Here is a 55,634-nt window from a genome sequence, read left to right on the forward strand (position 1 = left end):
GACCGCGCCCGTGTTCGACCACACCGGCAGCGTCTGCCTCGTGCTCGCGGTGATGGGGCCTTCCGGCAGCCTCGACATCGCGCGCGAAGGCACGGCGGCGCAACTGCTGATCGCCGCCGCGGAACGCCTCTCGCGGCGCTTCGGTTACATGGAAGGCGCGGCGGCCGCGCCGCTATAATCGCCTCCCTCGCGTGATACAAGAACGGCTCGCCCACCCAATGAGAACCTGCATATGAGCGCGGCATCCACCGGACAAGCGTTGCGCCAGATCGCCGACCTGCCCTGCCCGCGCGGCCTGCCGCTCGTCGGCAATCTGCTGCAGCTTTCGCCGCCGCGCCTGCATTTGATCCTCGAGCAATGGGCCGCCGAACTCGGCGCACCGTACCGCTTCCAGGTGGGCGGCATCCCCATCACGATCTGGACCGATACCGAACTGATCCAGCAGATCATGCGCGAGCGCCCGCATCGCTTCCGCCGCTATCAGCCGATCGAAGCGGTGTTCGAGGAGATGGGCTTCAACGGCCTTTTCTCGGCGGAAGGCGTAGCGTGGGAACCGCAGCGCAAGCTCGTGATGCAGGCGCTCTCGATACCCAACATCAAGGCGTTCTACCCCACGCTGGCCGATATCACGCAGCGCCTTCACAACCGTTGGCAACGCGCGGCCGAGCGCAGCGAAACTGTCGAGATGACCGACGACCTCAAGCGCTACACGGTAGACGTGACGAGCGCGCTCGCGTTCGGCGAAGATCCGCGCACGCTGGAGCGCGATCACGGCGTGATTCAGGAGCATCTCGAGCGCATCTTGCCGGGCGTGATGAGGCGCACCAACGCACTCTTTCCGTACTGGCGATATGTCAAACTGCCGGCGGACCGCAAGCTCGAACGATCGCTCGAGGAAGTGCACCGCTACGTCAACGCGATGATGGCGCGCGCCCGCGAGCGCATGCGCGACGAGCCGTCGGAAACGCCGCGCAATCTGCTCGAAGCGATGCTCGCGCAGCAGCAGGCGCCGGGCGGTGAGGCGACCATCAGCGACGCGCAGATCCGCGCAAACGTGCTCACGCTCCTCATCGCGGGCGAAGACACGACCGCCGATTCCATCGCGTGGACGCTGCCCTACCTCGCCGCGGATACGGCCTTGCAGCAGCATCTCGGCGACGAAGCTTCACGCGTGCTCGGCAATTCGTCGGTATGCCCCGACTACGCCACGTTGAAAGACCTCGATATTTTCGAGGCGATCTGCATCGAAGCCACACGTCTTCGTCCGGTGGCGTCCGTGCATTCGTTCGAGCCGCTGGAAGATGTGGTGGTGGACAACATCGCGTTGCCCAAGGGCACGCGCATGTTCTTCGTCGCGCGTCCCGCCATGCTCGACGCGAAGCATTTCGCCGATCCGCAGCGTTACGATCCGTGGCGCTGGATGAAGCGCGGCGAACGCGAAGCCGATGATGGAAAAGCCCATGACGTACGCGCTTATCTGCAGTTCGGCGCCGGGCCGCGCGTGTGTCCTGGCCGCCATCTCGCGACCGTGGAAATGCGCCTCGCACTTTCGATGCTGATGAAGTCGTTCACGATCGAACTGGCGATCGATCCCGCGAAGATTCAGGAAGTGCAGGCGTTTACGATGGTGCCGGATACGATGCCGGTGAAGCTCAAGCCGCGCGAAGGCGCCGCGTTCGCCTAAGCGTCAACGCCCGTCCTCGGGCGTGCCGACCGTGGAGGCATCGTCGGGCGCGCCATCGCTGCGCGCCTGCGCATCGCGCATCTTGGCAAGCGCCTTGGGCCCGAGCCCGAGCGACACGCCCAGCGCGAGCGCGTCGAGCACCGCGAGATGCGCGATGCGCACCACGGCGGGCGCGTGCGCATCGCTCGCGGCGGGCACGCGCAGCAGAAGGGGAATATCGACCACCCACGCGAGACGCGAGCCCGCACTCGTGAGCGCGATGGTCGTTGCGCCGCGCTCCTTGGCGATCTGAATGCTCTCGTTCACTTCCACGCTGCGCCCCGACTGCGAAATCGCGAACGCCACGTCGCCCGGTTCGAGCAACGCCGCGTAAAGGCGCTGCAAATGCGCATCCGTGAACGCGCTCGCGGCGATGTCGAGCCGCAGCAAGCGCAGCGCCGCGTCTTGCGCAACGAGCCCCGAACCCGCACCCACGCCGAAAAAATACACGCGACGCGCGCTGGAGAGCGCCGCGACGGCAGCCTCGAACACCGCCGTATCGAGCGAAGCGCGCGCATGGGTCACGCCCTGCACGACCGACTCCGTCACCTTGTCGAGCAGGGTGCCGACCTCGCCGGCCCACCCGGCGCCGCTCGCCTCGCCGCCCGTCATCTCCGTGGCGAGCGCGAAGGGCACGTTGCCCGCCGCGCTCTGCGCGAGCCGCATCTTGAAGTCGCGCAGGCCGTGCGCGCCCACCGCGCGGCAAAAGCGCGTGACGGAGGGCTCGGACACGTCCGCGCGCAACGCGAGTTCGGTGATGCTCGCGCGCATGGCGAAGTCTATGTCGGCGAGCACCATCTCCGCGACCTTGCGCTCGGCGGGACGCAGCGACTCCGCGACATTGCGGATGTGATGGATCAGGTTGGAGACCGGCAAGCTGTTTTTCCCGTGGAAGATACTAGGGTCTGCTCACATGAGGGCCCGCTATCCAGTTTCGATGCGTGCTTCCGCTTCAATCGAGCCGCTTGCCGCTTTCAGTATCGAACAGATGCAGGTGCGCCAATGGCAAACCTAGCGCCGTGCGCTGGCCCGGAGAAACGTCCGGGCGCGCGCGTGTCGTGACGCACCATGTCGTCTCGCCTATTTTCCCGTACAAGTGGGTCTCCGCGCCAGTCGGCTCGATCACGTCGACGTTGAACGGCACGTCGCCGCCCGCCTCGATGTGCTCGGGCCGCACGCCGACCGTCACGCGCGCGCCCGCCTGCGCCTTGCCTTCCGGCAGCGCAATACGCACGCCGTCTTCGAGCACGAGCGCCGTGCCACGCGCGTCGCTCATCACCGTGCCTTCCGCGAAGTTCATCGAAGGCGAGCCGAGGAAGCTCGCCACGAACAGGTTGCCCGGTTTGTCGTAGAGGTCGAGCGGGCGGCCGATCTGTTCGATGCGACCCGCGTTCATCACGACGATGCGGTCGGCCATCGTCATCGCCTCGATCTGGTCGTGCGTGACGTACACCACCGTGTTGCGCAGACGCTGATGCAGCGCCTTGATCTCGGTGCGCATCTGTACGCGCAGCTTGGCGTCGAGGTTCGAAAGCGGCTCGTCGAAGAGGAACAGCGCGGGCTCGCGCACCACGGCGCGGCCCATGGCGACGCGCTGGCGCTGGCCGCCCGAGAGCGCGCGCGGCAGGCGCTCCAGGTAGCCCGACAGGTTGAGCATTTTCGCGGCGGCTTCGATGCGCGGCTTGAACCCGTCCTCGCGCTCCTTGCGAACGCGCGGACCGAACGCGATGTTGTCGTACACCGAGAGATGCGGGTAAAGCGCGTAGCTCTGGAACACCATCGAGATATTGCGCTGCTGCGGCGGCAGCGCGTTCGCACGCGTGCCGCCGATGGTGAGGTCCCCGCCGGAGATGTCTTCGAGACCGGCGATCATGCGCATCACCGTGGTCTTGCCGCAACCCGAGGGGCCGACGAGCACGACGAATTCGCCGTCTTCGATATCGAGATCGACGCCGTGCACGACCTGGGTGTCGCCATAGCGCTTGTAGATGCCGTTCAGTTGTACCGCTGCCATGCTGTCCTCGTCTGCGTGAAGTCTTTTCAGGTCGCTCAGGTCAATTCGCCGCGTACGCGCCTCAGAACGGATCGAGCGTCAGCTCGTTCGCCATCATCCGGTTGCCCGCCATGAGGCCCGCGTCCACGGGTAGCGCCACGCCCGTGATCACGCGCGCCTGCGGCGAGGCGAGAAACTGCACGGCGTCGGCGATATCCTCGGGCGTCGCCACGTCGCCGAGCGGATACCATTTGCTTAGTTCTTCGAAGATCTTCGGATGCTGCTCGACGCGTGCGCGCCACGCGGGCGTCTTCACCGTGCCGGGGCACACGATGTTCGCGCGTATGCCGTGCGGCCCCAGCTCCATGGCGAGCGCCTTCGTGTAGCTCACGAGACCCGCCTTCGCCGCGCTGTACGCGGGGTGGCCGAGCGCCGACAGGCCGTTCACCGAGCCGATCAGCACGAGCGCGCCGCGCCGGCGCTCGATCATCGAGGCGCGCACGGCTTCGACCGTGTAGTAGGTCCCGTTCAGATTCAGGTCGATGTCGCGCCGCCAGCTCGCGGCGTCCGTATGCGCGAGCGTCGTGCCGAGCGCGCCGCCCGCGTTCGCCACCGCCACGTCCACCGGGCCGCGCGCCGCCACGCCGCGCGCCACGGCTTCGGTCACGGCGGCCTGATCGCTCACGTCGGCGGCGAGCGGCTCGAGGCGCGCCGCGCCCGCTTCGCCGAATTCCGCCGCGAGCTGTTGCACGCCCGCCGCGTCGCGGTCGAGCGCGAGCACCGTGTCGCCCGCATCCAGAAACCGTTTGCACAGCGCGCGGCCTATGCCGCCGCTCGCGCCCGTCACCAGCACCACCCGGCTCATGTCGACTCTCCGTGCGGCTCGCCAGTCGTGCCGGAGAGCCTGAAAATTTCCTACATACGAATAACTGACAGTGGTCCGTATGCGGGTTTATACCGAGCGCGCCACGCTGCTGCAGCGCATGAATTTCCCCTGTTTTACAGCATGTTATGCAAATTTCGGCGCTGGAAACAATATCGAGTTTACCAGGTGACAACGCTTTTTTCATCCTGTAGGATTTTTTCAAACAACGCAACCCAGCAGCCGGGTCAAGGCGGCGGCACTAGTGGAAAAAGCGCAGGAACAACCACCAAGGAGAAAGAGAATGTCGTTTCAGGCACGTGCAACCACCATGCTCGGCAAGCTCGCCGTCGCGCTAGCATTCGCCGGCATCACCGCCGCGGCGCACGCCGATACGGTCCGCGTGACCGTCGCCCACTACAGCGACGCCACCGCCCCGTACTTCGAGAAAATGGCCAAGCAGTTCGAGGCCGCCAATCCCGGCATCACGATCAAGATCGAAGACGTGAACTGGGACTCGCTGCAACAGAAGCTGCAAACGGACATCTCCGGCGGCGCGAACGCCGACCTCGCGATCATCGGCACGCGGTGGCTCCTCGACTTCGTGAAGGACGACATTGCCGAGCCGCTCGACCCGTACATGGACGCGAACTTCAAGGGCCGCTTCATCGGTCCGTTCCTGGCTCCGGGTCAAATCAACGGCAAGACCTACGGCCTCCCGATCGCCGCTTCGGCGCGCGCGCTGTACTACAACAAGGACATGCTCGCTTCGGTCGGCTATCCGCAAGGCCCGAAGACGTGGAACGACGTGATCGACGCGTCGAAAAAGCTCAAGGCGAAGGGCATTGCGGGCTTCGGTCTGCAAGGCAAGGAAATCGAAACCGACGTGTATTTCTATTACGCGTTGTGGACCCACGGCGGCGAAGTGGTGGGCAAGGACGGCAAGGCGGCATTCAACTCGCCGGCTGGCGTGAAGGCTGCGACGCTCTACAAGACCATGATCGACGAAGGTCTCACGCAGCCGGGCGTGACGGGCTACAGCCGTGAAGACGTGCAGAACCTCTTCAAGCAAGGCCGCGTGGCAATGATGATCTCGGCGCCGTTCCTCGCCAAGCAGTTGCAGAAGGAAGCACCGAACATCAAGTACGGCATCGACCCGATCCCGGTCGCGACGACGCCCGCCACCTACGCGGTGACCGACTCGATCATGATGTTCAAGAACTCCAAGGCGAAGCAGAGCGCCTGGAAGTTCCTGGACTTCCTGTTCACGAAGGAACCGCGCGTGCAGTTCACGAGCACGGAAGGCTTCCTGCCGACCACCAAGGCTGAAGCGAGCGACCCGGCTTTCCAGAATCCGGACACGCAAGCCTTCATCGCGCTCCTGCCGCATGCGAAGTTCGCGCCGACCGTGACGGGCTGGGAAGACACCGCCAAGGCTGTGACCAACGCGATGCAGTCGGTCTACCTCGGCAAGGCCAAGCCCGCCGATGCGCTGAACCAGGCGGCCACCGAAGCGAACAAGTCGCTCGGCAAGTAAGTCTGGCAACCAAGCCTTGATGGCAACACCGGCGCGCGCCCGAAGTTTCCGGCGCGCGCCGCAACGCCTCAGAACCGACGTTTCGAAGCACTGACGATTCGACATGACTACGGGTCCCCTGAAGCCCTCGCCCGCCACAGCACCGGCCGGCGATGCCCCCGACCGATCACGCGCACGAACCCGCATGAGCCGACTACCCCGCGCCGTTTCCGCGCCTCGCGCGCCCTGGCTCCTGATCGTGCCGAGTCTCGTGCTCGCGCTCTTCATCATCAGCTATCCGATCTTCAACATCGTGTATCAGTCGCTGCACGATGTGTCGCGCTTCGGGCAGATTCGCGACTTCAGCGGCCTGCAGAACTTCTATAACGTGTTCGGCGACCCGGTGTTCATGAGCGCCTTGAGGAACACGCTGATCTGGACATTCTTCGTCGTGGTGGGGACAGTGGGGATTTCCGTGCCGGTCGCGCTCGTGCTCAATCAGGACTTTTACGGCCGCGGCATTGCGCGCACGATCGTCATGCTGCCGTGGTCCGTCTCGCTCACGATGACGGCCGTGGTCTGGCGCTGGGCGTTCAACGACGACTACGGCATGGTCAACGTCACGCTGCAGCGCCTCGGCCTCACTTCGGGGCCGATCCATTGGCTCGCGACGCCCGAGTATGCGTTCCCGGTGGAAATCTGTGTGGGCATACTCGTGTCGATCCCCTTCACGACCACGATCCTGCTGGGCGGCCTTTCCTCGGTGCCGGGCGATATCTACGAAGCCGCACGCATCGACGGTGCGAGCGCCTGGCAACAGTTCCGCCAGCTCACGCTGCCGCTGCTCAAGCCGTTCATCAACATGGCGGTCCTGCTGAACGTGATCTACGTGTTCAACTCGTTCCCGATCATCTGGGTGATGACGCAAGGCGGCCCCGACGACAGCACGCATATTCTCGTCACCTACCTTTACGAACTCGGCTTCCGGTTAGGACGACCAGGCGAAGCCGCCGCCGTCTCGCTCATCATGCTCGTCATCCTGTTCGCCTTCTCGGTGGTCTACCTGCGCCTGCAGGCAAAACGCGGCAGCGCCGAAGGAGACCTCGCATGAACCGCAAGCTCAAACGCTCGATCTGGTGCTGGCTCGCGCTCTCGCCGCTCGTCGTGGCCGTGCTGTTCCCGTTCGCGGTGATGTTCTTCACCTCGTTCAAGCCGGCTTCGGAAGTGTTCGTCTATCCGGCGCGCTGGCTGCCGATGCAGTGGCGCTGGCAGAACTACGTCGACATGTGGCAGGCCGCGAACTTCGGTGTCGCGCTGCGCAACAGCATCGTGGTGAGCTGTCTTTCCACGGCGCTTGCGCTCGCCGTGAGCCTGCCGGCCGCCTATGCGCTCGCGCGCTTTCCGTTCCGCGGGCGCGGCCTTTACCGCCAGTTCCTGCTCGTCACGCAGATGCTCTCGCCGATCCTGCTCGTGGTCGGCCTGTTCCGGCTTGCCGCGATGATTCCGTACGGCGACGGCAATCTCGTCGATTCGAAGATCGGCGTGATCGTCTCTTATGCGGCGTTCAATATCGCGTTTGCCGTGTGGATGCTCTCGTCGTATTTCCAGACCGTGCCGCGCGATCTCGAAGAATCGGCGTGGCTCGAAGGCTGCAGCCGCACGGGCGCCGTGTTCCGCGTGTTCCTGCCGCTCGCGGTGCCGGCCGTGGTGGTCACGGCGATCTTCACGTTCATCAGCGCGTGGAATGAGTTCGCCGTGGTCTACACGCTGATCCGCTCGCCCGAGAACAAGACGCTCACGGTGCAAGTCACCGACATGGTGGCCGGCAAGTACACCGTGGAATGGCAGCTCGTCATGGCGGCCACGCTCGCGGCCACGCTGCCGGTTTCCGTGGTGTTCGCCTGGCTGCAGCGCTACATGGTGAAGGGACTCGCGCTTGGCGCCGTGAAGTAAGAGAAAGTCTCGCGCGCTTACTTGCCCAGTTCATGGCCGATCACGCCGCCGGCCACGGCGCCGCCCACGGTGCCGACCGCGCTGCCGTTGGTGGCCCGGTTGCCGACATAACCGCCCGCGGCGGCGCCGCCCAGCGTGCAGGCCCCTGTGCCCGCTGCAGTCAGCAAGACGGTGATGACGAGTGAGGCGCGCGCGGCGCGTATGCGTCGTAGCCAGTTCATCGTCGATTCTCCTGATCGAACCCGGTGGCTTTCATGCCAGCAAGCTTCGTGCCGCGCTGGCTTTCAGCCGTGGTGCAGATGCAGCAGGATCAGCGTGAGCGTGACGAGCGAACCTAGTGTGGAATGCAAAATGGTGCGCGAAGTCACGTGCGCCTCGCGCCGGTAGTACTCGGCGAGCATGAACGGGCCGGTGCCCGTGGGCAGCGCCGCGAGCAACACCGCAATTTCCACGAGCTGGTCAGGCAGCCCGAACACGCGATCGGCCAGCCACCACGTGAGCAGCGGCTGCGCGACGAGCTTGGAGAGCGTGAGCCACCACGACGACTCACGCGGCGCTTCGCCGCTCGCGCGGCGTTCGGCGAGAAAGAGCCCGAGGCTCACAAGCGCGCACGGGCTCGCCGCGCCGCCCAGCAGCTTGAGGAACGTCTCCGCGCTAGCGGGCAGAGTGACATGCGCGGCCGAAACGACCGCCCCCAGCGCCGGCGCAACCAGCAGCGGGTTGCGCAAGAGCGAGCGCACGACCTTGATGGCGAGCCGATGCGGACGCCGCTCGCTTTGCAGCCCCGTTTCGATCAGCACGATGGCGATGGCGAACAGCACGCAGACCACGAGGATCGTCGCGATGGTCGTGGGCGTGAGGCTCGACGGCCCGAAGGCGATCATGCACAGCGGGAAGCCCACGTAGCCGGTGTTCGGATACGCGGCGGCAAGCCCGTCGATGCTCGCATCGGCGAGCGGGCGGCCGAGGAACACGCGCGCCGCCACCACAGCGACGAACACGGCGAGCCCGGCAAGACCGAACGCGGCGACGAACGCCGGCTGATAAAGCTCGTGCCACGTTGCGTGCGCAAGGATATCGAAGAGCAGCGCGGGAAGCGCGAGCCACACGACGAAGCGATTCAGCTCGGAAGCCGCGGCAGGGCCGAGGACATTCGTGCGACGACAGGCGAAGCCCGCGAAAATGAGACCGAAAACCGGCAGAAGAATGGAAACGGCAGAAAGCATCGGGATTCGTGAATGCAAAGCGCGCGGACGTGCCGCGCGCCAGGGTGAAACGGAAGACGAACAGGTTCGCTAATCCATCGCCGCGTGACTCGTATCGACGGTGGCGGCACTCGGGCCGGTGCGGATCAGAAAGAGCAGCGGAATCACGAGCAGCGTAGCCACGAACATCATCTTGAAGTCGTTCAGATACGCGATCATCTGGGCCTGCTGCGTGATCGACTGGTTGAGCACGGCAAGATCGTACCGCGAACCGCTTTCGAGCATCTGCTGAATCGCCGGGTTGAACGGGGTGATGTTCGCGGCGAGGTCCGAATGCGCGATCTGCGTGCCGCGCGTGACGAAGGTCTGCACGATCGAAATGCCGATACTGCTGCCGATGTTGCGCATGAGGCTATAGGTGGCCGTGCCGTCCGCGCGCAGTTGCGGTGTCAGCGTCGAGAACGTCAGCGCGGAAAGCGGCACGAACACGAAGCCGAGGCCAAAACCCTGCACCACGCCCGGCCACACGATATCCGAGGGCGAAAGCACGAGCGTGTACTGCATCATCTGCCATAGCGCGTACGCGGAGACCACGAAGCCGAAGAGCAGCATAATGCGCGCGTCCACGCGTTTCAGTATGCGCCCGGCTATCAGCATGGCGACCATGGTGCCCGCGCCGCTCGGCGCGGTCACGAGCCCCGTAGTGGCGACCGGATAGCCCATGAGGTTCTGCAGCATGGGCGGCAGCAGCGCGCGCGTGGCGTAGAGCACTGCGCCGATCACGAAGATGAAGAGCGTGCCCGTGGCGAAGTTGCGGTCCTTGAGCAACTGGTAGCGAAAGAACGTGCCGGGCCCCGAGGTGGCCGTATGCACGACGAAGAACGCGAAGGCAATGACCGCCACCAGCGCCTCGATGCGGATCTCCAGCGAGCCGAACCAGTCGAGCTGCTCGCCGCGGTCGAGCAAGGCCTGCAACGCGCCGATGGCGAGCGCGAGCGTGGCGAAGCCGAACACGTCGAAGCGCTGCGTGCGGCCAGGCACGCGCGCGGGCATGAACGTCGAGACGCCGAAAAACGCAAACAGGCCCACCGGCACATTGATGAAGAACACCCAGCGCCAGTTGTAGCTATCCGTGAGCCAGCCGCCCAGCGTGGGCCCGAGCACAGGGCCGACCATCACGCCCATGCCCCAGACCGCCATGGCCTGCCCCTGGCGCTCGCGCGGATTGATGTCGAGAAGAATGGACTGCGAGAGCGGCACGAGCGACGCGCCGAACACGCCCTGCAAAAGCCGCGAAGCGACGATCTCGCCGAGCGTTTCGGAAAGCCCGCACAACGCCGAGGCCACGGTGAAGCCGGCAATCGCCACGCCAAGCAGCCGCTTGACGCCGTAACGGTCGGCGAGCCAGCCCGTGAGCGGCGTGGCAATGGCGGCGGCGACGATATACGAGGTGAGCACCCAGGTGATCTCGTCCTGGGAAGCAGACAGCGTGCCCTGCATGTGCGGCAGCGCGACATTGGCGATCGTGCTGTCCAGCGTCTGCATCAGCGTGGCGAGCATGATCGAGAGCGTGATCATGCCGCGATTGAGCGGGGCTTCCTTGACCGGCTCCGCCCGATGCTGCGCGGCTGAGCCGTCCTGCATGACTGCGGTCATCGTGCGGTTGTCTTGCGGCTATCTTGATTGAGGGGCGGAGTGTGCCGAATTAATAAGCCTGCTTATTATACGACTCGCACCTGCTGACGCAATCGGTATCGCCAGGGAGAGGACGCTCGTGCGAAGGCGCGAGCCGCGCGCCCGTATAATCGCGCGATGACTACCGACCTCGAAAAGCGCTTTGGCTTCCTGGTCGTCGACGTGGGCCGGCTCTATGGCAAACGTTACGACGAGCTTGCGAAGTCGTCGCTCGAACTCACGCGCGCGCAGTGCCGCATGATCGCGTACCTCGCCCACTACGGCGACATGAACCAGGCGCGCCTCGCCGAACTGCTGGAAGTGGCGCCCATTTCCGCGGGGCGGCTGCTCGAGCGCATGGAAGAAGGCGGCTGGGTCGTGCGTACGCCTAATCCGGACGACCGCCGCGAATTGCTGGTGAGCCTCACGCCCAGGGCGGAAGGCGTGCTCACGGGCGCGCGCCGCGTAGGTGACGAAGTCCAGGCGGAAGCCCTGGCGGGCTTCACGCCTGAAGAAGCTGAGCAGTTCGGCGCGATGCTTCAGCGGGTGCGCGCCAATCTCGGCGCGCTGGTGGAACGGTAACCCGCAGCGAAAACTGGCGTTATCGCAGCCGCACGAGCGTGGACTTGAGTTCCGTGTACTTTTCGAGCGCGTGTAACGACTTGTCGCGTCCGTTGCCGGATTCCTTGAAGCCGCCGAACGGGAAGTTCATGTCCCCGCCTTCGTCGTAGCAGTTCACCCACACCGTGCCTGCACGCAGCCTGCGCGAAATTTCATGCGCGTGCGTGAGGTTCGCGGTCCAGACCGCGGCCGCGAGCCCGTAGTCACTGTCGTTGGCAATGCGCACCGCTTCGTCGATCGTGCTGAAGGTGATGACCGATAGCACCGGCCCAAAGATTTCCTCGCGCGCGATCTTCGTGTCGTGATGCGTATCGAACACCGTGGGCTGCACGTAGAAGCCGCCACCCTCCGCATTGACGCGTTCGCCGCCGGTCAGCAGCTTCGAATCCTTGCGACCGGCCTCGATATAGCTCAGCACGCGCTCCAGCTGAATCTTGTCGATGATCGCACCCATCGACACATCCGGATCGAGAGGATTGCCAGGCTTATAGGCCTTCGCGGCCTCGGCGAGCTTCGCGAGGAATACGTCCTTGATCTCGTGATGCACGAGCAGGCGCGAGCCCGCCGTACACATTTCGCCCATGTTGTAGAAGATCGCGCCCGCCGCCGCGTTCGCCGCGCGGTCGAGATCCGGGCAATCGTGCAGCACGATGTTGGGCGACTTGCCGCCAAGCTCGAGCCACACGCGCTTGAGGTTCGACTGGCCTGCGTACTGCATGATCTGCTTGCCCACGTTCGTCGAGCCCGTGAATGCAATGCAATCCACGTCGCGATGCAGGCCGAGCAGCTTTCCCGGCTCGCCGCCACCGGGCAGCACGTTGAACACGCCCGCTGGAATGCCGGCCTCGTGCGCTAGCTGCGCCACGCGAATGGCCGTGAGCGGCGACTTCTCCGAAGGCTTGAGCACGACGCTGTTGCCCGCTGCGAGCGCAGGCCCGAACTTCCACGAGGCCATCAGGATCGGGAAATTCCACGGCACGACGGCGGCGACCACGCCAATGGGCTCGCGCGTGACGAGGCCCACGAGATGATGATCGGCGGGCACGACTTCGCCACCCACCTTGTCGATGGCCTCCGCGAACCATTCCACGCAATAAGCCGCGCCCGGCACATCAACAGTCGTCGTGTCGCCGATGGGCTTGCCTGCATCGAGCGTTTCGAGCAGCGCGAGTTCGTCGAGATGCTCGCGCATGAGCGCGGCCCAGCGCAGCAGAACGGCCTTGCGCGCACGCGGATTCAGGCCTGCCCAAATCCCTTCGTCGAACGCGCGCCGCGCAGCGCCCACCGCGGCATCGACATCGGCCGCGCCGCAATCGGCCACGCTTGCAAGCACGCGGCCGTCGATCGGGCTCACGCAATCGAACGTGCGGCCCGAATACGCGTCGCGATACGCGCCGTCGATGAATGCGCGGCCTTCGATCGAAAGCGTCGCGGCCTTGTCCTGCCAGTAAGCGAAAGTTTTCTTTTCCATCAGGATGCCTCAATGATTTGCGATCCACCTTGCGTGCCGCAACGCGGCGTCAGGTGAAACGGGTTCGCGCGATCAGGGAGTCAGAAGGTGGGCGGCGAATTGGCCGACACCACTTCGCAGACTTCGTTCGCGCTGGGATTGCGAAACCGGTGCGGGAAGCGGCTTTCAAAGTAGTAGCTGTCTCCGGGGTCGAGCAGCCAGGTCGTGCCATCCACGGTCAGCTCGAGTTGTCCGGCGACCACCACGCCGCCTTCGTGCCCCGCATGCACCAGCATTTCAGGGCCGGTATCGGCGAGCGGCTGATAGACCTCGCGCATGATGCCCATGTTGCGGTCTTTCATTTTCGCGCCGGCGAGATAGAACTCGATCGATTCGTTGCCGAGGTTCGGCATTTCGCCGCGCCGCGACACGACTTCTGTCCCTTCGGTCAGGTCAAATGTGAAGAATTCCGCGAGGCTCATCGGAATGCATTCGAGCAGCTTCTTGAGCGAGCCCACAGAGGGACTGACGCGACTTTGCTCGATCAGCGAGATCGCGCCATTGGTCACGCCTGCGCGCTTGGCGAGCTCACGCTGCGACAAACCATAGCGTTTGCGGACATAACGCAGGCGCGTGGCGACTTCGGATGACACAGAGGCGGACTCGGACACGATGAAGGACCGTTGGCAGTGAAAATGCGCGTGGAGGGGGCGCGGTGGACGTGTTGAATATTCTAATCAGTTTGCTTTATTTTGCGTCAGTACAAACCCCTGTAAGTTATTCGAAATATAAGTGCAGGAGCCGATATTTCGCACAGCGTGCTATTTCAAAGGGCTCTCGGGGAAAGTGCTGACATCAAAAACTTGAAAAAATAATTGACGCCCTTTTTGACTCGTATATGCTGAACTACAGGTCGAACGCAGCATCGTTTCTATCGCGTTGCAACGCAAAAAGCGCGTTTTATGCGAGAAACATAGCGAGTCGGCTGAGTTTGGAAAGCAATACATCGATGTCGTTCAATGTTTAATGCCTCACTCAAATTGACGACCTCGAATGCTTGAACCAAACGCCTTTTTCAACGCAACCAGTCGAGTGTTATTGTGAGAGTCCGTGGCCCTCTGGTGAGGTGGGATCGTAGTCATGCGAGGTGTCTTCGCAGTGACTGCACCGCCATCGCCGACGGCAGTAGCGGCAGGCTTGCCTCTCGCCTGTTCCTGTCCGTCTTCACGATCCTTTCCCGCCGCTCCGTTCGGCGTCACAACTCGGTCTCTGCACGCGCCTTCATTGCCGTCCACACGGACGAAGTCGCGTCGCTTCTGCCCTAGCGCCTCTCCTTCCCGCGCTGTTCGTTTTCTTCGCCGTCGTTGGTTCGCGAAGTGTCCTGTCGCGCCTTCGCGATGTGGCTGCGCACGCCTGAACACCGTTGCGCCTCACAACGGCAAGAAACGAACCGCCTACATGATCTCCACGCGCAGCGCCATCCGTTAGCGCCGCTGCGCGGAGCACACAGGGTTTGTAGTTTTGCGTCCCGCAAGGCTGCAAGGTCATGTCACGCCCGTAGCGCCGACACACTACGCACGGGCAAGCAAGCGAATCATTAGTCATGCGAATCAGACCATTAGTCGGCGTCACTGCCGACCGCACGATGATGGGACCGCACGCGTCACATGTTGCCGGCGAGAAGTACATCGCCGCGGCTGCGGATGGAGCAGGCGCGCTCGCATTCGTGCTGCCCGCCCTGGGCGAGCGGCAGACCGCGGCCGACATTCTCGAAGCCGTGGACGGACTGCTTTTCACGGGCAGCTATTCGAACGTCGAGCCGCATCGTTATGGCGGCCCGGCAAGCGAGAGCGGCACGCTGCACGACCCCGCTCGCGACGCCACCACGCTGCCGCTCATGCGCGCCGCGATCGAGGCGGGCGTGCCGGTTCTCGCCATCTGCCGCGGCTTCCAGGAGATGAACGTGGTGTTCGGCGGCACGCTGCATCAGCAGGTGCACAACGTTGCACGTTACGACGACCATCGCGAGAACAAGGACGATCCGCTCGACACGCAATACGGTCCGGCGCACGCGTTGAAGCTCGTGGAAGGCGGTGTGCTGCAACAGCTTGCGGGCGGCGCGCGCGAAGCACGCGTGAATTCGCTGCACGGTCAGGGCATCGAACGGCTGGGCGCGGGCCTCGTGGCCGAGGCATTCGCACCCGACGGCCTTATCGAAGCCGTGAGCGTCGCGAACGCACCCGGTTTTGCGCTTGGCGTGCAGTGGCACCCCGAATGGAAGTACGCCGACGACGCGCTTTCCACCGCCATCTTCCGCACGTTCGGCGAAGCTTGCCGCAACCACATGCTGGCCCGAATACCGGGCGGGGCCGGACACGACGTGGCGCATGCGCCGCGCGCCGCCCACGCCTGATGCCGGCCCATACAGAACAGAGAGAAAGATCATGCATGAAATCGACGAATTCCTGAAAAAGCATCACATCACCGAAATCGAAGCCATCATCCCCGACATGGCGGGCATTGCGCGCGGCAAGATCATCCCGCGCAGCAAGTTCGAATCGGGTGAATCCATGCGCTTGCCGCAAGCCGTGATGATCCAGACCGTGACGGGCGATTACCCCGAAGACGGCAGCCTCACCGGCGTCACCGACCCCGACATGGTGTGCGTGCCCGACCCGTCCACGATTCGCATCATTCCGTGGGCCGTCGATCCCACCGCACAGGTGATCCACGACTGCGTGCATTTCGATGGCTCGCCCGTCGAAATCTCGCCGCGCCGCGTGCTGCGCCGCGTGCTCGAACTCTACGAAGCAAAGGGCTGGAAGCCCGTCATTGCGCCGGAGCTCGAGTTTTATCTCGTCGACATGAACAAGGATCCGGACATTCCGCTCACGCCGCCGATCGGCCGTACGGGCCGTCCGGAAACGGGCCGCCAGGCGTACTCGATCGAAGCGGTGAACGAGTTTGATCCGCTGTTCGAAGACATCTACGAGTACTGCGATATTCAGGACCTCGAAGTCGATACGCTGATTCACGAAGTGGGCGCGGCGCAGATGGAGATCAACTTCCTGCACGGCGATCCGCTCAATCTCGCCGACCGCGTGTTTCTCTTCAAGCGCACGGTGCGCGAGGCGGCGCTGCGCCACCACATGTACGCCACCTTCATGGCGAAGCCCATGGAGAACGAGCCGGGCTCGGCCATGCACATCCATCAGAGCCTCGTCTCGGCGGAAAGTGGCCAGAACCTCTTCACGGGCTCGGACGGCAAGCCGACGGACATGTTCTACGCGTATATCGCGGGACAGCAGAAGTACACGCCCGCGCTGATGCCGATCTTCGCGCCGTATATCAACTCGTATCGTCGCCTTTCGCGCTTCATGGCAGCGCCGATCAACGTGGCATGGGGCTATGACAACCGCACGGTGGGCTTCCGCGTGCCGTACTCGTCGCCGGCCGCGCGCCGTGTGGAAAACCGCATTCCTGGCGTGGACACCAATCCGTACCTCGCGATCGCCGCGACGCTCGCCGCCGGCTACCTCGGCATGACGCAGCACCTCAAGCCCACGGAACCGCTCGTGAGTGACGGCTATTCGCTGCCCTACCAGTTGCCCCGCAACCTGGAAGAAGGCCTCACGTTGATGAGCGCAAGCGAACCGCTCATGGGCATCCTCGGCGAGAAGTTCGTGCGCGCCTACCTCGCGCTCAAAGAAACCGAATACGAAGCCTATTTCCGCGTGATCAGTTCGTGGGAACGCAAGCACCTGCTGCTGCACGTGTAAACGAAAGGAGATACAGCAATGAGCTATCGAATCGACGCCCCCGCCAGCGCGCTGCAGGAAGTGCCGACGACGCTACGCGCGCAATCCAGCCGAACGACGCGCTCGACGAGCGAGTACCGCGCGCTCGACGCCGCGCATCACATTCACCCGTTTTCGGACATGGGCTCGCTCAACAAGACGGGCAGCCGCGTGATCGTGAAGGCGAAAGGCGTGTACCTGTGGGACTCGGAAGGCAACCAGATCATCGACGGCATGGCCGGGCTCTGGTGCGTGAACGTGGGCTACGGCCGCAAGGAACTGGCCGACGCCGCCTACGAGCAAATGCTGGAACTGCCCTTCTACAACACGTTCTTCAAGACCACGCACCCGCCGGTCATCGAATTGTCGGCGCTGCTCGCGCAGCTTTCGCCCGAGCCGTTCAACCACTTCTTCTATTGCAACAGCGGCTCCGAAGGCAACGACACGGTGCTACGCATCGTGCATCAGTACTGGCTCACGCAAGGCAAGCCCTCGAAGAAGGTCGTCATCTCGCGCCGCAATGCGTATCACGGGTCGACCATCGCGGGCGGCACGCTGGGCGGCATGGGCTACATGCACGAGCAGATGCCCTCGAAGGTCGAGAACATCGTGCACATCGACCAGCCGTACTTCTATGGCGAAGCGCAAGGCAACATGTCACCCGAAGAATTCGGCCTCGCACGTGCACAACAGCTCGAAGCGAAGATTCTCGAAGTGGGCGCCGAGAACGTGGCCGCCTTTATCGGCGAGCCGTTCCAGGGCGCGGGCGGCGTGATCTTCCCGCCCTCGACCTACTGGCCGGAAATCCAGCGCATTTGCCGCAAGTACGACATCCTGCTCTGCGCCGACGAAGTGATCGGTGGCTTTGGCCGCACCGGCGAATGGTTCGCGCATCAGCACTTCGGCTTCGAGCCCGACCTCATCACGATGGCCAAGGGCCTCACGAGCGGCTATGTGCCGATGGGCGCGGTGGGCATTCACGATCGCATTGCGAAGGCGCTCATCGAGAACGGCGAGTTCAATCATGGCCTCACGTACTCGGGGCATCCGGTCGCCGCCGCCGTGGCCGTGGCAAACCTCAAGCTGCTGCGCGACGAAGGCATCGTCACGCGCGTGAAGAACGATACCGGCCCGTACTTCCAGCAACGCCTGCGCGAGACGTTCGCCAATCATCCGATCATCGGCGACATCTCGGGCGCGGGTCTCGTAGCGGGCCTGCAGCTCGCGGAAGATCCGAAGACGCGCAAGCGCTTCGCGAATGGCGGCGACGTGGGCACGCTCTGCCGCGACTTCTGCTTCAACGGCAACCTCATCATGCGTGCCACGGGCGACCGCATGCTGCTCTCGCCGCCGCTCGTCGTCACGCGCGGCGAGATCGATGAAATCGTGTCGAAGGCGAAGAAGGCCATCGACGCAACCGCGCAACAACTGGGTCTTTCTTAACGCGACTTGTCCACGGCGGGCGGCGCAACGGGGTGCTGGGCCTCCCGCCGATCTTCATCTTCAGGGGAAAGCAACATGAGTGTTAGTCATCTTCGTCATGCGGTCGCGATCGCGGCCCTCGCAGCGTGTGCAGGCCTCACGGCCATTCCCAGCGCGCCAGCGCACGCGGCAGACGGCGATTTGAACGTCTACAACTGGTCCGACTACATTGCGAAAGACACGATCCCGAACTTCGAAAAGGAAGCGGGCATCAAGGTCAAATACGATAACTACGACAGCGACGACACGCTCCAGGCCAAGCTGCTGGCCGGCAGCTCGGGCTACGACATCGTCGTGCCCACCTCGAACTACATGGCCAAGCAGATTCAGGCCGGCGTCTACCAGAAGCTCGACAAGTCGAAGATCCCCAACCTCGCGAACCTCGATCCCGTGCTCATGCACATGATCGCCGACGCCGACCCGGGCAATCAGTACGGTGTGCCCTGGGCGTTCGGCACGGACGGCATCGGCTATAACAAGCAGGCCGTCGAAAAGGCGCTCGGGCCGAACGCCCCGGTCGATAGCTGGGCGCTCGTGTTCGATCCGCAAAATCTCTCGAAGCTCAAGGGCTGCGGCGTATCGTTCCTCGACCAGGCCGTGGACGTGTTCGCCGCGACGCTGCAATACATGCATAAGGACCCCAACAGCACGAACCCCGCGGACTATCAGGCCGCATTCGAAGTGCTGAAGAAAGTCCGCCCGTATATCACCCAGTTCAATTCGTCGGGCTATATCAACGACCTCGTGAACAACGATATCTGCGTTGCCGTGGCATGGTCGGGCGACGTCGGCATCGCGCACCGCCGCGCCGAAGAAGCCAAGCGCTCGTATGACGTCAAATTCTCGAACGTGAAGGAAGGCGGCCTGCTGTGGTTCGACGTGATGGTCGTGCCGAAGGATGCACCGCACCCCGAAAACGCGATGAAGTGGATCAACTACATCTCGGATCCGAAGGTCAACGCGCAGATCACCAACGAAGTGTTCTACCCGACGGCGAACAAGGCCGCACGCCAGTTCGTCACGCCGGCAGTCGCGCAGGACCCGACGGTGTACCCGTCGGAGGACGTCCTCAAGAAGATGACGCTGATGAAGCCGATGCCGGCTGACATCCTGCGCCTCGAAAACCGTCTGTGGGCCCAGTTGAAGACTGGCCACTGACACGCTGATTCCCCCCTGAAGGAAACAAGAAGGAGACAACGCGGAAGAGGGATCGCTCGACCCCTCTCCGCCTGAAGTACGCAATTCCGAAGTCAGGCCGCGCAGCGCCGCCCCCCTTTTTTGACGACGCGCGCGAGCCTTTCCCGAGCTCCGTTCGCAGTACTAATCGCGAGACGCGTCAGCGCCCCGTGCGGGCCGACTCGCGCCTGAAAAACGTGTACTGCGATCAGAAAGGAACCAAGGTCAGATCATGAATTCGACGTCTAAAGTCAACGCCCCAGAAGCTCTGCGCGCCAACGCGACCCCGGCAAAGAACGACGCATTCGTGCGTATCGAAAACGTCGTCAAGAAGTTCGGCGACAGCACCGCCGTGGACAACGTGAGCCTGAACATCGCCAAGAACGAGCTGTTTGCGCTGCTCGGCAGTTCGGGCTGCGGCAAGTCCACCCTGCTGCGCATGCTCGCCGGTCTCGAAACGGCCACGTCGGGCCGCATCTTCGTCGATGGCGAAGACCTCGCTTCGCTGCCGCCGTACCGCCGCCCCGTCAACATGATGTTCCAGTCGTATGCGCTCTTCCCGCACATGAGCGTGGAGTCGAACGTCGCCTTCGGCCTCAAGCAGGAAGGCGTGCCGAAGAACGAAATTCGCGAGCGCGTGGCCGACGCGCTCAACCTCGTGCAGATGGGCCGCTACGCCAAGCGCAAACCCCATCAGCTTTCGGGCGGCCAGCAGCAACGCGTGGCGCTTGCGCGCTCGCTCGTGAAGCGCCCCAAGCTCCTGCTGCTCGACGAACCGATGTCGGCGCTCGACAAAAAGATCCGCCAGAAGACCCAGCTCGAACTCGTGAACATCATCGAGAAAGTCGATGTCACCTGTGTGATGGTCACGCACGATCAGGAAGAGGCGATGACCATGGCCAACCGCCTCGCCGTGATGAGCGAAGGCCGCATCGTTCAGATCGGCTCGCCCGGCGAAGTCTACGAATTCCCCAACAGCCGCTTCTCGGCCGAGTTCATCGGCTCGACCAACCTGTTCGAAGGCAAGGTCGTAGAGGACGAGCCCGATCACATCTTCGTGGAAAGCGAAGACCTCGAAACGCGCATGTACGTGAGCCACGGCGTGACCGGCCCGCTCGGCATGCCCGTGGGTATCTCTGTGCGGCCGGAGCGCGTGCGCGTAACGCGCGAAAAGCCCGGCACGCCGCACAACTGGGCGCGCGGGGTGGTCACGGATGTCGCCTACATGGGCAGCTATTCGCTTTTTCACGTGCGTCTGCCGGGCGGCAAGGTGGTCGTCTCGAACCTCTCCAGCTCGCACCTCATGAACGATGGCGCGCCCGCCTGGAACGACGATGTCTACGTGTCCTGGTCGCCGGCCAGCGGCGTCGTGCTCACGCAGTAAGGAGGCCTCAATCATGAGTACCACTATTCCTACCACGCCCGGCTCCGGCCGCGCAGCCGCAGACGCTCGCCGGGGCGCGCTCGCGCGCTTCTTCTCGCGCTTCGTGCCTTCGGGCCGCACCGCCGTGATCGGCGTGCCGTTCATCTGGCTCACGCTGTTCTTCGCGCTGCCGTTCGTGCTCGTGCTGAAGATCAGCTTCGCCGATCAGGTGATGGCCGTACCGCCCTACTCGAATCTCGTCGAGATGAAGGACGGCATGGTGCACTTCGCGCTGCAACTGGGCCACTACGCGTTCCTGCTGCAGGACAGCCTGTACATCGCCACGTACATCAGCTCGCTGAAGATGGCGGCAGTCTCGACGATCTTCTGCCTCTTGATCGGCTACCCGATCGCCTACTACATCGCGCGCTCGAACCCGGCCACACGCAACCTGCTCATGATGGCCGTGATGCTGCCGTTCTGGACTTCGTTCCTGATCCGCGTGTACGCGTGGATCGGCATTCTCAAGGACGACGGCCTGCTCAACCACGCGCTCATGGCCATCGGCCTGATCCACTCGCCGCTGCGTCTCTATCACAGCGACGCGGGCGTCTACATCGGCATGGTCTATTCGTACCTGCCCTTCATGGTGATGCCGCTCTACGCGCACCTCGTGAAGATGGACCTCACGCTGCTCGAAGCCGCCTACGACCTGGGCGCGAAGCCCTGGGTGGCCTTCACACGGATCACGCTGCCGCTCTCGAAGAACGGAATCATCGCGGGCAGCCTGCTCGTGTTCATTCCCGCCGTGGGCGAGTACGTGATTCCCGAACTGCTCGGCGGCGCCGACACGCTCATGATCGGCCGCGTGATGTGGGACGAGTTCTTCAACAACATGGACTGGCCGATGGCCTCCGCCGTCACCGTCGCGATGGTGCTGCTGCTGCTCGTGCCGATGGCTCTCTTCCAGCACAACCAGGTCAAGGAACTGGAGGACCGCAAATGATCAAGCCCAATCGCGCACTCTCTGCAGGGGTGCTCACGCTCGGCATGCTGTTCCTGTATATCCCGATCGTCAGCCTCGTCGTGTATTCGTTCAATGAGTCCAAGCTCGTCACCGTCTGGTCGGGCTTCTCACTGAAGTGGTACGCCGCCCTGCTGCAGGACGACGAACTGCTCAGCGCCGCGTGGCTGTCGCTGAAAATCGGTCTGATGACGGCGTTCGCCTCTGTCGCGATCGGCACATGGGCCGGCTACGTGCTCGCCCGCATGGGCCGCTTCAGGGGCTTCGCGTTCTTCGCGGGCATGATCAACGCGCCGCTCGTGATTCCCGAGGTCATTCAAGGCATCTCGCTGCTGCTCCTCTTCGTCGCAATGGAGCAGTTCCTCGGCTGGCCAAAGGGCCGTGGCGTACTGACCATGTGGATCGGCCACGTGATGCTGTGCGTGTCGTATGTCGCGATCATCGTGCAGTCGCGTGTGAAGGAGATGAACAAGTCGCTCGAGGAGGCCGCGCTCGATCTCGGCGCCACGCCGCTCAAGGTGTTCTTCGTCATCACCCTGCCGCTCATCTCGCAGGCCCTGCTCTCGGGCTGGCTCCTCTCGTTCACGCTTTCGATCGACGACCTCGTGCTGTCCGCGTTCCTTTCCGGACCGGGCTCGACCACGCTGCCGCTCGTCGTGTTCTCGCGCGTACGTCTCGGCCTGAACCCTGAGATGAACGCGCTCGCCACGCTCTTCATCAGCGCGGTGACGATCGGCGTGATCGCCGTGAACCAGCTGATGAGCGCACGCGAGAAGAAGCGCATGCGCGACATGCAACTCGCCTTCGTCCAGCCCGATGCCGCCGAGGCCATCACGCCAGCCGCCGCCCCTGCCGGCGCGGTGGGTGCGCCGATCGGACGGCGCGCGGCGTGACGAGCAATCCATAAGAAGCCATGTGCGACCCGTGCGGGTGGCGGCGCGCGCCGCCCGCCGCGCCCCAACCACACGCCGAAGTATCTGCAATAACGACCAACAAGGAGAATTCCAATGAAGAAGAAGTTAATCTGTCTGCTGGTGGCCGGGGCGTTGCCAGGGCTCGCTTTTGCCGACTCGACCAGCGAACAGATCAAGGCCCTGCAGGAGCAGCTCAACGCCCTGCAAAAAGAGGTCAAGTCCCTGAAGACCGAGCTGGCACAGTCGAAGAGCACCGGCAAGGTGGTAGCCGCAGCACCGGTGGCACCCGTAGCCGCAGCAGCACCGATCGATATCAGCTCGCCCGATTACGGCAAGGCGCAAGCGAACCTGACCAACGACCAGGTCGATGCAATGAAGCAGCAGATCGCGAGCCAGCAGCTCAAGGTCGATTCGCTCACCGACGCCGCCAACACGGGGCCGCTCGCGGGCCTGTCGATCACCGGCTACATCGACCCGACGTACATCTACAACCGCGCGCCGGGCACCTCGTCGTTCCTGTTCGCGAACCATACCGGTTCGTATAACTACTTCAACAGCACGTTCGGCGACGTCTATCTCGACATCAAGAAGACCTTCGGCGTGGGCCCGATGGCGCCTTCGGCCGAAATCACGCTCATGCCCAACCGCGGCAACGGCATCACGCTGCTGCAGAACGAGCACGGCGAGATTGGCAACAACATCCTGAACACCGCCGTCGTCACCGTGCCGGTGACTTCCACGGGCACGTTCGTCGCCGGTCTCATGCCGAGCTTCGGCGGCTACGAGGTGCAGCAGTCGAACCAGATGCTCACGCTCACGCATAACCTGCTCTACGATTTCTCCGATCCGGGCAGCTATGTGGGCATCGGCTGGAATTACACACCGGACGGCAGCCAGTGGGCGTTCAAGTTCATGATCGGCAACGAGCAGTACCGCACCAACGGCGCGGTCGTGCAGACGGGCCAGAACGCGCTGGGCGACCCGATCACCACGAGCAACAGGATTCCGACCTTCACGGCGCGCGCCGACTACACGTGGTCGAGCGCGCTCGACATCGGCGGCTCGTTCAACATCGGCCGCCAGACGCTGCCGAGCGCATTCGATTCGACGACGGGCCAGGCCGTGTACGGCGTGGGTGGCCAGGCGTCGAGTTCGGGCGGCTACTTCTTCTTCGGCGAAATGGACGCGAGCTACACGCTCGCGGACATCCAGTACAACGCCGAAGTCGATTACGGCCAGCAGCAGCGTGCGGCGTTCAACGGCGGCAACGCACAGTGGTACGGCTTCTCGCTGCTCGCGCATCGCAAGTTCAACGCACCGGTGGTGGGCCGCATGGGCGTGACGGCGCGCTACGACCTGCTCGCGAACGGCAAGAACGGCGGTGGTGGCGGCGGCATCGTCCTCAACTCGAACGGCATGGATACGGCCAACGGCTTCGGCATTGGTGCGGACTGCCTGGCAAACTCGAAGGCCGGCGGCGGCTTCGGCTTCGAGTGCAAGGGCGCAACACGCCAGGACGTCGCGCTCGACCTGCTGTTCTTCCCGACGCAGCAGATCCAGGTGAAGGTGGAATATCGCCACGACTGGGCCACGCAGCGCGTGTTCCTGAACAGCGACGGCTCGTACAGCAAGAGCAACGACCTGTTGGGCGCGCAGTTCATCTACTCGTTCTGATGAAGTCGCGGCGGGCGACGGCGTCGTGCTGTCGCCCGCTCTTTCCTGATTCGCTTTCCCTATGCTCAAATTCGCCAATCAGCCTCATGCCCCGTCCTGGTACGCGGCCACCGCCAACGACTCGACCACGCACCCCGCGCTCGAAGGCGCGCTCGATGCTGATGTCTGCGTGGTCGGCGCGGGCCTCACGGGTGTTTCCGCCGCGCTGAATCTCGCCGAACGCGGCCACCGCGTCGCGCTCGTGGAAGCCTCGCGAGTCGGGTGGGCCGCAAGCGGGCGAAACGGCGGGCAGTTGATCGGCGGCTTTGCCTGCGATATCGACACGTTCGCGCAGTTCATGCCCGAAGCCGAGGTCCGGCAGATCTGGGACATGGGCCTGGAAACGCTCGACATCGTGAAGCGGCGCGTCAAGCAGAACAACATCGACTGTGCGCTCACTGAAGGCTATTTCACCGCTGCAAACAAGGCGCGCGACGTGGATGCGCTCAAGCGCTGGCGCGATGAGGCGGCACAGCGCTTCGGCTACGACCGCTTTCAGTACGTAGACGGCGACGGTGTGGGGCGCTACGTGGCGTCGTCGCGCTATCCGGGCGGCCTCTACGATCCCGATAGCGGGCATCTGCATCCGCTCAACTACACGCTCGGACTCGCGCGCGCGGCCGTCGCTGCGGACGTGCGCGTGTATGAAAACAGCCCCGTCACGCGACTGCGCGAAGAAAACGGCGCGCATGTGGTCGAAACCGCGCGCGGCAACGTGCGCGCGAAATTCGTCGTGCTCGCATGCAATACGTATCTGGGCCAACTCGCACCCGCGCTCGCGCGCAAGATCATGCCCGTGGGTACCTATGTGATCGCCACCGAAAAGCTCGGCGCCGAGCGCATGAACGCGCTGATGCCCGCTCAGGCCGCCGTATGCGATAGCCGCTTCGTGCTCGACTACTTCCGTCCCGCCGAGGACACGCGCCTGCTCTGGGGCGGCAAGGTGAGCTATTCCACCTTCGCGCCGCCCAATCTGGGCGAAGCCATGCGCCGAGACATGCTGAAAACGTTTCCGCAACTCGCCGATGTGAAGGTCGATTACGCTTGGGGCGGCTACGTGGACATCACGATGAACCGCGCGCCGCACTTCGGCCGCCTGTCGCCCACGGTGTACTTCGCACAGGGATTCTCGGGTCACGGCGTGAACGTCACTGGACTCGCCGGTACGCTGATCGCCGAAGCGATCCACGGTCAGGCCGCGCGCTTTGACCTGTTCGGCAAGATCCGTCACCGCGACTTCCCCGGCGGCGCTACACTGCGAACCCCTGCCCTCGTGCTCGCGATGGCGTGGTATCGAATGAAAGACCTGCTTTAGAACAAGCCCTAATGACACTCGACCTCGACGCTCAGGCGGACGCCCTCGCCCGCCACTCGTACTACGAAGCCACCGCCACGCGCCCCGCCGACGACGACCCCGTGCTCGAAGGCGCGCTCGACGCCGACGTGTGTGTGATCGGCGCGGGTTTCGCCGGGCTCTCGGTCGCGCTGGAGTGCCGCGCACGCGGTCTTTCGGTCGTGGTGCTCGACGCCCATCGACCCGGCTGGGGCGCCTCCGGCCGCAACGGCGGGCAGACGCTCGTGGGCTTCGCAAAAGACGAAGTGCTCGAAAAGCAGCTCGGCGCGCAGGGCATACGCGCGGCGTGGGCGCTCTCCATCGAGGGCGTGAACCTCGTGCGCGAACGCATCGCGCGCTATGGCATCGATTGCGATTTCACGCCCGGGTATCTGACCGTCGCGACGAAAGCGAAGCGCGTGCCGGACCTGCGCGCATGGATGGACGCCGCTCGCACGCACTGGGGCTACGATCGCCTCGAATGGCTCGACACCGACGCCACGCGCGCACGGGTGGCGTCGCAGCGTTACATCGCGGGCGTCTACGACCCGGTTTCGGGGCATCTGCATCCGCTCAAGTACTGTCTTGGCCTCGCTGCCGCCGCGCGCCGCGAGGGCGCGCAATTGTTCGCGCATACGCGCGCGCTCGAAGTCGTGCGCGGCGCCCGCCCGGTGGTGAAGACCCCGCACGGCGAAGTGCGCTGCCGCTTCGTGGTGTCGTGCTGCAACGCCGCGCCGGGCGGCGTGCTGCCCGGCAGCGTAGCCGCGCGCATCGCGCCCATCGCCTCGTACATCATCGCGACCGAGCCGCTAGGCCGCGAACTGGCCGACTCGTTGATCGCGCAACGTTCGGCCGTATGTGACAACAACTTCTTTCTCGACTATTTCCGCGTCTCGGCAGATAACCGCATGCTGTTCGGCGGCCGCGCCGATTCGACCGGTGCAGCGCCCGAGCGCCTTACAGCGGCCATGCAAACGCGCATGAGCGATACCTTCCCGCAGCTCGCCGGCGCGCGCGTGGAATACGCGTGGGGCGGCTTCGTCGATGTCACGCGCAACCGCGCGCCCGACTTCGGCGCGATCGACCCGAATTATTACTATGTGCAAGGCTTTTCGGGGCACGGTGTGGCACTCACGGGCATGGCGGGGCGTCTCGTTGCGCAGGCCATCGTCGGCGAGCGCGCCTCGTTCGATCTGTTCGCGCGACTGCAGCACGCTCGCTTCCCCGGCGGCCCCGCGTGGCGGCGGCCCGCGCTCGAAATCGGCATGCTCTATCACCGCGTGATGGAGATGTTCTGACGCGGCACGCCCTGCACGAACTCCGAGCCTGTTATACCCTTGCGAAAGTCCGCCGCCCTCGCGCGGCGCACGCACTTCCTCTGCTTGAAACGCCTATTCGCAAGGAGCACCAGCAATGGATTACGTCAGGTTCGGCTCGACAGGGCTGCAGGTTTCGCGTCTTTGTCTCGGTTGCATGACCTACGGCGTGGCCGAGCGCGGCACGCACCCGTGGACGCTCGGCGAGGACGCCAGCCGCCCGCTCATCCGCCAGGCGCTCGACGCCGGCATCAACTTCTTCGACACCGCGAACACCTACTCGGACGGCACCTCGGAAGAGATCGTCGGGCGCGCGCTGCGCGACTTCGTCAAGCGCGACGACATCGTGCTCGCCACGAAGGTGTACAACCGCATGCGGCCCGGCCCGAATGGCCAGGGTCTGTCGCGCAAGGCCATCCTCACGGAAATCGACCATAGCCTCAAGCGCCTTGGCACCGATTACGTCGACCTCTATCAGATCCATCGCTGGGACTACAACACGCCCATCGAAGAAACGCTCGAAGCGCTGCACGATGTCGTGAAGGCCGGCAAGGCGCGCTATATCGGCGCTTCGTCCATGCACGCGTGGCAGTTCAGCAAGGCGCTCTACACCTCGCGCCTGAATGGTTGGACCGAGTTCATCAGCATGCAGGACCACGTGAACCTGCTGTATCGCGAGGAAGAACGCGAAATGCTGCCGCTGTGCGCCGACCAGGGCATTGCCGTGATGCCGTGGAGCCCGCTCGCTCGCGGCCGTCTCACGCGAGACTGGAACGAATCGAGCGAGCGCGAGGCCACCGACAAGTTCGGCAAGACGCTCTATGGCGCCGATGCGGATAAAGCCATCATCGATGCGGTCGCCACCATCGCCCGTGCGCACAATGTCCCGCGTGCGCAGGTCGCGCTCGCGTGGCTGCTGCACAAGCCCGCCATCACGTCGCCGATCATCGGCGCGTCGAAGCCGCAGCATCTCGAAGACGCTGTCGCGGCGCTCTCGCTCAAGCTCTCCGACGAAGAGATCAAGACACTCGAAGCGCCCTATCTTCCGCATGTGATCGCGGGCCATCAGTAAGCGATGAAGCCGCAGGCAGACGTTCGTGCACAATGCGCGCGAGCGTCTGCATGAGCGTGTCGGCGACATGCGGCGGCGTTTCCGCATAGCCGAGCAGGAAGCCGTTGTAGCGCGTGGCGTCCGGTGCATCGACGCAATACGCGCTCAACGGCGACAGATGCAGACCATGCGCACGCGCGGCTTCGCTCACATCGGCGTCGATGAGCGGCGCGTCGAGGCGTACGCTCAAATGCATGCCGCCCGCGTCCGCCGACACCGTCATCACGCCGGCAAGATGTTTGTCGATGGCGGCGACCAGACCGTCGCGGCGCTCTTCGTAGAGCTTGCGCATGCGCCGCAAATGGCGCGCGTAGCGCCCACTTTCGATGAATTCCGCCAGCGCCAGTTGTTCCGCCACGCGCCCCTGGCGCACGAGCGTGTGATGCGCCTGCGCGAACTGCGCGGCCACACGCTGCGGCACGATCATGAAGCCGATGCGCAGCGCCGGAAACAGCGTCTTGCTGAAGGTGCCGAGATAGATCACGGGTGCGTCGTCGGCGAGGCCCTGGATCGACGGCAGCGGCGGCCCGTCGTGGCGCAGCTCGCTGTCGTAATCGTCCTCGACGATCCAGGCGCCGCACGCCCGCGCCTGCTCGATCAGCGCGAGCCGCCGCTCGAGGCTCAGCACGCAGCCAAGCGGATACTGGTGCGACGGCGTGAGATAGACGAGTCGCGGTGGCCGCTCGCGCCAGTCCTCGGGGCGCGCCGCCATGCCCGCGGCATCCACGCTCATTGGCACGAGTTGTAGCCCCGCGGCCGTAAACGCCACACGCGCGCCGAGATAGCCCGGATTTTCGATCCACGCGCGTTCGCCCTCGTCCGCGAAGAGACGTGCACACAGGTCAAGACTCGACTGCGTGCCATCCGTGACGAACACCTGGTCGGGCTGGCAGCGCACACCCCGCGACACGCGTACGTATTGCGCGATCGCCTGACGCAGCGCGGGCATGCCCGCGCTGTCGCCATAGCCGAGATCGTGCGCGCGCAACTCGCGCAACGCACGTTCGACCGCCGTGCGCCATTGCGCGTAGGGGAACGCGTCGAGCGCGGGCACGCCTGGGCGCAGCGCCTTCGCACCGTCGCGTCTAGCGCGGCGCGGCGGCAGTTCGCGCACGCGGCGTGCAAGCGCAGGCACGGGTTCTTCGCGCTGCGCGGTGTGTGCCGGCGTCGCGGCTGCGCCAGCGCTGACCGCGTTGACGACCGAACCGTGGCGCGTCGCGCTGACGAAGCCCTCTTCCACGAGCCGCTCATACGCATAGAGCACCGAATTGCGCGCGATGCCGAGCTGCTCCGCGAGCGCGCGGCTCGACGCGAGGCGCGTGCCTCGACCAATATCGCCGTCGAGAATCGCGCGGCGCAGGCTCTCGTAAAGCAGGTCCTGCTGCGTGAGCTTGCGCACGGCACGCTTCGCATAGGCCGTCATCATCAACGCGTAGTCCAAACCCGTGGCTCCATTGCTTTTGGTTTCGGTGGGACTAACAATGGTGCCACAAGTCGCTTACGCTTGGGAGTTTGGGAAGCCCTGTCAACAAGGAGACAACATGACCGACACGACGCTTGTGGTCCGCGCCGTCGCACCCGACGATTTCGCTGCATGGCTGCCGCTCTGGGACGGCTACAACCGCTTTTACGGCCGCTTCGACGCCACCGCGCTGCCGGAGCACATCACGCGCACGACCTGGTCGCGTTTCTTCGACGGCTACGAGCCCATGCACGCGTTCATCGCCGTGCGCGGCGAACGCGTGCTCGGCCTCGTGCACTTCATCTATCACCGCAACACGATTCTGGAAGGGCCGATCTGCTATTTGCAGGATCTCTTCACCGTGGAAGATGCACGCGGCCAGGGCGTGGGCCGCGCGCTGATCGAGGCCGTGTATGCGCACGCGAAAGCGTCGAATTCGTCGCGCGTGTACTGGCATACGCACGAGACGAATCACACGGCGATGCGGCTTTACGACGACGTGGCCGTGAAGCCCGGCTTCGTCATGTACCGCAAGGACGTTTGACGAGGCATGTGAAGCGCCTCAGGCGAGATCCTTGAGCAGCGAGGCGCGCACCTCGCCGTCGATGGTCTGCGTCGGCACGCGGTAATTCGGATGATCGCAGCCTATCGTGAGCGCGGCGCCTTCGCGCAAGCGCGTTTTCATCTGCGGCGTGAGTTCGAAGCGGACGAAATGCACCGCCGAAGTCTTTTCGGCGTTCTCGCGTTCGAGGTCCTCGTCGGCAATCGCGTAGACGGGCGCCTCGCCGTCCACCTGGACGAACACCTTGTCCTCGATGCCAATGAGCCGCGCCAGCGCCGCGCGCCGCTCGACTTCACTCTCGTATTCGAGCTGCATGGTCGCCTTCAGGTTGCCGCCGTCGGGCACGAGCGGCAGATAGGCCGCGAGTTCGCCCTGGATGCCGTCTTCGTCGAAGATCTTTTCGATGTGCAGCATCTCCTGGATCTGATAGCGGATCGTCGTCTCGTCCTCGAACAGGAACGTGAGGTGATTGCCGAGCGCTACCACGCGCTGCTTCTTGTGCTCGATGATGCGTTTGCGCATATCGCCCCGCACTCTGGCGTAGGCTTCCAGCGTCAACAGCGAATTTCTCGCGATCGTCATGAGTCGTGCCTCGTGAATGTTGCGTGTCGGCGTCGGGGCCTAAATGCCATAGGCGCGGCGCAGCAAGGTGATGGGGTGAGCGAGCGGCGGCTCGCCTAGCTGGTTCTCTTCGATGCCCTGCGCAATGTGATGCCCCGCCAGCTGGCAATCGGACGAGATGAAGTTCGGTTCGGCCTGCCCCATCTGCTTGAACACGGGCGTGCCGATCTTCATCGACATGGCGTGGAATTCCTTCTTCACGCCGAACGTGCCCGCGTGGCCCGAACAGCGCTCGACCACGGTCACTTTCGTTTCGGGCACGAGCGAAAGCAGGTCGAAGGTCTTGCGACCGATGTTCTGGACGCGCGCATGACACGGCACGTGATACGACACGTTGCCAAGCGGCGCACGGAAATCGGTCTTGAGCAGGCCGTCGCGATGACGCGCCACGAGATACTCGAACGGGTCCCAGAACGCGTCGCTCACGGCTTTCGTGTTGGCGTCGTCGGGGAACATCAGCGGCAGCTCGTGCTTGTACATGAGCACGCAGCTCGGCACCGCGCCGATCAGCGCATAGCCTTCGCGCGCGTAACGCGCGAGCATCGGCATGTTCTGCGCCTGCTTGTGCGCCACGCCCTCCAGATTGCCCTGCTCCAGCAGCGGCATGCCGCAGCACCATTCGCTCTTCACCAGCTCGTAGGGAATCTCGTTGTGGTCGAGCACCGCGAGCAGATCGTGGCCGATGCCGGGCTCGTTGAAATTCACGTAGCAGGTCGCGTAAATGGCGACCTTGCCAGGCGTGCGCTCGCCGTCGCGCACCTCGCTCGACGCCGCGCGCTTGGCAACGTTACGAAACTTGTGTGTGGCGAAGTCGGGCAGCCACGCCTTGCGATCGACGCCCAGCATGTCTTCCATCGCGCCGCGCATCGCCTTCGTGTGATTGATGGCGTTGACCGTTTGCGTGACGACGGGAATGCCGGCGATCTGGCCGAGCGCGTCGGTATTCGAGAGCACGCGGTCGCGCAGCTTCACTTCGCCCTTGCGATAGTGAACGGCCTTGGCGCGCAGCATCAGATGCGGAAAGTCCACATTCCACGGATGCGGCGGCACATAGGGGCACTTCGTCATGTAGCAGAGATCGCACAGATAGCACTGGTCGACGACCTTGTCGAACGACGCCTTGTCGACGTCGTGCGCTTCGCCGCTATCGGTTTCATCGACGAGATCGAAGAGCGTGGGAAACGCGCCGCATAGCGACACGCAGCGCCGGCAGCCCGCACAGATATCGAACACGCGCGCGAGTTCCGTATCGAGCTGGGCCTGGTCGTAAAAAGCGTCCGATCGCCAGTCGAGCGGATGGCGGGTGGGCGCTTCGAGACTGCCTTCCTTGTGGGGCATGACGTCTCCTTCTTTTATTTATCAGCCAAATACGCGGCTAGGCGGGCGCGCGCGAACGCGCGCCGGTGCTTGCCCGGCACGCGAAACAAAAAAGCGCGCGCGTCATAGGTGCGTGCCGCAAGGCACGCGGCGATGCTCGATGCGCCTCAATCCGCCAGCACGTCCAGTGCCTTCGTATAGCGGTTGGCGTGGCTGCGCTCCGCCTTGGCCAGTGTCTCGAACCAGTTCGCGATTTCGTCGAAGCCTTCGTCGCGCGCGACCTTGGCCATGCCCGGGTACATGTCGGTGTATTCGTGCGTTTCACCTGCAATTGCCGCCTGCAGATTCAGACGCGAGGTGCCGAACGGCAGCCCGGTTGCCGGGTCGCCAACCGCTTCCAGATATTCGAGGTGGCCGTGCGCGTGGCCGGTTTCGCCTTCAGCGGTCGAGCGAAACAGCGCCGCGACATCGTTTTGTCCTTCTACGTCGGCCTTGGCTGCGAAATAGAGATAACGGCGGTTGGCCTGTGATTCGCCGGCAAATGCATCCTTGAGGTTCTGTTCCGTCTTCGAGCCCTTTAGCTGTGCCATCGATGCCTCCATCGTTCGACCTGATATGTGGGGATGCGACGCAATTCGCCTTCGTGCATTGCAGCATGCGTGGGCGACAACGCCGCACTATTAATCTAGGTTGTGCCGATTGCGTTCCCAATTGTGAATTTCAATCCCGGCGATAGCGTAGCCGGGTTTACGCGGGCAGAAATGAGCATAAACGGGGCGTGTCCAGGCACGCGTCGTGCGCGCGACGTTCTGTCCTGCACTCTTCACTTTGCGCGCGCGCGGAGTCGTCCTAGACTTTGAAATTGCCGACGCGCCCGATCAATTTTGCGGAGATGCCATGCGACTTACGATCCTGATCAACGGTTCCGATCCAACCGTCAATCACGACTATGCAGTGCTCTGGCTCGACACCGACCAGCAACGCTGGTCCCGCGAGTCTCACGAAGGGATCGACCTGCCAGAATGGGGTGAATTGCGCGACGTGAATGGTGTCACGTCGCTGTGCGCACCGCTCGAAAACGAGCCGCTGTGCACATTACGCGGCCTGCATGTGAACCGCCGCCAGGAAATCAGTTCAGCACACGGCGACGCGACATGGTCGTGCGAAACCTCGCACTCGCCGATGGAAGGCCAATGGCGCCTCCAGGCTGTGGACCGACAGATGGTCCGCGCCGAGCATTCGCTTTTTGCAGGCTGAGTCGTTGTTGATGAACTAACCGATTGAATGCAGGCGGCATCATTTGCCGCCTCGCTCCTCGCGCAGCAACGCAACGCTGCCGCGCTCATTGCATCTGTTTGTGCGTCACCTCTCGCTTGCGCCCGCCCTTGAGCGGGCGCGCGTTTTTTTGCGCCTGCATTTTTTCTCCCGCCTCCACGCGCGTCATGCGCCCGCTATACTTTCAGCCCGCTTGATCCCACCCCAGTCCGGCCTGACCTTTCGATGAAGAAGCTGTTTGCCTCGCTTGTTTCCTCCCTGTTGCTCGCCGCCGCGAGCCATGCAATCGCCGCACCGGCCTGTTCGCAATTCGTGCCCGACGGCCAGTTCCCGACGCTCACGAACCAGCGCATGGCGCCGAAAACGCGCATGCTCTGCTATTCGGATTTTGTCGTGCTGCATTCGGGCGTCACACACGGGCCGCTGTGGTCCGCCGAGCATCTCACGCGCGACCACCTCGAAGCCGCGAAGGACATGACGCGCACGAACCGCTTCTTCGAAGACGACCGCCTGCCCGAAGGCGAAGGCGCGACGCTCGCCGACTACAAGCGCAGCGGCTTCGACCGCGGCCACATGAGCCCCGCGGGCAACCGCTGGAATGCACAGGCGATGGCGGAATCGTTTTCACTCGCCAATATCGTTCCGCAGAATCGCGACAACAACCAGCGCCTATGGGCCCATATCGAAAGCGCCGTGCGCAAGCTCGCATCGAAGTATGGCGAAGCCTATGTCGTGACCGGTCCGCTCTTCACGGGCGCACAGCTCCAGACAATCGGCGCGACGCGCGTGCTCGTGCCGACGCAGATCTTCAAGGTCGTGTACGTGCCCTCTCAGCAGCTCGCGTTTGCGATCGTCGCGGACAATACGGCTGTCGATCGTTACGACGTGCGCTCGGTGCGCGATCTCGAAGCGCAAAGCGGCATTGCGTTCCCGGGCATTCCGGCGAACGTCGCGGCAAAGGAAAAAGTATCGTTCAATGGCCGCGGCTTTGCCGTGAGCAAATGGGGCTGGTAAGCCCCCCCCCCGTCACGCATAAGGAGGATCACCAAGTGTTCGACGCATACGCAAACGACAACGACGTGCTCAACGTGCAAGGCGACGCGCTCACGCTCACGAACGGCACGACGCGCGTGACGCTCGCCGGCACGCTCGAACTCACGCGCGACAAGCGCGGGCTCGCCGCCGCGCTGGCGCTGAAGGCGGCGCTCGACGACGTCGTGAAGAAACTGCAGGCCGACCCGCACCTGCCCGCGAAAGTCGCCGACGAGCCGGACCAGAAGCCCGGCGTCGTCGACAATCCGTTCAACTGATCACGCTCATGCGAAGCGCATGCTTCAGAACGGCTTGCCTTCGCTCTCGCTCCAGGCGCGCGCCATGAGCGTGTTCGAGGGCAGCGTTTCGTCGAGCAGCTTCTTCGCGCTCTGCGCGCCCGCGATCGGCAGACCGGTGGGATCGATCGCGCCGATCTGCGCGAGCACCGAAGCCTGATCCCAGTAGATGTGCTCGTTATAGAGCTTGTTGCCGCGAAAGCAGATCACGGCAAGCATCGGCACTTCGAAGTATTTGCCCGTGGGCGCGAGGCCCGGCAGCAGCCAGTCGATCTCGCGGTCGTGCGTGCAGCAGAAGATGAACTCGTCCACCACACGGTCCGAGCCGATCGTGCGCGAAATCGGGATCAGGCGCGTGTCCTCCGGGTTCGAATGCACGAAGTGGTGCGTGTAGAAGCGCTTGAGCTCGTCATGGCCCACGCCGCCCGTCATCGTCGGAATGTGGTTGACGTAGGGCTGCGCGACCATGGTCGGCATCACGTCGCTCGGGTTGCGCGCGACGAACTCGTGATAGCAGTGCTCTTCCCACAGCGCGTTGAAATCGTAGATCGGGCCGAGCACCCGGCGCAGCATCGCGAGCGTGCGCGAGTACGCCATCATCGTGGCCGGCTTGTCGTACGTCGAGCGCGAAGACGAAGCGAACGCGTGGCCACAACCCGGGTACGTATATAGCTCGACGCCGGACTTGCCCGCCAGCGCCTGACCGATGCGCTCGCGCGTAGCGGCGTCGCAGTGGGCGTCGTCGGCGCCGAAGTGCAGCATCAGCGGACACGTGATGCGCGAGGCTTCGTCCAGATCGTTTTCGAGGCCCACGGCGTAATAGCCGATCGCGCAATCGACATCGGTGCGCGTCGCGCTCAGGTATGCGAGCTTGCCGCCCAGGCAGAAACCCACCACGCCGACCTTGCCGCGATGCTGCGGGTGCGCGCGCAGCGCGGCGAGCGTTTGCGCCACGTCCTGCATCGCGAGATCGACGTCGAAGCGCTCGTAGAGCGAGAACGCCTTCTGCGCGTCGGCGCCTTCGTAGCCGAGATCGACGTTCGGCTCCAGACGCCAGAACAGGTCCGGCACCATCACGACGTAGCCTTCCTCGGTATAGCGGTCGGCGAGCGCGCGCATGTAGGCGTTCACGCCGAAGATCTCCTGCAGCAGCACGAGGCCAGGGCCGCTGCCCTCGGGCGGCAGCGCCGTGTAGGCGCGGAATTCGCCACCGTCGTGCGACTTCACCTGGGTCCATTGTCCGTTCATCGGGGCTGTCTCCTCTCTTCGGTCTGGTTAGTTGCCGTAGATTAGCGTCGATCTCGCGCCGACGCAGCGCGTCGAACCATTCATGCCGTGCCGAAGCCGCCCGCCACCGCGAGCGGCGGCAGTGCCGACTCGCCGCGTATCCACGCGTACTGCGCCAGCTCGGCCATTTCCTTGTCGCCACGGCTGTCGCCGTAAGCGTAGAGCGTCGCGGGCGCGTTCGCCCCCCACCAAGCGCGCAGCCGCGCAACCTTCTCCGGCCCCCAGCAGTTGTTGCCCGCCAGATGGCCCGTGTACACGCCATCGCGCCACTCGAGCTCGCTCGAAAGCACGGTGCCGATGCCGACCGTCTTTGCCCACATGCGCAGATAGATCGACGGCGACGCGCTCACGAGCACGACCTCATGGCCGAGCGCCTGGTGTTCGGCCACGCGCGCGAGCATATCGGGGCGCAGCAGCGCGGGGAGACGGCGCTCGACGAAGCGCTGCGCAGCGGCTTCGAGCACCTCGCGCCGCACGGCTCCCATCGCGGCGTACAGGAAGCGCGCCTTAGTGGGCCCGCGCGGCGACCAGCCGAGCGGAACGCCGATGAGCGAAGGCAGGCAGCGCAGCGCGGCGGCGGCGAAGCGGGCGGGGCCGGCGGCGTCGAGCATGAACGCGCGAAAGCTGTCGGACGTGGTGATGGTGCCATCAAAGTCGAATGCGGCGACGACGCGGTCGTTCATGAAGCGGTATGGGCCTGGCGTGGAAGGGAAAGGCGACGCGGCGGGGCGCGCCGAACGGGCGTCATTGTCGGCGCAAACGCGATCTTGCTGCAACGGAGCCCAGGTGCGCACCCGAATATTGACGTAATTCGTCAACATGTATCGATATGGACGTGTATTGATGCCGATGCATTAGCGTCATTGCGCGTTTGACGCCAGACCCGCGGCATCGATGATCTCGATTTCGCCGTAGCGCAACGCGAGCATCCCCTCGCGCTCGAACTGGCGCAGGATCTGGTTCACCGTTTGCCGCGAGAGCGCGAGCATCAACGCGAGATCCTCCTGCGGCACGTTGATCACGCGGCGCGAGCACTGCGCGTCTTGCGTGCCGGCCGCGTCGCCGTATTCGTTCGAGAGCAGCAGCAACCGGCGCGCCACGCGGGCGGACGCGCCCAGCAGCGCGGTCTCCTCGATCGTGTCGAACGCGAGACGCAGCTTTTGCGCGAGCAGCAGGCCAAACGCGTGCCAGTACGCCGGCGTTGCGTCGAGCAGCGCCACGAGCGCCGCGCGCGGCACGTGAAAGAGCGTGGAGTCGCGCTCGGCGTAGGCGTCGTGCGTACGTGCGCCGCCGTCGAAAAGCGCGATCTCGCCAAACCAGTGCGCCGGCCCGACCACGGCGAGCAGCGCCTCGCGGCCCGCGACGCTCGCCGCGCCCACGCGCACCGCGCCTTCCAGCACGCAGTAGAGACCGTCGTCGGCGTCGCCACGCATGAAGAGGCGCTCGCCCGCCCGCAGCGTACGCACGCGGCCCGCCGCGCGCAGCGCGTCGCGCAACGGTTCGGGCGCGCCGCGAAACCACGCGCTGCGCTCGAGCGCGGCGGCGGACGGCGAACTGGCTGTGATGGACGGGACGGAACGTGAAGTCATCGGAGCTGGACAAGCGGGGCCAGGCGAGTCACTAAACGGCGCAATTGTCGGCTAGCCGAAGGTTTGCGCTCGTCAGCCCGACGATGATAATGATTTTGGAGACAGAGAGGCACCCATGAGAAACCTGACCGAGCAGCTCACCCAGTACGCGGCTTATCACCGCGACGCGCGCAACATCGGCACCCATTTCGTCGGCATTCCGCTCATCGTGCTCGCGCTCGCGGTGCTGCTTTCGCGCCCGGTGATTGCGCTCGGGCTGCCGGTTTCCGTCTCGCCCGCGTGGCTCCTGTTCGGCGCGGCGACGATCTACTATCTCGTGCTGGACGTGCCGCTCGGCCTCATGATGGCGGTCGTCTCCGTCGCGTGCGTGGCCTTCGGGGCGTGGCTCGCGCAGCAAGGCACCGCCGCGTGGCTGGGCGGCGGCGTGGGGCTGTTCGTGGTCGGCTGGATATTTCAGTTCGTCGGTCACATCGCGTGGGAGCATCGCAAGCCGGCCTTCGTCGACGATCTCATCGGCCTCATGATCGGCCCGCTCTTTGTGCTCGCCGAAGCGCTGTTCAGCATCGGCTGGCGCCCTGAGCTGCGCGCGGCGATCGAGGCGAAGGTGGGACCCACGCGCATCAATCCGCCGCGCGCTCAGGAAGCGCGGCAGTAAGCGGCCGTTGCAAGGTCCTCAGCGCTCGAACCGGATGAGCCGCGCCGCGTGCACCGCCGTGAGCGCGACGGCGAGCCAGATCGGCACATACGTCCCGAGCTGACGCATGCCCAGGTGCTCGCCGAGCAGCGTGACAGAAACGATCACGAGCAGCACCGGCTCGACATAGCCGAGGATGCCGAAGAGCGCCATCGGCAAAAGCCGGCTCGCCTTCAGGTACGACGCGAGCGCGACGGTGCTGAGCACGCCGAGTCCGGGCAGCAGCACGAAGGCCAGAAACTTGTGCGCATCGAGCAGCGCGAGCGAGCCGCCGGCGCGCACTACGATCACCGCCACCGGCACGAGCAGCAGCATCTCCACGGCGAACGTGACGAGCGAATCCGCGTGAATCTTGCGGCGCAGCACGAAGTACGGCGGATAGCCGAACGCGACGAGCAGCGTGGGCCACGAGAACGCGTGCGTCGCCCACAGCTCGTGCGCCACGCCCACGGCGGCGCACGCCACAGCGAGCCATTGCAGCAGTTCGAGGCGCTCGTGATAGTAAAAGCGACCCACCAGCACCATGATGAGCGGCAGCAGGAAATAGCCGAGCGACACCTCCAGCATGCGCCCGTGCAGCGGCGCCCACAGAAACACCCACAGCTGCGAGCCCAGCAGCGCGGCGCTCGCCACCAGTGCGAGCGCGGTGCGCGGCTCCTTCACCATGCGCGCGATGAGGGCACGCAACTGCGGCGCGCGCTTGCGCAGCACCAGCAGGGCCAGCGCGCCGGGCGCGGTCCAGATTACGCGCCAAGCGAAAATATCGAGGCCGCCGAGCGGCGCGAGCAGGAGCGTATAGGCCGACATCAGCGCGAACAGCGCCGAAGCGCCCACGGATAGCGAAATGCCGCGCCCGGGTTCGTACTGGTTCATCGTCAGGCGCGGGGACAGAAAGCGCAAACGGCAGGATCGCGAGCGGCGCGGTGCGTAGATTTCGCACGCACGGGTAAAAACGTTGTCATTTGAATTGGATATTGAATAAGGCGCGGGCCGATGAAAGCGTCGGCGAGACCGCATTCTAGTCGTGTTTTGACGGCGGCAGGCGGCGCAAACCCACGCCGGACAAGGCGGGCACACGCCGTGCGCGCTTGCGGGGCTGGTGCAGGCCGAGCAATTTAGTCCGGCAGATCATGCAACGATGGACTAGAACGTAAGTCTTGCCACGCCAGCCCGCCGTCGCCTTAACTGGCTGGAGTTCGCGGCTGGAATTCGCTTCGACGAAGCGAGATTTCACCGGGCCGCTGGTGCCGCGCCTGGCATATTCCGGAGCGCCACGCCAACGCCCGCCGCCGTGATTCACGACGCCGTCCCCAACGTCCAACGCCCCCTGGAGCCCGCATGCCATCTTCTGCGCCCCGCCCCGCCGTTGCCGACCCCGCCGGTGCATTCGCCCTTTCGCCCGCCGCCAGCACATTCGCCGCCGAAGTGCGCGCCGGTTTGATGCGCTCGCCGCAAAAGGAACTGCCGTCGAAATATTTGTATGACGAAGTCGGCTCGGCCCTCTTCGAGGTCATCACCGTTCTGCCTGAATACGGCGTCACGCGCAGCGAGGAGCGCCTGCTCACGCGCTACGCGTCCGAGATCGTCGAGGCGCTGCCCTCCGACGTGAAAGTCGCCGAACTCGGCAGCGGCAGCGGCCGCAAGACGCGCCGCATTCTCGAAGCGCTGTGCCGCAAGCGCCCCACGTCGTACTGCCCGATCGAGATTTCGCGCACCGCGCTGCAACTATGCCGGCGCGAACTCGCCGACATCGAGCGCATTTCGATCGTCGGCTACGAGCGCGACTATCTCGCCGGACTTTCCGAAGTGAGCCGCCAGCGCAAAGAGGGCGAACAACTGCTCGTGCTCTTTCTCGGCAGCACGATCGGCAACTTCGCGCGCCTCGCGGCCACACGCTTTCTGCGTGACATCCGCGCGATGCTGCACCCCGGCGACACGCTGCTGCTCGGCACGGACCTCGTGAAGCCCGTGGACACGCTGATCGCCGCCTACGACGACGCCATCGGCGCCACGGCCGCGTTCAACCTGAACCTGCTTTCGCGCATCAACCGCGAACTGGACGCCGATTTCGACCTGCACGACTTCGAACACGTCGCGCGCTTCAATCCGGACGTGCGCAGCATCGAGATGCATCTGCGCGCGAAGCGCGACGTGCACGCCGAGGTGCACTCGGCGAACCTGACCGTCGAGATCGGCGCAGGCGAGACGATCTGGACCGAGAGCAGCCACAAGTATCACGCCGACGAAATCCCGGCGATCGCCGCCGACGCGGGCCTCGAATGCACGCGTCAGTGGGTCGAAAAGGATTGGGGATTCGCGGAGAGCCTGCTGGCCGTGAAGTAAGCGGCGTCCGAAACGAAAAAGCGGTGCGCCAGATGCCTGGCGCACCGCTTTTTTATCGGGCGAATTTCAGTGCTGCTCGAAGCGCTCGTAGCGTTTTTCGGTGAGGCGCTCCTCGCTTTCCACCGAACTGACTCGCGCGGCCGGCGGCCCGTGGCGCAACCACGAAAGCATGCGGTCCACCTGGTTCGCCGTGCCCTGGATCACGGCTTCGACCGAGCCGTCCTCCATGTTCGCGACGTAGCCGCGAATGCGCAGCGCGTGCGCCTGGCGCACCGTCGCATGACGAAAACCCACGCCCTGCACCGTCCCGTGCACGCGCACGTAGTACGTTTCGAGGCGCGTATCCAGATCCGGTTCGCTCATTGTTCGTTTCTCCATGCAGGCTTTACGGTCGGCATTGTAGACGCCAACGCGTGCACGCGCCGGGCCCGCGCCACGTACAATCCGTGCCACGCCGCGCGCGCGGCGCCGATATCGAACATGGAAACGACCCTGCAATGACCGACACCTCCCGAGCCAACCGCGATCTCGTGCTGATCACCGGCGCGTCCGGCTTCGTCGGCTCGGCCGTCGCCCGCATCGCGCAGGAAAAGGGCTATGCGGTGCGCCTGCTGGTGCGCGCGACGAGCCCGCGCAAGAACCTCGAAGCACTCGACGCTGAAATCGTCACCGGCGACATGCGCGACGCCGCCTCGATGCGCCGTGCGCTCGACGGGGTGCGCTATCTCTTCCACGTCGCCGCCGACTACCGCCTGTGGGCGCCCGATCCGCACGAGATCGAGCGCGCCAACCTCGAAGGCGCCGAAGCCACCATGCGCGCGGCGCTCGACGCGGGCGTGGAGCGCATCGTCTACACGAGCAGCGTGGCCACGCTCAAGGTCACGAGTTCGGGCAACTCCGCCGACGAAACCTCGCCGCTCACGCCCGAGCAGGCCATTGGCGTGTACAAGCGCAGCAAGGTGCTTTCCGAGCGCGCCGTGGAACGCATGATCGAGCGCGACGGCCTGCCCGCGGTGATCGTCAATCCATCCACGCCGATCGGTCCGCGCGACGTGAAGCCCACGCCCACGGGCCGCATCATCGTCGAAGCGGCCACCGGCAAGATCCCCGCGTTCGTCGATACCGGCCTGAACCTCGCGCACGTGGACGACGTGGCGAACGGCCACTTCCTCGCGCTGGAGCGCGGACGCATCGGCGAGCGCTACATCCTCGGCGGCGAGAATCTGCCGCTGCAGCAGATGCTCACCGATATCGCGGGCATGGTCGGCCGCAAGCCGCCCACCATCGCGCTGCCGCGCTGGCCGCTCTATCCGCTTGCGATGGGCGCGGAAGCCGTGGCGCGCTTCACGAAGCGCGAGCCGTTCGTGACCGTCGATGCGCTGAAGATGTCGAAAAACAAGATGTATTTCACGTCGGCGAAGGCGGAACGCGAGCTGGGTTATCGCGCGCGGCCGTATCGCGAGGGCTTGAAAGATGCGCTCGCATGGTTCCGCGAGGCCGGCTATCTGAACGCCAAATGAGGGCAGCTGAGGAAACTGTTACAACTTTTCTTGCGACATGCGTACAACGCCTGAAGGGCAATGCGCGCAAGCTGCGGGTAAAATCGCGGGTCTTACCTGAGAAGCTCGCATGAATCTTCAAGACCAGATTGGCGTGCTCGAAGCGGGCGTCGATCAGCTCCTTCAGGCCGCCGCCGCCGCGCACGCACCGCGCGCCGATGAACGCGCCGCCGCAGTTCCCCAGCAGGACACTCCCGTTGCAAGCAGCGAAGCGGAGCAAGCCGTCGCTGAGCAGCCGCACACCGTTGCCGTCGATACGGCCGCGGAGGCTGCCGACGCAGCCGCAGAACCCGTTGAAGCCGCCAATGCAACCGTGACCGAAACTGCCGAAGCCATCGAACCCGCTGCCGAGGCGGCCCACGCTGCGCCTGCGCAGCCCGAATTGCACGTGGCACGCCCGTCGCAAAACGAAATCACGCTGACGATCGGCGGCCAGACGGTCACGCTCAACGCGCTGCAAGTCGGCCAGATGATCGAGGAGCTGTCGAACGCACGCGCCTCGATGCAGCCCGAACCGCCGCCCGGCATTCCGCAAGGCTGGCGTTTCGCATCGACGAAGAATCCGATGATGGCCGTGCAGAAGCAATCCAACGGCGACCGCCTGCTGGTGCTGCGTCACACAGGCCACGGCTGGGTGCCGTTCACGTTCTCGCCCGACATCGTCGCGCAGATGTACATGCTGCTCACGCAGCGCTAACGAGCGCCGGGATCGAAAAAAAAGCCGTCGAAACCGACGGCTTTTTTCATTGGCAGCGCGCCTCGCAAGAAGCGCCTCAACGCCCCTGCACCGGCGCCTGCACACGCGCCTTCCACTGGCCGCCCTTGCCTCGCCAGAAGCGCCACGCCGAAGCGAACGTCGCGCCCACGTAGAACAACGCGACGAGCGGCAGGAACGGCGCCCACAGCGGCGAGCGCCGGTAGTAGGCCAGCATGGGCGAGTAGGCGCAGCACATCAGCGCCCAGGCGATCCACGCGGGCCAGCCGTGCGGCCCGAGCACGAGCGCGACCACGGGCGGCGCGAGATAGATGATCGTCATGCCGAGGAGCGTGCCCGCGAGTTGCCACGCCGAGTAATGCAGCTGCGTGAACGCCGTACGCGCGATCATGTTCCAGATGTCCTTCCACGAATCGTACGGACGCAGCGACACGCTCTTCGCGGCAACGTCGAGCCGGATCGGATGATGCCCTTCGCCGCGATGCTTGATACGCGCGGCCAGGCTGCAGTCGTCGATCAGCTCGGCGCGGATCGATTCGATGCCGCCCGCTTCTTCCAGCGCCTGGCGGCGCACCAGCATGCAGCCGCCGGCCGCGGCCGCCGTGCGGTTCTTCGGGTTGTTGACCCACGAGAACGGATAGAGCTTCGCGAAGAAGAACACGAACGCCGGGATCAGCGCCTTTTCCCAGAAGGAGTCGCAGCGCAGCCGTACCATCAGCGAGACGAGGTCGCGGCCTTCGGCCTGCGCGCGCACCACGAGCTGCGCGAGCGCGTCGGGCGGATGACCGATGTCGGCGTCGGTGAGAAGCAGATAGTCGGCGGGCAGCTTGAGCGTGCGCACCGCCTCGATGCCCTGCGACTGCGCCCACACCTTGCCCGACCAGCCCGCCGGCAGCGGCTTGGCCGTAATCACGCTGAGCTTTTCCGGACACTGCAGCGCGAGCGCGGCGGCGCGTGCGGCTTCCGCGGTGCCGTCGGTGCTGTGGTCGTCGATCACGATCACGTGAAACTCGCCGCCGTAGTCCTGCTGGAGCAGCGAGCTAACGGCCTCGCCAATCGCGTCGGCCTCGTTGCGCGCCGGCACCACGGCGCACGCGGCAGGCCAGCCGGCCGCGGGCTCGACGATCGACAGCGGCTCGGCCGGGCGCGCGCGCCAGAAACCGCCGCGCCCGAACAGCAGCACGAGCCAGATCAGCAACGAGAGACAGGAGACGGCAAACAGAATGGTCGTAGTCATGCGTTGTTACTCTCGATCGAAGGTGCGCGCACGCCCACGCGGCGCGACAGCCACATGGCCGCCGTGCGCAGGAGCACCACGGCCCAGTCGGGTGCGCGCAGCGCAGGCCGCGCGCGGAACACATCGTACCCGCCGCGCTCGATGATTTCGAGCACGCGCAGTCCGCCATGCACGACGCTGCACAGCTCGAGGCCGAAGCGCCCCGGCACGCGCAGCGCGAGCGGCGCGCCGCTCACCATCAGCGCCCGCGCGCGCGCCACCTCGTGCGCCATCAGCGCGCGCCAGGCGTCGTCCACCTTGCCCGCGGCGATCTGCGCTTCAGTCACGCCAAAGCGTTCGCGGTCGGCGAGCGGCAGGTAAATGCGGCCGCGCGCCCAGTCGGCGCTCACGTCCTGCAAGAAGGTGACGAGCTGCAAGGCGGTGCAGATCGCGTCGGAATCGGCCAGATTCTCGGGCGTCGCCGCGTGAATCAGATGCAGCATCAGATGCCCGACCGGGTTCGCCGAGCGCCGGCAAAAGTCCAGCAGCTCGAAGCGGTCGGCGTAGCGCGTCGTGTCGATATCCTGATCGAACGCCGCGACGAGGTCGTAAAACGGCGCGAGCGGCAGCCGGCACTCGCGCACCACGTCCGCGAGCTTCGCGAACAGCATGGGGTGCACGCGCGCCGGGCGGCCTTCGGCCACGGCGTTCAGGCCTTCGCGAAAATCGGCGAGACGCGTGTGGCGTTGCTCGGGGCTCCAGTCGCCTTCGTCCGCGATGTCGTCGAGCGTGCGCGCGACGTGGTAGATCACGCCGACAGGCGCCCGCAGCGCCTTCGGCAGCAATACTCGCGCTACCGGAAAATCGTCGTAGTGGTCGGGTTCCATCAAGGCGTCCAGAATGGGGTCGTATCCTTGGGCGCCATCCAGGCGACCCGCAGGACGCGATATTTTAAGGGTTCCCGAGGTATGTTGCACCGCGCAACGACGCAGCGGCGGTTCCGGGCGCCCTCCTGCGCCGCGTGCGCGACGCGCCTTGCGCAGGCCGTGGGAGGGCCACGCAGCAGGCTTTTTGAGAAAAATGGGTGGCTGACCGGGGTCCGGCGTCGCGTGCACGCCGCACCTACGCGTGCTCCACACAGCAAACGAAAGGCGAAGGGGTTAAAATGCGCGTCTAGTTTTTACTCCGTCACCCCTTTGGCGGATTTTTGCATCCTTAATAATAGACAGCCGCTGGCGATCAGGTCATTTTTACCGATTCGCTCGCCTTTGCGGCAGTCGGAGTTCGCCACCCTATGCGAGTGATCCTTGCCCAACCCCGCGGCTTTTGCGCGGGGGTTGTCCGCGCTATCGAAATCGTCGATCGCGCACTGCAGAAGCACGGCGCGCCCGTCTACGTGCGCCATGAAATCGTCCACAACCGTCATGTGGTCGAAAACCTGCGCAACAAGGGCGCGCGTTTCGTGGAAGAGCTCGACGAAGTGCCGGAAGGCGCTGTGGCGATTTTCAGCGCCCACGGCGTGGCCAAGACGGTGGAACGCGCCGCCGAGGAACGCGACCTCGACGTGCTCGACGCCACCTGCCCGCTCGTCACGAAGGTTCACGTGCAGGGCCGCCAGTACGTCGCGGCGGGCCGCACGCTGATCCTGATCGGGCATGCCGGCCACCCCGAAGTGGAAGGTACGATCGGCCAGATTCCCGGCACCGTGCTGCTCGTGCAGAGCGAAGCCGATGTTTCGAAGCTCGATCTGCCGCTCGATGCACCGCTCGCGTACGTGACGCAAACCACCCTTTCGGTGGACGACACGCGTGGCATCATCGACGCGCTGCTCGCGCGGTTCTCCGACATCGTCGGCCCGGACACGCGCGACATCTGCTACGCAACGCAGAACCGCCAGGCAGCGGTGCGCGAACTGTCGGATCAGGTGGACGTGCTGCTCGTCGTTGGCGCGACGAACAGCTCGAACTCGAATCGTCTGCGCGAGATCGGCAGCGAAACGGGTGTGCCGAGCTATCTCGTCGCTGACGGCTCGGAAGTGAAGACCGAATGGTTCGCCAATGTGCAAACGGTCGGCATCACGGCCGGCGCATCGGCGCCTGAAGAAATGGTTGAGAACGTCATTGACGCGCTGCGCGCGTTAGGGCCTGTCGAGGTGTCGACGATGGCGGGCCGTGAAGAAAAAGTCGAATTCAAGCTGCCGTCGAAGCTCTTGCAACCGCTCGTCGCACGCGAAGTTTAAGGAGGACACGCTTTGTCTATTCCGCTGCTACAAAAAGTCCGCGTTGGCTCGTACATCTTCCGCCAGCATTTCAGCGGCAACAAGCGCTACCCGCTCGCGCTCATGCTCGAGCCGCTGTTCCGCTGCAATCTCGCCTGCAATGGCTGCGGCAAGATCGACTATCCGGATCCCATCCTGAACCAGCGCCTGTCGCTGGAGGAATGCCTCGAAGCCGTCGATGAGTGCGGCGCGCCGGTCGTTTCCATCGCAGGCGGCGAACCGCTGCTGCACAAGGAAATGCCGCAGATCGTGAAGGGCATCATGGCGCGCAAGAAGTTCGTGTATCTCTGCACGAACGCGCTGCTCATGGAAAAGAAGATGGACGACTACCAGCCGAATCCGTACTTCGTCTGGTCGGTGCACCTCGACGGCGACCGCGAAGCGCACGATCACTCGGTCTCGCAGGAAGGCGTGTACGACAAGGCCGTCGCGGCCATCAAGGAAGCCAAGCGCCGCGGCTTCCGCGTGAACATCAACTGCACGCTGTTCAACGACGCCGTGCCCGAGCGCGTGGCGAAGTTCTTCGACACGGTCGGCGAGATCGGCGTGGACGGCATCACGGTGTCGCCGGGCTATGCATATGAGCGCGCCCCGGACCAGCAGCACTTCCTGAACCGCGACAAGACCAAGAACCTGTTCCGCGAAATCTTCAAGCGCGGCAACAACGGCAAGAAGTGGTCGTTCAGCCAGTCGAGCCTGTTCCTCGACTTCCTGGCCGGCAACCAGAGCTACCAGTGCACGCCGTGGGGCAACCCGGCGCGTACGGTGTTCGGCTGGCAAAAGCCATGCTATCTGGTCGGCGAAGGTTACGTGAAGACCTTCAAGGAGCTGATGGAAACGACCGACTGGGACAAGTACGGCACGGGCAAGTACGAGAAGTGCGCGGACTGCATGGTCCACTGCGGCTTCGAGGCTACCGCCGTGATGGACACGGTCGCGCATCCGCTCAAGGCCGCGCGCATCGCCCTCTCGGGCCCGCGCACGACGGGCGCGTTTGCGAAGGACATCCCGCTCGAGGGCGCGCGTCCTGCCGAGTACGTGTTCTCGCGTCACGTCGAGATCAAGCTCGAAGAGATCAAGAACGCCGCCAAGACGAAGAAGCCGGCTACGGTCGCGGCTAGCTAAAGCGGTTTTCGCCGCAGGCGAATGAAACGCAAAAAGGGCGCAACGGTTTTAGCCGTTGTGCCCTTTGTCTTTTTCGTCACTTCGCACTGAACGGCGACACCATCGCATTCGCTGTGGTCGTGCTCGCCGCTGCCGGCGTCCACCGGTACACCACCGCGCTCGAAGCGTTGTAGTTATCCTTCGTCACCACATACTCGCCGGTCGAGCGCAGATACGCACGCAGGCCGTACATCGAATCCACGTCGTTGCCCACGTACACCGCGTTCGAGTTGCTATTGATGAGTGTCGTGTCGATCGCGCCCGTGGTGAGGTTGAACGCATCGATGTTCGGCACGGTGTGCACGTAGCCCACGAACAGATAATTTCCAGCGGCTGCAATCGATTTGGGATTCGCGCTCGTGAGCGTAATCACCGGATTCGGCGCACTCGTATTGCCGGCGAGCCAGCCGTGATACACCTCGACGCGCGTGCCGACTGCCGTCCAGTCGGTGATGCTCGCGTCTTCTCCCGTGAGGATCATCGTGTCGCTTTCGGGCAGGTAGACGATGCGTGTGAGCCGCGAAATCGTGGCGGGAATCGGCGTGGTGATCGCCGCGCCCCAGGTCGGCTTGCCGGTCGAGTCGAAGCCGGTCAGCGGGTAGTGGGAAATGACGTTGGTCTTGTCGAGGCCAACCCACAGGTCGCCCTTGCTGTCGAGACAAAAGCCGTTGCGCACCGGGGCCGTCGTATTGAACGCCGCCCCCGGCAGCGTGTAATCCGGAATGGCGATATAGCCGCTCGCCGCGTTGAAGTGGAAGAAGTAGAACGTATCGGGGTTCTGCCCGGCCGCCACGAGAATGCGCTGGCCACCCACGCTCGCCACCTGCGCGAAATGCTCGCCTCGCGCGGTGTCGGCGAGATTGATGCGCGGATCGGACGGATACGTGATGGGGTCAATGGTGTTGGCCACGAAGGTGCCGCCGGCCGTTCCCGAATAGATATTCATGCCGCCGTAGAACAGCGCGCCATCGGTGGCCGGGTCCGGCGCCGCATTGCCTTCGAAATTGAGCGACTGCAGCTTCCAGCGCAGCGTCCCGGTGCCGTCGTAAGCCTGCAGATCGGTGCCGCCGTTGCGGCCGAGGTCCCACGAGCCGCCCCACGGATTGTTCAGCACGTACAGCATGCCTGCGGAATCCTTGCCGATGCCAACCACGCGCGTAAAGCGCTTGTCGCCCACCTGCCCCTTGATGCCCGTGGTCGTGTCGAGATAGCCGCCCAGAACGCCGAACGTGCCGGTTTGCGAAGGCATGCCCGCTACGCTGAAGGTCTTGATGTTCATGTCGGGACCCGAGTCGCCGATCATCAACTGTGAGGTCTGCGAATCGAAATACAGCGACGACGGCCGCGCCGTGGATGCCAGCTGGATCGTGTTCAAGAGCTGACCGCCGGCACTGAATTCGAGCACGGCGCCCGCGCTCTTCTGGGCGACCCAGAGGTTGCCGCTCGCGTCGAGTGTCAGCGCGCCTGGGCACGCCACGCTGATATCGCGTTGCCAGACGCCGTCCGTGGTGTACACACGCACGCGGTTGCCGGGGAAATCGCTCACGTAGAGCAGCGAGCCGGAAGTCGCGAGTCCGGTGATGACATCGGCGAGCTTTTCGGTCGTATCGGCGCTCACGGGGATCAGCAAGTCGCGCGCGCCGCTCGTGCGGTTGTAGCGCCCGACGTTGCCGCTGCCATACGTGGCGTTGTACTGCATCGCGACGAACAGCGAAGTCGTGTTGCCCGTGATCGCGCCGCCCTGGAAGTCGCCGTGCCCGCCGATCGAGCCGAGGCTCTGGCCGTTCTGGTAAATCGCCAGGCCGCCTTCGTTTTCATCCCACATCGACGACGTATAGATGACGCCTTCGGGCGCGACCCACATCGAGCGGGCCACGTTGCCCACGTGCGTCGCGTTGGTGCCGTAGGTGTTCGCAATCCAGTCGGTGGAGTATTGCGCTTCGCAAACGGGCGCAACCGTTGCGGTGAGAGCGGCCGCCAGCCATGCAGCGCCAATTCGATGCAAGATCATGAAAAATTCTTTGATTCGTACACCTTACGGTGTACCAGTTGAAAATGCGGTGTTGCCCGCGTGGCAAACGCGCAGGCCGATTCCCGACGATTCGAATCCGTGCACGCCACCGCGCGCGGCGTCATGCGTCGAATTGGTGTGGAACTTCGTCAAAGTTAACGGCAGCCACACTGCGGGAATTGAGTGCTTTTTGACCGCGAAGATTACAGGCGTAAAAAAAAGCGCGACGGCCTTCGCCGTCGCGCCTCGTGCTGAACGTATCCGCTCAGTCTGGAGTTAGCAGCACTTGCCTGCCCCCGACCCATACCTGGCGTTTTGCCGCTCGCGGAAAAACTCCTCGTAGGTCATGACCGGGCGGTCGGGATGCGTCTCACGCGCATGCGCGACGTAGCCCTCGTAGTCCGGCAAACCGACCATCAAACGCATGGCCTGGCCGAGATAGCGCCCGGCCGTCTGTACGTTGTCGCGAAGTCCCGAGAACATGGTGTGCTCCGTTCAGTAGCGTCGATCAATGCACGCGATTCGTCACAGCCGCCGCGCCGCCGGCCGGCATCGCCTGATACGGCGTTTCCTGCACAGTCGGACGATCGATGCGGCGCGCACGAGCAATCGCGATCAGGCCGTACACGACGATGCTCACCACCACGAAGATGAACAGGCCCGAAAGCGCGGCATCGACATAGTCGTTGAACACCATGCGCTGCATCTGCTCGAGCGACTTGGCGGGCGCAACGATCTTGCCATCAGCGATCGCCGCCGAAAGCTTCTGTGCGTGCGCGACGAAGCTCACCTTCGGGTTGCTGTCGAAAATCTTCTGCCAGCCCGCCGTGAGTGTGCAGATGAGGAGCCACACCGTGGGCAGTGCCGTCACCCATGCGAACTTCTCGCGCTTCATCTTGAAGAGCACGACGGTGGCGAGCATCAGTGCGATACCGGCGAGCATCTGGTTCGAGATACCGAAGAGCGGCCACAGCGTATTGATGCCGCCCAGCGGATCGACGACGCCCTGGTAGAGGAAGTAGCCCCACGCAGCCACGCACAGCGCGGTCGCGATCAGGTTGGCCGGCAGCGACTCCGTGCGCTTGAGCGACGGGTGGAACGTGCCGAGCAGGTCTTGCAGCATGAAGCGGCCCGCGCGCGTGCCCGCGTCGACGGCGGTCAGGATGAAGAGCGCCTCGAAGAGGATGGCGAAGTGATACCAGAACGCCATCATCGCCTCGCCGCCGATCACCTGGTGCAGGATCTGCGCCATGCCTACGGCCAGCGTCGGTGCGCCGCCTGCGCGCGCCACGATCGTGGTTTCGCCCACGGCGTGTGCGGTTTGCGTGAGCATGTCGGGCGTGAGCATGAAGCCCCAGTGGCCAACGGTTTGCGCCACGGCGTCCGGCGTCGTGCCGAGCACGGCGAGCGGCGCGTTCATCGCGAAGTACACGCCCGGCTCGATCACCGAGGCGGCCACGAGTGCCATGATCGCGACGAACGATTCCATCAGCATCGCGCCGTAACCGATGAAGCGCGCGTTGGTTTCGTTATCGAGCAGCTTGGGCGTCGTGCCCGACGAGATCAGCGCATGGAAGCCCGACACCGAGCCGCACGCGATCGTGATGAAGAGGAACGGGAACAGGTTGCCCGACCACACCGGGCCCGTGCCGTCGATGAACTTCGTGAAGGCCGGCATCTTCAGTTCCGGCGCGACGATCAGAATGCCGATCGCGAGCGCGAGAATCGTGCCGATCTTGAGGAACGTCGAGAGGTAGTCGCGCGGCGCGAGCAGGAGCCACACCGGCAGCACCGAAGCGACGAAGCCATAACCGATCAGGATCCACGTGAGCTGCGTGCCCGTGAACGTGAACCAGGCTGCGAGCGTGGGCGAATCGTGCACGTGCTGGCCGAAGGCGATGGAAGCCATCAGCAGGACGAAACCGATGATCGAAATCTCGCCGATCTTGCCCGGGCGGATGTAGCGAACGTACAGGCCCATGAAGATCGCGATGGGGATCGTCGCGGCCACCGTGAACGTGCCCCACGGCGAGTTCGTGAGCGCCTTCACGACGATCAGCGCGAGCACCGCGAGAATGATGATCATGATGAGGAAGGTGCCGAACAGCGCGATCACGCCGGGCACCGGGCCGAGTTCCATCTTCACGAGGTCGCCCAGCGAGCGGCCGTCGCGGCGCGTGGAGAGGAACAGCACCACGAAGTCCTGCACGGCGCCCGCGAACACCACGCCCGCGAGAATCCAGAGCATGCCGGGCATGTAGCCCATCTGCGCGGCCAGCACCGGGCCCACGAGCGGACCCGCGCCCGCGATCGCCGCGAAGTGATGGCCGAACAGTACGAACTTGTTGGTGGGCACGTAGTCGAGCCCGTCGTTGTGGCGCACGGCCGGCGTCATGCGCAGGCCGTCGAGCTGCAGCACCTGCGTGGCGATGAAGCGGCTATAAAAGCGATACGCGATCAGATAGACGCACACGGCGCAGATCACGATCCACAGTGCGCTGATTCGCTCGCCGTGCGCGAGCGCGATGGTGCCGAACGCGAACGCGCCAAGCAGCGCGACCAGCGTCCAGACGACAAAACTGGATGTCCGACTCATGCGGTGTCTCCGTTATGTTTTTAGCTTTGTGTCCGGCATCGGAACCGGACCCTTGTGCGCCGTCCACATCGTCTTGGCGATGGCAGCGCATGCATGACGCATTACGCCATGTCGTGGGCGGTAGTATTCGCTTTCAGACCGTCAGCCACAACCGGACAACTACGTAAGCGCGCTACGTAGAACTACGTAGGGAAGGCAACAATTCGTTGCGCACGCAACGACAATCGCGGCCCGTCGCGCAACACGCGGTGTAAGAGGACCCTCTCGACCGCAGCGTGGATTTTGCCCGCCTCGCCGCGCGCGCCCGGTTATGCTTGCAGTCTCAGCTTCCGAACACCGTCATGCCCGCCCCATTTTTCTTCGCCGACCGCCGCCTGAAGACGAAAATCTTCCTGCTCGCGGTCGTACCGTTCCTCGCGGCCATTGCCGGCATCGGTATCGGCGTGCGCCAGCAGGCCACACAGCTCGCGCAAACGCAGCACGCGACGATGCAGAGCGCGTATATGTCGAGCAAGGAAATCGAGCTGCGCCACTACGTGGAGCTGGCCACGAGCGCCATCGCGCCGCTCTATGCGCCCGAGGAAAACGCCAGCGACGCGTTGCCCGCGCCCGACAGCGAAGCCGACCGCCAGCTGGCCGCGCTAGCCGTGCTGCAGAAGATGGACTTCGGCCCCGACGGCTATTTCTTCGTCTACGACATGCACGGGCGCTCGCTCATGCATCCGCGCGAGCCCGCGCTCGTCGGCCAGGATCTCTGGAACCTGCGCGACCCGCAGGGCGCGCTCACGATCCAGCAACTGATTGCCGCGGCCCAGCGCGGCGGCGGCTACGTGCGCTATATGTGGCACCGGCCGTCCACGGGCAAGCTCGCGCCCAAGCTCGGCTACGTTGTGCCGCTGCCGCGCTGGGGCTGGATGATCGGCACCGGCATCTATCTCGACGACGTCGATTCGACGCTCGCGCACATCGACGAGCGCGCCTCCGCGAATATCGAGCACACCATCCAGTGGCTCGGCGTGATCGCACTTGCGGGCGTGCTCGTGATCGCGCTCGGTGCGCTCGTGCTCAACGTGAGCGAGCACCGCAGCACCGACGCCAAGCTCAAGCGCCTCGCGCAGCAGGTGGTCGAATCGCAGGAGCAGGAGCGGGCGCGGCTCTCGCGCGAACTGCACGATGGCATCAGCCAGATGCTCGTTTCGGTGAAGCTGCTGCTGGAGTCGGCGCTGACACGCTTCGAGCGCGGCGAAACGCGCGTGCCTGCCGCCGAAGCGTCGCTCGCCACCGGCCTCTCACGTCTTTCCGACACGCTGCGCGAAGTACGCAGCATCTCGCATGCACTGCGCCCCTCGATGCTCGACGACCTGGGCCTCGCTGCCGCGCTGGAGCAACTCACGCGCGAGATGGCCGAGCAAACGGGCATCGAGATCGCCTTCACGCAAACCGCGCCGAAGCCGGCGAGCAAAAAGGCACAAGTCCCCGCGCTGCCGGACGCCGTCAACACCGTGCTCTTTCGCATTGCGCAGGAAGCGCTCACCAACATCGTGCGCCACGCGCAAGCGGCGCGCGCCGCGCTCACGCTGGAAGTCGCCGCGAGCGGCGTGACACTTGGCATTGCCGACAACGGCCGTGGCTTCGACGTGGCGCACGCGCTGGCCGACCCGCGCGCGGGTCTGGGCCTGCGCAACATGCGCGAGCGCCTGGAGGCGCTGGGCGGCCGCCTCGACATTACCTCGCAGCCTGGCCATACGCTCGTCACCGCGTGGGTGCCTATTGCGTCCAATGCGGCGTCGAATGCAGCACCCAAAGCCGCTGCCGTATCAGGAACGCCGACATGACGATGACGAATGCAAACGTGACCGATCCGACCAGCCCGGGCGCCAGGCCCGCGCGCCTCGTCCTCGTGGACGACCATCCTCTCGTGCGCGACGGCCTGCGCGCGCGGCTCGAAGCCGTGCCGGGTTTCGAGGTGGCGGGCGAAGCCGGCAACGCCGACGAGGCCATCGCGCTCGCAGCGTCGCTCGAACCCGATCTCGTCCTGATGGACGTGGGCATGGCGGGCGTGAACGGCATCGCGCTCGCGGGTATTTTCCACGAGCGCTTTCCGGCCATCCGCGTGTTGATGCTGTCGATGCACGACAACGTCGAATACGTGACGGAGGCGGTGCGTGCGGGCGCGAGCGGCTATGTGCTCAAGGATTCGCCGGCCACCGAGATCATCCGCGCGATCGAGGCGGTGCTGGCCGGGCGCACGTATTTCAGCGCGGGCTTGAGCGCACGCATGATCCAGGCGTCGGCACGCAGCACGCCCGTCGAGCGTCTGACGCCGCGCGAGCGGGACATTCTCGACGCGCTCGCGCAAGGACTATCGAGCAAGCAGATCGCGCAGCGCGAGGGGCTATCGGTGCGCACAGTGGAAACGCACCGGCTCAACCTCAAGCGCAAGCTGGAGATCGAAGGCCAGGCGGAGTTGATCAAGTTCGCGGTGGAGCACCGCAGAAAGTGAAACGGGCGCACCGGCTTACCCGGTGCGCCCGTCATTGCACAATGCGTGTGCAACCACCAATCGACGATCAGCTGCGCGCGTTGTGGTCGACGAGGAACTTGATGAGCCCGTCGATGCCGCCCTTGGCGATCTGGTCGGCAAATTGCGTCTGGTAGACCTGGATCAGCCACGCACCCATCATGTTGATGTCGTAGATCTTCCAGCCGTTGGGTGTTTGCGTGAGACGGTAGTCGATCGCGTCGTCGCCGCCGTTGCTGATCACGTGCGACTGCACCACGGTGTCTTTCGCACCCGCACCCGTGTTCGAGGGTGCGAACTTGAAGCTCACCTGCGTATCGCGCAGTTGCGAGAGCGACGAGGCGTACGTCTTCACGAGCAGGAGTTGAAATTGCTCATACAGCTTCTGCTGCTGTTCGGGCGTGGCCGTCGCCCAGGGTTTGCCAACGGCGATCCGCGTGGTGCGTTTGAAGTCGGTGGCGGGAACGAAATGGGTCTCGACCACCTGGGTGATCTTGTTCATGTCGCCGCCGCGCGCTTGCGGGTCGGCCTGCATCGCCTTCACGGTGCCTTCCACGGCGGCCTTGACGGTGGCATCCGGCGCGGTTTGCGCGAACGCGGCGCCCGAAACGCCCGTGAAACAGGCGGCGACGAAAAATGCGGTCAGGTAACGTTTCATACGCTCTTCTGGAACAGTGAAATTCAGGCGCCGGTATACAGTGCGACTCAGTGCGTGCGGTTAAGTGCAAGTGCAATCACGTAACCTTCACGCCGCCGGCTGAGCCAGTATAACGGCTTTGGCAGATGCGCTGCCGGGGCGCTGCCTCGAGCCCAAGTGTGCAAGACCCGCGCCGGGACGGGCGGGGCCGGTATACTTGTGCGTTTCGCGTC

General features: G+C 64.5%; 54 protein-coding genes (1 of these 54 only partly in view). 31 read left to right on the plus strand and 23 right to left on the minus strand.

Features of this window, described 5'->3' with window-relative positions; genetic code table 11:
• Together E1N52_RS26040 and E1N52_RS26045 are read left to right on the plus strand one after the other, a co-directional pair.
• Positions 1-178 carry the 3' end of an IclR family transcriptional regulator gene (locus tag E1N52_RS26040; protein ID WP_133185695.1) on the plus strand. The gene continues 701 nt to the left of window position 1, outside the view, so the window shows 178 of its 879 coding nt (coding positions 702-879); its start codon lies off the left edge, out of view; it ends in the stop codon at positions 176-178.
• A gap of 54 nt (positions 179-232) precedes the next feature.
• Positions 233-1,684 (plus strand): cytochrome P450, encoded by a 1,452-nt coding sequence (locus tag E1N52_RS26045; RefSeq protein ID WP_133185696.1) that lies wholly within the window; start codon positions 233-235, stop codon positions 1,682-1,684.
• A 3-nt stretch (positions 1,685-1,687) separates the two neighbouring features.
• Here the strand turns inward: E1N52_RS26045 and E1N52_RS26050 are convergent, their stop codons facing one another.
• From E1N52_RS26050 to E1N52_RS26060, 3 genes are all read right to left on the minus strand, one after another.
• Positions 1,688-2,599: a MurR/RpiR family transcriptional regulator gene (locus E1N52_RS26050; RefSeq protein ID WP_028202741.1), complete on the minus strand. Its 912-nt coding sequence runs from the start codon at positions 2,597-2,599 to the stop codon at positions 1,688-1,690.
• Positions 2,600-2,675: 76 nt separating this feature from the next.
• The gene (locus tag E1N52_RS26055) at positions 2,676-3,737 is read right to left on the minus strand and encodes an ABC transporter ATP-binding protein (RefSeq protein ID WP_133185697.1); all 1,062 of its coding nucleotides are present in this window, start codon (positions 3,735-3,737) and stop codon (positions 2,676-2,678) included.
• A gap of 61 nt (positions 3,738-3,798) precedes the next feature.
• Entirely contained in the window at positions 3,799-4,581 is a 783-nt protein-coding gene (locus E1N52_RS26060) for an SDR family oxidoreductase (RefSeq protein ID WP_133185698.1), read from the minus strand.
• Between the two features lie 301 nt (positions 4,582-4,882).
• On the opposite strand from E1N52_RS26060, the gene E1N52_RS26065 reads away from it, so the two are divergent.
• The 3 genes from E1N52_RS26065 (at position 4,883) to E1N52_RS26075 (ending at position 8,047) form a co-directional block, all read left to right on the plus strand.
• Positions 4,883-6,115 carry an ABC transporter substrate-binding protein gene (locus E1N52_RS26065; RefSeq protein ID WP_133185699.1) on the plus strand — a complete coding sequence of 411 codons (1,233 nt, stop codon included), beginning with the start codon at positions 4,883-4,885 and terminating at the stop codon, positions 6,113-6,115.
• Positions 6,116-6,299: 184 nt separating this feature from the next.
• On the plus strand, positions 6,300-7,205 hold the full coding sequence (locus E1N52_RS26070; protein WP_133185700.1) for a carbohydrate ABC transporter permease: 906 nt from the start codon (positions 6,300-6,302) through the stop codon (positions 7,203-7,205).
• Positions 7,202-8,047 (plus strand): carbohydrate ABC transporter permease, encoded by an 846-nt coding sequence (locus tag E1N52_RS26075; protein ID WP_091995905.1) that lies wholly within the window; start codon positions 7,202-7,204, stop codon positions 8,045-8,047. The genes E1N52_RS26070 and E1N52_RS26075 overlap by 4 nt, the downstream gene beginning before the upstream one ends.
• Positions 8,048-8,064: 17 nt before the next feature.
• Here the strand turns inward: E1N52_RS26075 and E1N52_RS26080 are convergent, their stop codons facing one another.
• The 3 genes from E1N52_RS26080 to E1N52_RS26090 all read right to left on the minus strand — a co-directional run bounded on the left by E1N52_RS26080 (position 8,065) and on the right by E1N52_RS26090 (position 10,830).
• Positions 8,065-8,268 (minus strand): glycine zipper 2TM domain-containing protein, encoded by a 204-nt coding sequence (locus E1N52_RS26080; RefSeq protein ID WP_133185701.1) that lies wholly within the window; start codon positions 8,266-8,268, stop codon positions 8,065-8,067.
• Between the two features lie 63 nt (positions 8,269-8,331).
• Positions 8,332-9,273, minus strand: a complete 942-nt coding sequence (locus E1N52_RS26085; protein ID WP_133185702.1) for an AEC family transporter — start codon at positions 9,271-9,273, stop codon at positions 8,332-8,334.
• 69 nt (positions 9,274-9,342) lie between these two features.
• Entirely contained in the window at positions 9,343-10,830 is a 1,488-nt protein-coding gene (locus tag E1N52_RS26090) for a DHA2 family efflux MFS transporter permease subunit (RefSeq protein ID WP_205965669.1), read from the minus strand.
• A 234-nt stretch (positions 10,831-11,064) separates the two neighbouring features.
• Here E1N52_RS26090 and E1N52_RS26095 point away from each other — a divergent pair, with 234 nt between their 5' ends.
• Positions 11,065-11,508 (plus strand): MarR family winged helix-turn-helix transcriptional regulator, encoded by a 444-nt coding sequence (locus E1N52_RS26095; protein ID WP_133185703.1) that lies wholly within the window; start codon positions 11,065-11,067, stop codon positions 11,506-11,508.
• 19 nt (positions 11,509-11,527) lie between these two features.
• On the opposite strand, the gene E1N52_RS26100 is transcribed toward E1N52_RS26095, so the two are convergent.
• Together E1N52_RS26100 and E1N52_RS26105 are read right to left on the minus strand one after the other, a co-directional pair.
• Positions 11,528-13,018 carry an aldehyde dehydrogenase gene (locus tag E1N52_RS26100; RefSeq protein WP_133185704.1) on the minus strand — a complete coding sequence of 497 codons (1,491 nt, stop codon included), beginning with the start codon at positions 13,016-13,018 and terminating at the stop codon, positions 11,528-11,530.
• 80 nt (positions 13,019-13,098) lie between these two features.
• Positions 13,099-13,650, minus strand: a complete 552-nt coding sequence (locus tag E1N52_RS26105) for a cupin domain-containing protein (RefSeq protein ID WP_133185705.1) — start codon at positions 13,648-13,650, stop codon at positions 13,099-13,101.
• Between the two features lie 447 nt (positions 13,651-14,097).
• Here E1N52_RS26105 and E1N52_RS44890 point away from each other — a divergent pair, with 447 nt between their 5' ends.
• The 12 genes from E1N52_RS44890 (at position 14,098) to E1N52_RS26165 (ending at position 28,187) form a co-directional block, all read left to right on the plus strand.
• Positions 14,098-14,322 (plus strand): hypothetical protein, encoded by a 225-nt coding sequence (locus E1N52_RS44890; protein ID WP_236596917.1) that lies wholly within the window; start codon positions 14,098-14,100, stop codon positions 14,320-14,322.
• Positions 14,323-14,600: 278 nt separating this feature from the next.
• Positions 14,601-15,410: a gamma-glutamyl-gamma-aminobutyrate hydrolase family protein gene (locus E1N52_RS26115; protein ID WP_133185706.1), complete on the plus strand. Its 810-nt coding sequence runs from the start codon at positions 14,601-14,603 to the stop codon at positions 15,408-15,410.
• Positions 15,411-15,441: 31 nt separating this feature from the next.
• Positions 15,442-16,776, plus strand: a complete 1,335-nt coding sequence (locus E1N52_RS26120; RefSeq protein WP_133185707.1) for a glutamine synthetase family protein — start codon at positions 15,442-15,444, stop codon at positions 16,774-16,776.
• An 18-nt stretch (positions 16,777-16,794) separates the two neighbouring features.
• Positions 16,795-18,237, plus strand: a complete 1,443-nt coding sequence (locus E1N52_RS26125) for an aspartate aminotransferase family protein (protein ID WP_133185708.1) — start codon at positions 16,795-16,797, stop codon at positions 18,235-18,237.
• A gap of 75 nt (positions 18,238-18,312) precedes the next feature.
• Positions 18,313-19,434 (plus strand): polyamine ABC transporter substrate-binding protein, encoded by a 1,122-nt coding sequence (locus E1N52_RS26130; RefSeq protein WP_133185709.1) that lies wholly within the window; start codon positions 18,313-18,315, stop codon positions 19,432-19,434.
• A gap of 250 nt (positions 19,435-19,684) precedes the next feature.
• On the plus strand, positions 19,685-20,836 hold the full coding sequence (locus E1N52_RS26135; protein ID WP_165979448.1) for an ABC transporter ATP-binding protein: 1,152 nt from the start codon (positions 19,685-19,687) through the stop codon (positions 20,834-20,836).
• A 13-nt stretch (positions 20,837-20,849) separates the two neighbouring features.
• Positions 20,850-21,821 (plus strand): ABC transporter permease subunit, encoded by a 972-nt coding sequence (locus E1N52_RS26140; protein ID WP_133185710.1) that lies wholly within the window; start codon positions 20,850-20,852, stop codon positions 21,819-21,821.
• Positions 21,818-22,732, plus strand: a complete 915-nt coding sequence (locus E1N52_RS26145) for an ABC transporter permease subunit (protein WP_133185711.1) — start codon at positions 21,818-21,820, stop codon at positions 22,730-22,732. The genes E1N52_RS26140 and E1N52_RS26145 overlap by 4 nt, the downstream gene beginning before the upstream one ends.
• 114 nt (positions 22,733-22,846) lie before the next feature.
• On the plus strand, positions 22,847-24,427 hold the full coding sequence (locus E1N52_RS26150) for a DUF3138 family protein (protein ID WP_133185712.1): 1,581 nt from the start codon (positions 22,847-22,849) through the stop codon (positions 24,425-24,427).
• A 61-nt stretch (positions 24,428-24,488) separates the two neighbouring features.
• Positions 24,489-25,781 carry an NAD(P)/FAD-dependent oxidoreductase gene (locus E1N52_RS26155; RefSeq protein ID WP_133185713.1) on the plus strand — a complete coding sequence of 431 codons (1,293 nt, stop codon included), beginning with the start codon at positions 24,489-24,491 and terminating at the stop codon, positions 25,779-25,781.
• 11 nt (positions 25,782-25,792) lie between these two features.
• Complete coding sequence (locus E1N52_RS26160; RefSeq protein WP_133185714.1) at positions 25,793-27,097, plus strand: NAD(P)/FAD-dependent oxidoreductase; 1,305 nt, start codon at positions 25,793-25,795, stop codon at positions 27,095-27,097.
• Positions 27,098-27,212: 115 nt separating this feature from the next.
• The gene (locus E1N52_RS26165) at positions 27,213-28,187 is read left to right on the plus strand and encodes an aldo/keto reductase (protein WP_133185715.1); all 975 of its coding nucleotides are present in this window, start codon (positions 27,213-27,215) and stop codon (positions 28,185-28,187) included.
• On the opposite strand, the gene pdxR is transcribed toward E1N52_RS26165, so the two are convergent.
• On the minus strand, positions 28,135-29,667 hold the full coding sequence (gene pdxR / locus E1N52_RS26170; RefSeq protein ID WP_133185716.1) for a MocR-like pyridoxine biosynthesis transcription factor PdxR: 1,533 nt from the start codon (positions 29,665-29,667) through the stop codon (positions 28,135-28,137). The two genes, E1N52_RS26165 and pdxR, sit on opposite strands and share 53 nt — an antisense overlap.
• A 100-nt stretch (positions 29,668-29,767) precedes the next feature.
• On the opposite strand from pdxR, the gene E1N52_RS26175 reads away from it, so the two are divergent.
• On the plus strand, positions 29,768-30,232 hold the full coding sequence (locus E1N52_RS26175) for a GNAT family N-acetyltransferase (RefSeq protein WP_133185717.1): 465 nt from the start codon (positions 29,768-29,770) through the stop codon (positions 30,230-30,232).
• 18 nt (positions 30,233-30,250) lie between these two features.
• On the opposite strand, the gene E1N52_RS26180 is transcribed toward E1N52_RS26175, so the two are convergent.
• The 3 genes from E1N52_RS26180 to E1N52_RS26190 all read right to left on the minus strand — a co-directional run bounded on the left by E1N52_RS26180 (position 30,251) and on the right by E1N52_RS26190 (position 32,778).
• Positions 30,251-30,832 (minus strand): DUF3501 family protein, encoded by a 582-nt coding sequence (locus E1N52_RS26180; RefSeq protein WP_133185718.1) that lies wholly within the window; start codon positions 30,830-30,832, stop codon positions 30,251-30,253.
• Between the two features lie 39 nt (positions 30,833-30,871).
• The gene (locus E1N52_RS26185; protein ID WP_133185719.1) at positions 30,872-32,209 is read right to left on the minus strand and encodes a heterodisulfide reductase-related iron-sulfur binding cluster; all 1,338 of its coding nucleotides are present in this window, start codon (positions 32,207-32,209) and stop codon (positions 30,872-30,874) included.
• 146 nt (positions 32,210-32,355) lie between these two features.
• Positions 32,356-32,778: a rubrerythrin family protein gene (locus E1N52_RS26190; protein WP_069261580.1), complete on the minus strand. Its 423-nt coding sequence runs from the start codon at positions 32,776-32,778 to the stop codon at positions 32,356-32,358.
• Between the two features lie 307 nt (positions 32,779-33,085).
• On the opposite strand from E1N52_RS26190, the gene E1N52_RS26195 reads away from it, so the two are divergent.
• From E1N52_RS26195 to E1N52_RS26205, 3 genes are all read left to right on the plus strand, one after another.
• Positions 33,086-33,445 (plus strand): DUF3564 domain-containing protein, encoded by a 360-nt coding sequence (locus tag E1N52_RS26195; protein WP_042268533.1) that lies wholly within the window; start codon positions 33,086-33,088, stop codon positions 33,443-33,445.
• Between the two features lie 243 nt (positions 33,446-33,688).
• The gene (locus E1N52_RS26200; protein ID WP_133185720.1) at positions 33,689-34,477 is read left to right on the plus strand and encodes a DNA/RNA non-specific endonuclease; all 789 of its coding nucleotides are present in this window, start codon (positions 33,689-33,691) and stop codon (positions 34,475-34,477) included.
• Positions 34,478-34,512: 35 nt separating this feature from the next.
• Entirely contained in the window at positions 34,513-34,773 is a 261-nt protein-coding gene (locus E1N52_RS26205; protein WP_028202769.1) for a hypothetical protein, read from the plus strand.
• A gap of 24 nt (positions 34,774-34,797) precedes the next feature.
• Here the strand turns inward: E1N52_RS26205 and E1N52_RS26210 are convergent, their stop codons facing one another.
• The 3 genes from E1N52_RS26210 to E1N52_RS26220 all read right to left on the minus strand — a co-directional run bounded on the left by E1N52_RS26210 (position 34,798) and on the right by E1N52_RS26220 (position 37,667).
• Positions 34,798-36,039, minus strand: a complete 1,242-nt coding sequence (locus E1N52_RS26210) for a dienelactone hydrolase family protein (protein ID WP_133185721.1) — start codon at positions 36,037-36,039, stop codon at positions 34,798-34,800.
• A gap of 80 nt (positions 36,040-36,119) precedes the next feature.
• The gene (locus E1N52_RS26215; RefSeq protein WP_133185722.1) at positions 36,120-36,761 is read right to left on the minus strand and encodes an HAD family hydrolase; all 642 of its coding nucleotides are present in this window, start codon (positions 36,759-36,761) and stop codon (positions 36,120-36,122) included.
• 177 nt (positions 36,762-36,938) lie between these two features.
• Positions 36,939-37,667 (minus strand): Crp/Fnr family transcriptional regulator, encoded by a 729-nt coding sequence (locus tag E1N52_RS26220; RefSeq protein WP_133185723.1) that lies wholly within the window; start codon positions 37,665-37,667, stop codon positions 36,939-36,941.
• A 115-nt stretch (positions 37,668-37,782) separates the two neighbouring features.
• Between E1N52_RS26220 and E1N52_RS26225 the strand changes: the two genes are divergently transcribed.
• Positions 37,783-38,322 (plus strand): Mpo1 family 2-hydroxy fatty acid dioxygenase, encoded by a 540-nt coding sequence (locus tag E1N52_RS26225; protein WP_133185724.1) that lies wholly within the window; start codon positions 37,783-37,785, stop codon positions 38,320-38,322.
• Between the two features lie 18 nt (positions 38,323-38,340).
• On the opposite strand, the gene rarD is transcribed toward E1N52_RS26225, so the two are convergent.
• Positions 38,341-39,234 (minus strand): EamA family transporter RarD, encoded by an 894-nt coding sequence (gene rarD / locus E1N52_RS26230; RefSeq protein WP_133185725.1) that lies wholly within the window; start codon positions 39,232-39,234, stop codon positions 38,341-38,343.
• 465 nt (positions 39,235-39,699) lie between these two features.
• Between rarD and egtD the strand changes: the two genes are divergently transcribed.
• Positions 39,700-40,704, plus strand: a complete 1,005-nt coding sequence (gene egtD, locus E1N52_RS26235) for an L-histidine N(alpha)-methyltransferase (RefSeq protein WP_133185726.1) — start codon at positions 39,700-39,702, stop codon at positions 40,702-40,704.
• A gap of 66 nt (positions 40,705-40,770) precedes the next feature.
• Here the strand turns inward: egtD and E1N52_RS26240 are convergent, their stop codons facing one another.
• Positions 40,771-41,067, minus strand: coding sequence for an acylphosphatase (locus tag E1N52_RS26240; RefSeq protein WP_069261571.1), 297 nt, complete (start codon positions 41,065-41,067; stop codon positions 40,771-40,773).
• A gap of 134 nt (positions 41,068-41,201) precedes the next feature.
• Here E1N52_RS26240 and hpnA point away from each other — a divergent pair, with 134 nt between their 5' ends.
• Both hpnA and E1N52_RS26250 read left to right on the plus strand, forming a co-directional pair.
• Positions 41,202-42,224: a hopanoid-associated sugar epimerase gene (gene hpnA / locus E1N52_RS26245; protein WP_133185727.1), complete on the plus strand. Its 1,023-nt coding sequence runs from the start codon at positions 41,202-41,204 to the stop codon at positions 42,222-42,224.
• Between the two features lie 109 nt (positions 42,225-42,333).
• A complete protein-coding gene (locus E1N52_RS26250) occupies positions 42,334-42,960 on the plus strand; it encodes a hypothetical protein (RefSeq protein WP_133185728.1) in 627 nt (208 codons plus the stop codon).
• Positions 42,961-43,036: 76 nt separating this feature from the next.
• Here the strand turns inward: E1N52_RS26250 and E1N52_RS26255 are convergent, their stop codons facing one another.
• Both E1N52_RS26255 and hpnC read right to left on the minus strand, forming a co-directional pair.
• A complete protein-coding gene (locus tag E1N52_RS26255) occupies positions 43,037-44,215 on the minus strand; it encodes a glycosyltransferase (RefSeq protein ID WP_133185729.1) in 1,179 nt (392 codons plus the stop codon).
• Positions 44,212-45,081 (minus strand): squalene synthase HpnC, encoded by an 870-nt coding sequence (gene hpnC, locus E1N52_RS26260; protein WP_133185730.1) that lies wholly within the window; start codon positions 45,079-45,081, stop codon positions 44,212-44,214. Before hpnC ends, E1N52_RS26255 begins: the two co-directional genes overlap by 4 nt.
• Before the next feature lie 407 nt (positions 45,082-45,488).
• Here hpnC and ispH point away from each other — a divergent pair, with 407 nt between their 5' ends.
• Together ispH and hpnH are read left to right on the plus strand one after the other, a co-directional pair.
• Positions 45,489-46,433, plus strand: coding sequence for a 4-hydroxy-3-methylbut-2-enyl diphosphate reductase (gene ispH, locus E1N52_RS26265; RefSeq protein WP_133185731.1), 945 nt, complete (start codon positions 45,489-45,491; stop codon positions 46,431-46,433).
• A gap of 12 nt (positions 46,434-46,445) precedes the next feature.
• Positions 46,446-47,597 (plus strand): adenosyl-hopene transferase HpnH, encoded by a 1,152-nt coding sequence (gene hpnH, locus E1N52_RS26270; RefSeq protein ID WP_110383380.1) that lies wholly within the window; start codon positions 46,446-46,448, stop codon positions 47,595-47,597.
• Between the two features lie 76 nt (positions 47,598-47,673).
• On the opposite strand, the gene E1N52_RS26275 is transcribed toward hpnH, so the two are convergent.
• Complete coding sequence (locus E1N52_RS26275; protein WP_133185732.1) at positions 47,674-49,647, minus strand: SMP-30/gluconolactonase/LRE family protein; 1,974 nt, start codon at positions 49,645-49,647, stop codon at positions 47,674-47,676.
• Here E1N52_RS26275 and E1N52_RS26280 point away from each other — a divergent pair.
• Complete coding sequence (locus E1N52_RS26280) at positions 49,646-49,927, plus strand: hypothetical protein (RefSeq protein WP_133185733.1); 282 nt, start codon at positions 49,646-49,648, stop codon at positions 49,925-49,927. The two genes, E1N52_RS26275 and E1N52_RS26280, sit on opposite strands and share 2 nt — an antisense overlap.
• On the opposite strand, the gene E1N52_RS26285 is transcribed toward E1N52_RS26280, so the two are convergent.
• On the minus strand, positions 49,924-50,130 hold the full coding sequence (locus tag E1N52_RS26285) for a YbdD/YjiX family protein (RefSeq protein ID WP_028202784.1): 207 nt from the start codon (positions 50,128-50,130) through the stop codon (positions 49,924-49,926). The two genes, E1N52_RS26280 and E1N52_RS26285, sit on opposite strands and share 4 nt — an antisense overlap.
• 25 nt (positions 50,131-50,155) lie before the next feature.
• Positions 50,156-52,243 carry a carbon starvation CstA family protein gene (locus E1N52_RS26290; protein ID WP_133185734.1) on the minus strand — a complete coding sequence of 696 codons (2,088 nt, stop codon included), beginning with the start codon at positions 52,241-52,243 and terminating at the stop codon, positions 50,156-50,158.
• 341 nt (positions 52,244-52,584) lie between these two features.
• Between E1N52_RS26290 and E1N52_RS26295 the strand changes: the two genes are divergently transcribed.
• Entirely contained in the window at positions 52,585-54,078 is a 1,494-nt protein-coding gene (locus tag E1N52_RS26295) for a cache domain-containing protein (protein ID WP_133185735.1), read from the plus strand.
• A gap of 2 nt (positions 54,079-54,080) precedes the next feature.
• The gene (locus tag E1N52_RS26300) at positions 54,081-54,746 is read left to right on the plus strand and encodes a response regulator (RefSeq protein ID WP_133185773.1); all 666 of its coding nucleotides are present in this window, start codon (positions 54,081-54,083) and stop codon (positions 54,744-54,746) included.
• 67 nt (positions 54,747-54,813) lie between these two features.
• Here E1N52_RS26300 and E1N52_RS26305 read toward each other — a convergent pair whose 3' ends face one another.
• The gene (locus E1N52_RS26305; protein ID WP_133185736.1) at positions 54,814-55,422 is read right to left on the minus strand and encodes an MlaC/ttg2D family ABC transporter substrate-binding protein; all 609 of its coding nucleotides are present in this window, start codon (positions 55,420-55,422) and stop codon (positions 54,814-54,816) included.
• Between the last annotated feature and the right edge of the window lie 212 nt (positions 55,423-55,634).

Origin of the sequence: Paraburkholderia guartelaensis, assembly GCF_004353905.1 — a bacterium.
Lineage (GTDB): Bacteria > Pseudomonadota > Gammaproteobacteria > Burkholderiales > Burkholderiaceae > Paraburkholderia > Paraburkholderia guartelaensis.

Excerpts from the sequence above, each read along its gene's own strand:
- E1N52_RS26215 (WP_133185722.1), bottom strand. The coding sequence starts at position 36,761 with ATGAACGACCGCGTCGTCGCCGCATTCGACTTTGATGGCACCATCACC.
- E1N52_RS26275 (WP_133185732.1), bottom strand. The coding sequence starts at position 49,647 with ATGATCTTGCATCGAATTGGCGCTGCATGGCTGGCGGCCGCTCTCACC.
- E1N52_RS26095 (WP_133185703.1), top strand. The coding sequence starts at position 11,065 with ATGACTACCGACCTCGAAAAGCGCTTTGGCTTCCTGGTCGTCGACGTG.
- E1N52_RS26140 (WP_133185710.1), top strand. The coding sequence starts at position 20,850 with ATGAGTACCACTATTCCTACCACGCCCGGCTCCGGCCGCGCAGCCGCA.
- E1N52_RS26175 (WP_133185717.1), top strand. The coding sequence starts at position 29,768 with ATGACCGACACGACGCTTGTGGTCCGCGCCGTCGCACCCGACGATTTC.
- ispH (WP_133185731.1), top strand. The coding sequence starts at position 45,489 with ATGCGAGTGATCCTTGCCCAACCCCGCGGCTTTTGCGCGGGGGTTGTC.
- hpnC (WP_133185730.1), bottom strand. The coding sequence starts at position 45,081 with ATGGAACCCGACCACTACGACGATTTTCCGGTAGCGCGAGTATTGCTG.
- E1N52_RS26090 (WP_205965669.1), bottom strand. The coding sequence starts at position 10,830 with ATGATCACGCTCTCGATCATGCTCGCCACGCTGATGCAGACGCTGGAC.
- E1N52_RS26190 (WP_069261580.1), bottom strand. The coding sequence starts at position 32,778 with ATGGCACAGCTAAAGGGCTCGAAGACGGAACAGAACCTCAAGGATGCA.
- E1N52_RS26290 (WP_133185734.1), bottom strand. The coding sequence starts at position 52,243 with ATGAGTCGGACATCCAGTTTTGTCGTCTGGACGCTGGTCGCGCTGCTT.
- E1N52_RS26255 (WP_133185729.1), bottom strand. The coding sequence starts at position 44,215 with ATGACTACGACCATTCTGTTTGCCGTCTCCTGTCTCTCGTTGCTGATC.
- E1N52_RS26125 (WP_133185708.1), top strand. The coding sequence starts at position 16,795 with ATGAGCTATCGAATCGACGCCCCCGCCAGCGCGCTGCAGGAAGTGCCG.
- egtD (WP_133185726.1), top strand. The coding sequence starts at position 39,700 with ATGCCATCTTCTGCGCCCCGCCCCGCCGTTGCCGACCCCGCCGGTGCA.
- E1N52_RS26045 (WP_133185696.1), top strand. The coding sequence starts at position 233 with ATGAGCGCGGCATCCACCGGACAAGCGTTGCGCCAGATCGCCGACCTG.
- E1N52_RS26065 (WP_133185699.1), top strand. The coding sequence starts at position 4,883 with ATGTCGTTTCAGGCACGTGCAACCACCATGCTCGGCAAGCTCGCCGTC.
- E1N52_RS26220 (WP_133185723.1), bottom strand. The coding sequence starts at position 37,667 with ATGACTTCACGTTCCGTCCCGTCCATCACAGCCAGTTCGCCGTCCGCC.
- E1N52_RS26300 (WP_133185773.1), top strand. The coding sequence starts at position 54,081 with ATGACGAATGCAAACGTGACCGATCCGACCAGCCCGGGCGCCAGGCCC.
- E1N52_RS26185 (WP_133185719.1), bottom strand. The coding sequence starts at position 32,209 with ATGCCCCACAAGGAAGGCAGTCTCGAAGCGCCCACCCGCCATCCGCTC.
- E1N52_RS26115 (WP_133185706.1), top strand. The coding sequence starts at position 14,601 with ATGCGAATCAGACCATTAGTCGGCGTCACTGCCGACCGCACGATGATG.
- E1N52_RS26085 (WP_133185702.1), bottom strand. The coding sequence starts at position 9,273 with ATGCTTTCTGCCGTTTCCATTCTTCTGCCGGTTTTCGGTCTCATTTTC.
- E1N52_RS26060 (WP_133185698.1), bottom strand. The coding sequence starts at position 4,581 with ATGAGCCGGGTGGTGCTGGTGACGGGCGCGAGCGGCGGCATAGGCCGC.
- E1N52_RS26285 (WP_028202784.1), bottom strand. The coding sequence starts at position 50,130 with ATGTTCTCGGGACTTCGCGACAACGTACAGACGGCCGGGCGCTATCTC.
- E1N52_RS26165 (WP_133185715.1), top strand. The coding sequence starts at position 27,213 with ATGGATTACGTCAGGTTCGGCTCGACAGGGCTGCAGGTTTCGCGTCTT.
- hpnA (WP_133185727.1), top strand. The coding sequence starts at position 41,202 with ATGACCGACACCTCCCGAGCCAACCGCGATCTCGTGCTGATCACCGGC.
- E1N52_RS26100 (WP_133185704.1), bottom strand. The coding sequence starts at position 13,018 with ATGGAAAAGAAAACTTTCGCTTACTGGCAGGACAAGGCCGCGACGCTT.
- E1N52_RS26150 (WP_133185712.1), top strand. The coding sequence starts at position 22,847 with ATGAAGAAGAAGTTAATCTGTCTGCTGGTGGCCGGGGCGTTGCCAGGG.
- E1N52_RS26075 (WP_091995905.1), top strand. The coding sequence starts at position 7,202 with ATGAACCGCAAGCTCAAACGCTCGATCTGGTGCTGGCTCGCGCTCTCG.
- E1N52_RS26135 (WP_165979448.1), top strand. The coding sequence starts at position 19,685 with ATGAATTCGACGTCTAAAGTCAACGCCCCAGAAGCTCTGCGCGCCAAC.
- E1N52_RS26250 (WP_133185728.1), top strand. The coding sequence starts at position 42,334 with ATGAATCTTCAAGACCAGATTGGCGTGCTCGAAGCGGGCGTCGATCAG.
- E1N52_RS26210 (WP_133185721.1), bottom strand. The coding sequence starts at position 36,039 with ATGAACGGACAATGGACCCAGGTGAAGTCGCACGACGGTGGCGAATTC.
- E1N52_RS26280 (WP_133185733.1), top strand. The coding sequence starts at position 49,646 with ATGAAAAATTCTTTGATTCGTACACCTTACGGTGTACCAGTTGAAAAT.
- E1N52_RS26155 (WP_133185713.1), top strand. The coding sequence starts at position 24,489 with ATGCTCAAATTCGCCAATCAGCCTCATGCCCCGTCCTGGTACGCGGCC.
- E1N52_RS26160 (WP_133185714.1), top strand. The coding sequence starts at position 25,793 with ATGACACTCGACCTCGACGCTCAGGCGGACGCCCTCGCCCGCCACTCG.
- E1N52_RS26145 (WP_133185711.1), top strand. The coding sequence starts at position 21,818 with ATGATCAAGCCCAATCGCGCACTCTCTGCAGGGGTGCTCACGCTCGGC.
- E1N52_RS26120 (WP_133185707.1), top strand. The coding sequence starts at position 15,442 with ATGCATGAAATCGACGAATTCCTGAAAAAGCATCACATCACCGAAATC.
- E1N52_RS26295 (WP_133185735.1), top strand. The coding sequence starts at position 52,585 with ATGCCCGCCCCATTTTTCTTCGCCGACCGCCGCCTGAAGACGAAAATC.
- E1N52_RS26200 (WP_133185720.1), top strand. The coding sequence starts at position 33,689 with ATGAAGAAGCTGTTTGCCTCGCTTGTTTCCTCCCTGTTGCTCGCCGCC.
- E1N52_RS26130 (WP_133185709.1), top strand. The coding sequence starts at position 18,313 with ATGAGTGTTAGTCATCTTCGTCATGCGGTCGCGATCGCGGCCCTCGCA.
- E1N52_RS26055 (WP_133185697.1), bottom strand. The coding sequence starts at position 3,737 with ATGGCAGCGGTACAACTGAACGGCATCTACAAGCGCTATGGCGACACC.
- E1N52_RS26240 (WP_069261571.1), bottom strand. The coding sequence starts at position 41,067 with ATGAGCGAACCGGATCTGGATACGCGCCTCGAAACGTACTACGTGCGC.
- E1N52_RS26080 (WP_133185701.1), bottom strand. The coding sequence starts at position 8,268 with ATGAACTGGCTACGACGCATACGCGCCGCGCGCGCCTCACTCGTCATC.
- rarD (WP_133185725.1), bottom strand. The coding sequence starts at position 39,234 with ATGAACCAGTACGAACCCGGGCGCGGCATTTCGCTATCCGTGGGCGCT.
- E1N52_RS26225 (WP_133185724.1), top strand. The coding sequence starts at position 37,783 with ATGAGAAACCTGACCGAGCAGCTCACCCAGTACGCGGCTTATCACCGC.
- E1N52_RS26195 (WP_042268533.1), top strand. The coding sequence starts at position 33,086 with ATGCGACTTACGATCCTGATCAACGGTTCCGATCCAACCGTCAATCAC.
- E1N52_RS26305 (WP_133185736.1), bottom strand. The coding sequence starts at position 55,422 with ATGAAACGTTACCTGACCGCATTTTTCGTCGCCGCCTGTTTCACGGGC.
- E1N52_RS26180 (WP_133185718.1), bottom strand. The coding sequence starts at position 30,832 with ATGACGATCGCGAGAAATTCGCTGTTGACGCTGGAAGCCTACGCCAGA.
- E1N52_RS26070 (WP_133185700.1), top strand. The coding sequence starts at position 6,300 with ATGAGCCGACTACCCCGCGCCGTTTCCGCGCCTCGCGCGCCCTGGCTC.